Annotated in this window: 46 protein-coding genes and 1 riboswitch (2 of these 47 cut by a window edge); of the genes, 34 read left to right on the forward strand and 12 right to left on the reverse strand. The window is 70.8% G+C overall.

The features are described from left to right. Nucleotides 1–471: the start of a trypsin-like serine peptidase gene (locus tag AMK18_RS00240; RefSeq protein ID WP_018105321.1), read on the reverse strand. It extends 711 nt beyond the left edge of the window; only the first 471 of its 1,182 coding nucleotides appear in the window; its start codon is at nt 469–471; its stop codon lies beyond the left edge, outside the window. Nucleotides 472–598: 127 nt separating this feature from the next. Next, nucleotides 599–1,831 (reverse strand): trypsin-like serine peptidase, encoded by a 1,233-nt coding sequence (locus AMK18_RS00245; RefSeq protein WP_202535032.1) that lies wholly within the window; start codon nt 1,829–1,831, stop codon nt 599–601. A gap of 327 nt (nt 1,832–2,158) precedes the next feature. Here AMK18_RS00245 and AMK18_RS00250 point away from each other — a divergent pair, with 327 nt between their 5' ends. From AMK18_RS00250 to AMK18_RS00270, 5 genes are all read left to right on the forward strand, one after another. Then, on the forward strand, nt 2,159–3,538 hold the full coding sequence (locus tag AMK18_RS00250; protein ID WP_073861184.1) for a diaminobutyrate--2-oxoglutarate transaminase family protein: 1,380 nt from the start codon (nt 2,159–2,161) through the stop codon (nt 3,536–3,538). 28 nt (nt 3,539–3,566) lie between these two features. Continuing rightward, on the forward strand, nt 3,567–5,432 hold the full coding sequence (locus tag AMK18_RS00255; protein WP_073861185.1) for an IucA/IucC family protein: 1,866 nt from the start codon (nt 3,567–3,569) through the stop codon (nt 5,430–5,432). Between the two features lie 63 nt (nt 5,433–5,495). Beyond that, a complete protein-coding gene (locus AMK18_RS00260) occupies nt 5,496–6,086 on the forward strand; it encodes a GNAT family N-acetyltransferase (protein ID WP_073861186.1) in 591 nt (196 codons plus the stop codon). A 60-nt stretch (nt 6,087–6,146) separates the two neighbouring features. After that, nucleotides 6,147–7,982: an IucA/IucC family protein gene (locus AMK18_RS00265; protein WP_073861187.1), complete on the forward strand. Its 1,836-nt coding sequence runs from the start codon at nt 6,147–6,149 to the stop codon at nt 7,980–7,982. Nucleotides 7,983–8,032: 50 nt separating this feature from the next. Next, nucleotides 8,033–10,003, forward strand: coding sequence for an ATP-dependent DNA helicase (locus AMK18_RS00270; RefSeq protein WP_018105327.1), 1,971 nt, complete (start codon nt 8,033–8,035; stop codon nt 10,001–10,003). A gap of 90 nt (nt 10,004–10,093) precedes the next feature. On the opposite strand, the gene lexA is transcribed toward AMK18_RS00270, so the two are convergent. Further along, nucleotides 10,094–10,888, reverse strand: a complete 795-nt coding sequence (lexA, locus tag AMK18_RS00275; protein ID WP_026171816.1) for a transcriptional repressor LexA — start codon at nt 10,886–10,888, stop codon at nt 10,094–10,096. Nucleotides 10,889–11,405: 517 nt separating this feature from the next. Between lexA and nrdR the strand changes: the two genes are divergently transcribed. Together nrdR and AMK18_RS00285 are read left to right on the forward strand one after the other, a co-directional pair. Beyond that, nucleotides 11,406–11,918: a transcriptional regulator NrdR gene (gene nrdR / locus AMK18_RS00280; RefSeq protein ID WP_018105329.1), complete on the forward strand. Its 513-nt coding sequence runs from the start codon at nt 11,406–11,408 to the stop codon at nt 11,916–11,918. Between the two features lie 164 nt (nt 11,919–12,082). After that, nucleotides 12,083–14,986, forward strand: a complete 2,904-nt coding sequence (locus tag AMK18_RS00285) for a vitamin B12-dependent ribonucleotide reductase (protein ID WP_020207322.1) — start codon at nt 12,083–12,085, stop codon at nt 14,984–14,986. Nucleotides 14,987–15,052: 66 nt separating this feature from the next. Here the strand turns inward: AMK18_RS00285 and AMK18_RS00290 are convergent, their stop codons facing one another. Further along, nucleotides 15,053–15,589: a TerD family protein gene (locus AMK18_RS00290; RefSeq protein ID WP_073861188.1), complete on the reverse strand. Its 537-nt coding sequence runs from the start codon at nt 15,587–15,589 to the stop codon at nt 15,053–15,055. A 191-nt stretch (nt 15,590–15,780) separates the two neighbouring features. Here AMK18_RS00290 and AMK18_RS00295 point away from each other — a divergent pair, with 191 nt between their 5' ends. The 4 genes from AMK18_RS00295 to AMK18_RS00310 all read left to right on the forward strand — a co-directional run bounded on the left by AMK18_RS00295 (nt 15,781) and on the right by AMK18_RS00310 (nt 20,150). After that, complete coding sequence (locus AMK18_RS00295; RefSeq protein ID WP_026171817.1) at nt 15,781–16,386, forward strand: YdbC family protein; 606 nt, start codon at nt 15,781–15,783, stop codon at nt 16,384–16,386. An 89-nt stretch (nt 16,387–16,475) separates the two neighbouring features. Further along, on the forward strand, nt 16,476–17,135 hold the full coding sequence (locus AMK18_RS00300; protein WP_018105333.1) for a histidine phosphatase family protein: 660 nt from the start codon (nt 16,476–16,478) through the stop codon (nt 17,133–17,135). Between the two features lie 10 nt (nt 17,136–17,145). Next, nucleotides 17,146–18,042, forward strand: coding sequence for an ADP-ribosylglycohydrolase family protein (locus tag AMK18_RS00305; RefSeq protein WP_073861189.1), 897 nt, complete (start codon nt 17,146–17,148; stop codon nt 18,040–18,042). Nucleotides 18,043–18,632: 590 nt separating this feature from the next. Then, complete coding sequence (locus AMK18_RS00310) at nt 18,633–20,150, forward strand: DUF4153 domain-containing protein (RefSeq protein WP_073861190.1); 1,518 nt, start codon at nt 18,633–18,635, stop codon at nt 20,148–20,150. A gap of 146 nt (nt 20,151–20,296) precedes the next feature. On the opposite strand, the gene AMK18_RS00315 is transcribed toward AMK18_RS00310, so the two are convergent. Continuing rightward, nucleotides 20,297–21,850 (reverse strand): MFS transporter, encoded by a 1,554-nt coding sequence (locus tag AMK18_RS00315; protein WP_073861191.1) that lies wholly within the window; start codon nt 21,848–21,850, stop codon nt 20,297–20,299. A gap of 239 nt (nt 21,851–22,089) precedes the next feature. Between AMK18_RS00315 and AMK18_RS00320 the strand changes: the two genes are divergently transcribed. The 3 genes from AMK18_RS00320 to AMK18_RS00330 all read left to right on the forward strand — a co-directional run bounded on the left by AMK18_RS00320 (nt 22,090) and on the right by AMK18_RS00330 (nt 24,222). Beyond that, entirely contained in the window at nt 22,090–22,716 is a 627-nt protein-coding gene (locus AMK18_RS00320; protein ID WP_073861192.1) for a TetR/AcrR family transcriptional regulator, read from the forward strand. Nucleotides 22,717–22,833: 117 nt separating this feature from the next. Continuing rightward, complete coding sequence (locus AMK18_RS00325) at nt 22,834–23,544, forward strand: ribonuclease HII (RefSeq protein ID WP_073861193.1); 711 nt, start codon at nt 22,834–22,836, stop codon at nt 23,542–23,544. A 60-nt stretch (nt 23,545–23,604) separates the two neighbouring features. Then, on the forward strand, nt 23,605–24,222 hold the full coding sequence (locus AMK18_RS00330) for a hypothetical protein (RefSeq protein WP_073861194.1): 618 nt from the start codon (nt 23,605–23,607) through the stop codon (nt 24,220–24,222). A 105-nt stretch (nt 24,223–24,327) separates the two neighbouring features. On the opposite strand, the gene AMK18_RS00335 is transcribed toward AMK18_RS00330, so the two are convergent. Both AMK18_RS00335 and AMK18_RS00340 read right to left on the reverse strand, forming a co-directional pair. Then, nucleotides 24,328–24,957, reverse strand: a complete 630-nt coding sequence (locus AMK18_RS00335; RefSeq protein ID WP_026171820.1) for a hypothetical protein — start codon at nt 24,955–24,957, stop codon at nt 24,328–24,330. Between the two features lie 218 nt (nt 24,958–25,175). Next, nucleotides 25,176–27,347, reverse strand: a complete 2,172-nt coding sequence (locus AMK18_RS00340) for a RecQ family ATP-dependent DNA helicase (protein ID WP_018105341.1) — start codon at nt 27,345–27,347, stop codon at nt 25,176–25,178. A gap of 111 nt (nt 27,348–27,458) precedes the next feature. Here AMK18_RS00340 and AMK18_RS00345 point away from each other — a divergent pair, with 111 nt between their 5' ends. The 6 genes from AMK18_RS00345 (at nt 27,459) to AMK18_RS00370 (ending at nt 35,534) form a co-directional block, all read left to right on the forward strand. Further along, nucleotides 27,459–28,766, forward strand: a complete 1,308-nt coding sequence (locus AMK18_RS00345) for a DUF4192 domain-containing protein (RefSeq protein ID WP_073861195.1) — start codon at nt 27,459–27,461, stop codon at nt 28,764–28,766. Between the two features lie 174 nt (nt 28,767–28,940). Then, a complete protein-coding gene (locus AMK18_RS00350; protein ID WP_018105349.1) occupies nt 28,941–29,705 on the forward strand; it encodes an NUDIX hydrolase in 765 nt (254 codons plus the stop codon). Between the two features lie 142 nt (nt 29,706–29,847). Continuing rightward, on the forward strand, nt 29,848–31,620 hold the full coding sequence (locus AMK18_RS00355) for an ATP-binding cassette domain-containing protein (RefSeq protein ID WP_073861196.1): 1,773 nt from the start codon (nt 29,848–29,850) through the stop codon (nt 31,618–31,620). 136 nt (nt 31,621–31,756) lie between these two features. Beyond that, nucleotides 31,757–32,671, forward strand: a complete 915-nt coding sequence (locus AMK18_RS00360) for a FadR/GntR family transcriptional regulator (protein WP_051083962.1) — start codon at nt 31,757–31,759, stop codon at nt 32,669–32,671. Nucleotides 32,672–32,991: 320 nt separating this feature from the next. Continuing rightward, nucleotides 32,992–34,539, forward strand: a complete 1,548-nt coding sequence (locus AMK18_RS00365) for an RNA polymerase sigma factor (RefSeq protein WP_026171823.1) — start codon at nt 32,992–32,994, stop codon at nt 34,537–34,539. Between the two features lie 164 nt (nt 34,540–34,703). Beyond that, a complete protein-coding gene (locus AMK18_RS00370) occupies nt 34,704–35,534 on the forward strand; it encodes a S1 family peptidase (RefSeq protein WP_073861197.1) in 831 nt (276 codons plus the stop codon). Between the two features lie 103 nt (nt 35,535–35,637). Here the strand turns inward: AMK18_RS00370 and AMK18_RS00375 are convergent, their stop codons facing one another. After that, nucleotides 35,638–35,868 (reverse strand): DUF7455 domain-containing protein, encoded by a 231-nt coding sequence (locus AMK18_RS00375; protein ID WP_018105354.1) that lies wholly within the window; start codon nt 35,866–35,868, stop codon nt 35,638–35,640. Nucleotides 35,869–36,302: 434 nt separating this feature from the next. On the opposite strand from AMK18_RS00375, the gene AMK18_RS00380 reads away from it, so the two are divergent. The 6 genes from AMK18_RS00380 to AMK18_RS00405 all read left to right on the forward strand — a co-directional run bounded on the left by AMK18_RS00380 (nt 36,303) and on the right by AMK18_RS00405 (nt 43,113). Continuing rightward, nucleotides 36,303–38,423 (forward strand): DNA gyrase/topoisomerase IV subunit B, encoded by a 2,121-nt coding sequence (locus AMK18_RS00380; protein ID WP_018105355.1) that lies wholly within the window; start codon nt 36,303–36,305, stop codon nt 38,421–38,423. A 173-nt stretch (nt 38,424–38,596) separates the two neighbouring features. Continuing rightward, nucleotides 38,597–39,115, forward strand: coding sequence for a DUF1453 family protein (locus AMK18_RS00385; protein ID WP_018105356.1), 519 nt, complete (start codon nt 38,597–38,599; stop codon nt 39,113–39,115). After that, on the forward strand, nt 39,112–40,275 hold the full coding sequence (locus AMK18_RS00390) for a sensor histidine kinase (RefSeq protein ID WP_018105357.1): 1,164 nt from the start codon (nt 39,112–39,114) through the stop codon (nt 40,273–40,275). Before AMK18_RS00385 ends, AMK18_RS00390 begins: the two co-directional genes overlap by 4 nt. Next, on the forward strand, nt 40,272–40,949 hold the full coding sequence (locus AMK18_RS00395; RefSeq protein ID WP_018105358.1) for a response regulator: 678 nt from the start codon (nt 40,272–40,274) through the stop codon (nt 40,947–40,949). Before AMK18_RS00390 ends, AMK18_RS00395 begins: the two co-directional genes overlap by 4 nt. 131 nt (nt 40,950–41,080) lie before the next feature. Then, nucleotides 41,081–41,524 (forward strand): DUF485 domain-containing protein, encoded by a 444-nt coding sequence (locus AMK18_RS00400; protein ID WP_018105359.1) that lies wholly within the window; start codon nt 41,081–41,083, stop codon nt 41,522–41,524. Further along, the gene (locus AMK18_RS00405) at nt 41,521–43,113 is read left to right on the forward strand and encodes a solute symporter family protein (RefSeq protein WP_206745339.1); all 1,593 of its coding nucleotides are present in this window, start codon (nt 41,521–41,523) and stop codon (nt 43,111–43,113) included. Before AMK18_RS00400 ends, AMK18_RS00405 begins: the two co-directional genes overlap by 4 nt. Nucleotides 43,114–43,132: 19 nt before the next feature. On the opposite strand, the gene AMK18_RS00410 is transcribed toward AMK18_RS00405, so the two are convergent. Further along, a complete protein-coding gene (locus AMK18_RS00410) occupies nt 43,133–43,627 on the reverse strand; it encodes a hypothetical protein (protein ID WP_018105361.1) in 495 nt (164 codons plus the stop codon). 177 nt (nt 43,628–43,804) lie between these two features. Between AMK18_RS00410 and AMK18_RS00415 the strand changes: the two genes are divergently transcribed. Beyond that, on the forward strand, nt 43,805–44,824 hold the full coding sequence (locus AMK18_RS00415) for a LacI family DNA-binding transcriptional regulator (RefSeq protein ID WP_079199196.1): 1,020 nt from the start codon (nt 43,805–43,807) through the stop codon (nt 44,822–44,824). A gap of 40 nt (nt 44,825–44,864) precedes the next feature. Here the strand turns inward: AMK18_RS00415 and AMK18_RS00420 are convergent, their stop codons facing one another. Beyond that, nucleotides 44,865–46,130: a citrate synthase gene (locus AMK18_RS00420; protein WP_073861200.1), complete on the reverse strand. Its 1,266-nt coding sequence runs from the start codon at nt 46,128–46,130 to the stop codon at nt 44,865–44,867. Nucleotides 46,131–46,264: 134 nt separating this feature from the next. Here AMK18_RS00420 and AMK18_RS00425 point away from each other — a divergent pair, with 134 nt between their 5' ends. Both AMK18_RS00425 and AMK18_RS00430 read left to right on the forward strand, forming a co-directional pair. After that, entirely contained in the window at nt 46,265–47,425 is a 1,161-nt protein-coding gene (locus tag AMK18_RS00425; protein WP_073861201.1) for a citrate synthase/methylcitrate synthase, read from the forward strand. A gap of 19 nt (nt 47,426–47,444) precedes the next feature. Beyond that, a complete protein-coding gene (locus AMK18_RS00430; protein WP_073861202.1) occupies nt 47,445–48,545 on the forward strand; it encodes a CobW family GTP-binding protein in 1,101 nt (366 codons plus the stop codon). Between the two features lie 26 nt (nt 48,546–48,571). Here AMK18_RS00430 and AMK18_RS00435 read toward each other — a convergent pair whose 3' ends face one another. After that, on the reverse strand, nt 48,572–51,022 hold the full coding sequence (locus AMK18_RS00435) for a DNA gyrase/topoisomerase IV subunit A (protein WP_018105366.1): 2,451 nt from the start codon (nt 51,020–51,022) through the stop codon (nt 48,572–48,574). Between the two features lie 311 nt (nt 51,023–51,333). On the opposite strand from AMK18_RS00435, the gene AMK18_RS00440 reads away from it, so the two are divergent. From AMK18_RS00440 to AMK18_RS00455, 4 genes are all read left to right on the forward strand, one after another. Then, nucleotides 51,334–52,698 carry a M16 family metallopeptidase gene (locus AMK18_RS00440; RefSeq protein ID WP_198956921.1) on the forward strand — a complete coding sequence of 455 codons (1,365 nt, stop codon included), beginning with the start codon at nt 51,334–51,336 and terminating at the stop codon, nt 52,696–52,698. 26 nt (nt 52,699–52,724) lie between these two features. Next, a complete protein-coding gene (locus AMK18_RS00445) occupies nt 52,725–54,107 on the forward strand; it encodes a M16 family metallopeptidase (protein ID WP_073861203.1) in 1,383 nt (460 codons plus the stop codon). 232 nt (nt 54,108–54,339) lie between these two features. After that, a riboswitch (cyclic di-AMP (ydaO/yuaA leader) is annotated at nt 54,340–54,504 on the forward strand. A 13-nt stretch (nt 54,505–54,517) separates the two neighbouring features. Next, a complete protein-coding gene (locus AMK18_RS00450; protein WP_073861204.1) occupies nt 54,518–55,357 on the forward strand; it encodes a M23 family metallopeptidase in 840 nt (279 codons plus the stop codon). Nucleotides 55,358–55,567: 210 nt separating this feature from the next. Continuing rightward, nucleotides 55,568–56,272: a GntR family transcriptional regulator gene (locus AMK18_RS00455; protein WP_018105370.1), complete on the forward strand. Its 705-nt coding sequence runs from the start codon at nt 55,568–55,570 to the stop codon at nt 56,270–56,272. A 187-nt stretch (nt 56,273–56,459) separates the two neighbouring features. Here the strand turns inward: AMK18_RS00455 and AMK18_RS00460 are convergent, their stop codons facing one another. Next, nucleotides 56,460–56,741 carry an HPr family phosphocarrier protein gene (locus AMK18_RS00460; protein WP_018105371.1) on the reverse strand — a complete coding sequence of 94 codons (282 nt, stop codon included), beginning with the start codon at nt 56,739–56,741 and terminating at the stop codon, nt 56,460–56,462. Nucleotides 56,742–56,914: 173 nt separating this feature from the next. Between AMK18_RS00460 and AMK18_RS00465 the strand changes: the two genes are divergently transcribed. Further along, nucleotides 56,915–57,671: the 5' end (the start) of a bifunctional acetate--CoA ligase family protein/GNAT family N-acetyltransferase gene (locus AMK18_RS00465; protein ID WP_079199197.1), read on the forward strand. The gene runs 2,147 nt beyond the window's last position; only the first 757 of its 2,904 coding nucleotides appear in the window; the start codon lies at nt 56,915–56,917; its stop codon lies beyond the right edge, outside the window.

Consider the following 57,671-nt stretch of genomic DNA (forward strand, 5'->3'; position numbering starts at 1 on the left):
GGAGTCGAAGAAGACCTTCCCGACCGGGGCCGCGTAGTTGTGGTACGGCGTCTTCTCGCGCTCGGCGGTGACCGGCCGGGGCTCCGGGTCGGAGACGCCCTGGTCACCGGAGAGGTCACCGGCGGCCATGGTCTTGGCCGGGTCCTTCGCGGACTTCATCCGGTCGGGCTTCCACAGCCCCTCGATGACCGGGTTGACGAAGTCCTTGGCCTCACGCAGCCACTTGTCCTTGTCCCAGTTCTTCCACTCGCCGTCGCGCCACTTGTCCGGGTCGATCCCGTGCTTCTTGAGTTTGTCGGCCAGCCCGGCGGGAAGGCCGCTACCCTCATCGGTGCCACCTGAGGCCGAGGCCGAGGCGGTGGCGGCCGGCTTGTCGGCGCCCTCGTCCTCGGTGGGGCCGCAGGCCGTGGCTGTCAGCGCGAGCGCGGCGACCAGACCGGTCGCGGCGAGCAGCGGACGTATGGATCGCATGAAAAGAATTCCCCCTGAAATCTGCACACTTGCTGTCTGCGTGCCAGGGGCCTCCGGTGCGGACTCCGCCGCTCCGGAGGCCCCTGGGCTTCCGTCGTACACACCCGTGCGGGCGCGGTCCTGCCTGTTACTTGTCCGCGTACTTGTCGCTGACCGCGTCGTAGACGCCCTTGGCCTCCGGGCCGAGGCGCGGACCGGCGAGCCAGCCCGCCGTCACCGGGCCGATGGAGGTGTTCGAGACCAGTGCGGGCTTGCCGTCCTGGCCCTTGGCGACCCAGCCGCCGCCGGACGAACCGCCGGTCATCGAGCAGCCGATGCGGTACATCGTCGGGTCGTCCTGCGCGAGCGACAGACGGCCCGGCTTGTCCTTGCACTGGAACATCTTCTGGCCGTCGTACGGCGCCGCGGCCGGGAAACCGGTGGCCGTCATGTCGGTGATCTTGGGCACCGCCGGGGCGTTGAACTCGACCGGAAGGGCAGAACCGACCGTCTCCTCCAGGGACTTGCCGCTCGAACCCTCCTCGGGCGTGACGTGCAGCACGGCGAAGTCGTACGGGGCGCCGAGGCCGCCGACCGAGGCACCCTGGTCGATCCACTGCTGGGAGGTCTGCGCCCAGGTGCCCCACCAGATGCCGTAGGGGGCGACCTTCTCCTTCGGCGGGTTGTTCCGCAGCTCGGCCGTCGACAGACCGCTGTTGTTGTACGAGGGCACGAAGGCGATGTTGCGGTACCAGCCGCCCTTCTTGCCCGCGTGCACACAGTGGCCGGCGGTCCACACCATGTTGGACTTGCCGGGGTGCGCCGGGTCCTTCACCACGGTCGCCGAGCAGACCATCGAGCCCTCGGGGCCGTCGAAGAACAGCTTGCCCGACTCCGGCGCGTTGTCGTGGTACTGCGTCTGCACGCCAACGGCGCGGACCGGCACGGGAGTCGGGTCCGTCACGCCCTCGTCGCCCGAGATGTCGTTGTCGACCGGCTTCTCCGGCGGCTTGTCGGCGTCCTGCATGCGGTCCGGGTCCCAGAGGCCCGCGATGATCGGGTTGATGTAGTCCTGGGCCTCACGCAGCCACTTGTCCTTGTCCCAGTTCTTCCACTCCCCGCCCTTCCACTTGTCGATGTCGATCCCGTGTTCCTTGAGCCGGTCCTTCAGATCGTCCGGTATGGCGATCTTGCCGTCCGACGTCGCACCGGCCGAGGCGCTGCTGCTCGGCTCGGACTTCGCGTCGTCCTCGGTCGGCCCGCAGGCGGTGGCCGTGAGCGCGAGGACCGCGGTGACCGCGGCCGTGACGAGCACGGGGGAGGAGGCGCGACGCGCACTCCTGCCGCCACGTGCGGAGCTTCCTGGTCGAACGAGACGCATCTGCTGATCCCCCTGGGACTTCGTAACTCAACGCTTCCGTACTGCACTTGTGTCCGGCGCGCCGCATGGTCCGCCGAACGGGCAGGGAGCAGCGCGGTCTTCGGGACGTGCCCGAGCCCGGCGCGGCCCCCACTATGCCGGTGCCGCTGTCGGCGGTGCGCGGCAGGGTTGCGCTCCGCAAGGATCTTCGGATTTACCCGTGATCCTTCGCCCCCTCGGTCGTTGGTACGCGTGGGGGGCACGGAGACAGCGTTCACCCTCGCAGGCCGTCCTTGCGGAATCGTACTGACGTGCAACGCAACTGTTACAGCGGGAGGATCAAGAGCCGTGGCCGTGACCGAACCAGCTCCGGCGCCACCCCTGGCGGCCCACGAAGGCATCCTGCGCCGCCAGTCCCTGCGTGAATCGGCCGCCCGTACCTACGCCAGGTCGCTGCCGATCGTGCCGGTGCGGGCGCGGGGGCTGACCATCGAGGGCGCGGACGGGCGGCGGTATCTCGACTGCCTCTCCGGGGCGGGGACGCTGGCCCTCGGCCACAACCACCCGGTCGTCCTGGAGGCGATCAAGAAGGTCCTCGACTCGGGCGCTCCGCTGCACGTCCTCGACCTGGCCACCCCGGTCAAGGACGCCTTCGTCACGGAGCTGTTCAGCACCCTGCCGCGGGAGTTCGCCGACAACGCCCGGGTCCAGTTCTGCGGACCCGCCGGTACGGACGCGGTCGAAGCGGCGTTCAAGCTGGTCCGCGCCGCCACCGGCCGCAGCGGCCTGCTGGCCTTCACCGGCGCCTACCACGGCATGACGGCGGGCGCCCTCGCGGCTTCCGGCGGCGCCGAGGACGTACGGGTGACCAGGCTGCCCTTCCCGCAGGACTACCGCTGCCCCTTCGGCATCGGCGGCGAGGCCGGCGCGCGGACCGCCGCCCACTGGACCGAGAACCTGCTGGACGACCCCAAGAGCGGGACGCCCGCGCCCGCCGGAATGATCCTCGAACCGGTCCAGGGTGAGGGCGGGGTCAACCCCGCGCCCGATGGCTGGATGCGACGGATGCGCGAGATCACCGAGACCCGGTCCATCCCCCTCATCGCCGACGAGGTCCAGACCGGCGTCGGCCGGACCGGCGCCTTCTGGGCCGTCGAGCACAGCGGCATCGTGCCCGACGTCATGGTGCTGTCCAAGGCCATCGGTGGCTCCCTCCCGCTCGCCGTGATCGTCTACCGCTCCGAGCTCGACACCTGGCAGCCCGGCGCCCACGCAGGCACCTTCCGCGGCAACCAGCTCGCCATGGCGGCCGGCACGGCCACCCTCGCGTACGTCCGCGAGAACGGCCTCGCGGAACGGGCCGGGGTCCTCGGCGCCCGCATGCTGGCGAGCCTCAGGTCGCTCGCCGCCGACCACCCGTGCGTCGGCGACGTCCGGGGGAGGGGCCTGATGATCGGCGTCGAGATCGTGGACCCCGAGGCCCGCCCGCAGGGCACCGGCACCGAGCCGCCCCCGGACCCGGTCCTCGCCGCCACCGTCCAGCAGGAGTGCCTGAGCCGCGGGCTCATCGTCGAACTCGGCGGCCGGTACTCCACCGTCGTACGCCTGCTGCCGCCCCTCACGCTCACCGACGAACAGGCGACAGCGGTGGTCGACCGCCTCGCCGACGCCCTGGCAGCGGCGGAGCGCTCACCGCACCGCCGCCTGCCGACCGGATCGCTCCGCTGACCACGGACACCAGCACAGGAAGACCGCCGTGAACCCCACCCCCGCGCCCGAGGCCGACGGCCCTCCCCCCAGCCACCTCCCCGAGTCGGACGCCCCCGGCGGGCTCGCCGTCGAGGCGACGACCGTGCCGCGCCAGAAGGAGACCCCCCACGACCTGTGGCGCGCCTCGCGGCCCGCCGACCCCCTCGACCATCCCGACCCGCTCCGCGCCGCCGACGCGGCCGGCGTCGAGAACCTGCTGCGCTGCTGGGTCCGCGAGAACGACCTGCCCCAGCCCGCCGGGGAGACCCTGCGCATCCCGCTCCCCGCGAGCGGCACCGCCCTGCTCGTCCCCGTCCGCCACTGGTCCGCCACCGGCTGGCACCGCTTCGGGCCCCCCACCCTGGAGCAGGCACCCGCCGCCGCGCCCACCGCCGACGCGGTCACCGTGGCCGCCCTGCTCGGCCGGGAGGCCGCACACCACGACGGCGCCGACATGGCCGGCCGGGTCGCCGACTCGGTACGGCGCACCGCCTCGTTCATCGAGGAGCGCCGCCGTCGGCCCGCCGCGCCCGACGAGGCGGACCTCTTCCTCACCGCGGAACAGTCCCTCCTCCTCGGCCACCCCCTGCATCCCTCGCCCAAGAGCAGGGAAGGGCTCACCGACGCCGAGGCACGCCTCTACTCACCCGAGCTGCACGGCTCCTTCCCGCTCCACTGGATGGCCGCCGACCGCTCCGTGCTGGCCACCGACTCCGCCTGGACCGACCAGGGCCGCCCCGTGCCCGCCGCCGACCTCGTCGCCCGGCACGCCCCGGGCCTGGCCCTCCCCGAACACACCGCGCCGATTCCCCTCCACCCCTGGCAGGCCCGCGAACTGCGGAGCCGCCCCGAGGTCGCCGCCCTGCTCGACGCCGGACTCCTGCACGACCTCGGCCCGTACGGCGCCCCCTGGCACCCCACCTCCTCGGTGCGCACCGTGCACCGGCCGGGGACCGACCTGATGCTGAAGCTCTCCCTCGGCGTCCGGATCACCAACTCCCGCCGGGAGAACCTCCGCAAGGAGCTCCACCGGGGCGTCGAGGTCCACCGGCTGCTCCGTACCGGACTCGCCCGCGAGTGGCACGCGGCGCACCCCGGCTTCGACATCGTGCGCGACCCCGCCTGGCTCGCCGTCGACACCCCGGACGGCGCGCCCGTGCAGGGCCTCGACGTCATGCTCCGGCACAACCCCTTCAGCCGGGAGGACGACGCCGTCTGCATCGCCGGGCTCACCGCTCCCCGCCCCTGGCCGGGCCGGACCGGGCTGCACTCGCGCCTCGCCGACGTGGTCCACCGCCTCGCCGCGGACACCGGGCGGACGACGACCGCGGTGGCCGCCGAGTGGTTCCTGCGCTACCTGGAGCGCGTCGTCCACCCGGTGCTGTGGCTCGACGCCCACGCCGGGGTCGCGCTCGAAGCCCACCAGCAGAACACCCTCGTCCTGCTGGACGCCGACGGCTGGCCCACCGGCGGCCGTTACCGTGACAATCAGGGCTACTACTTCCGGGAATCGCACCGCGCCGCGCTCGACCACAGGCTCCCCGGCATCGGATCGGTCAGCGACACCTTCGTCTCCGACGCCGTCACCGACGAACGCTTCGCGTACTACCTCGGCATCAACAACGTGTTCGGACTGATCGGGGCGTTCGGCTCCCAGGGGCTCGCCGACGAGCAGATGCTCATCGACGCCTTCCGGCGCTTTCTGAAGTCGGCGGGCGAACTGGGTTCGCCGTTCCCCGCCCACCTGCTGGAAAACCCGCGCCTGCGCTGCAAGGCGAACATGCTGACCCGCCTGCACGGACTCGATGAACTGGTCGGCCCCGTCGACACCCAGTCCGTCTACGTCACCCTCACCAACCCCCTGCACGGCTGAGGGCCGGGGCCGAAGAACCGATCGCCGAGAGCACCGCCGTGAGCTGAGAGAGGAGCGCCACCCGTGTCTCCCCCCGACGCGCCCGCCGGTCCCGTCCTCCGGGCGGAATGGCCCCCCGTCCCCACACCGGCCGGGGAGTTCCAGCTCGTCCCCGTCCGCCCGGAGCGCGATCTTCCGGCCCTCACCCGCTGGATGAACGACCCCGTCGTCGCCGCCTTCTGGGAGCTGGCCGGCGACGAGAGCGTCACCGCCCGGCACCTCGCCCCCCAGCTCGCCGACGGCAGCCACAGCACGCCGTGCCTCGGGGTGCTGTCGGACGAGCCCATGAGCTACTGGGAGCTGTACCGCGCCGACCTCGACCCGCTCGCCCGCCACTACCCGGCCCGGCCGTACGACATGGGCGTCCACCTCCTCATCGGTGAGGGCCGCCACCGGGGCCGGGGCACCGGCACGGTGCTGCTGCGCGCCGTGGCCGGCCTCGTGCTCGACCACGTCCCCATCTGCACCCGGGTCGTGGCCGAGCCCGACGTCCGTAACGCCCCGTCCGTCTCCGCGTTCCTGAGCGCCGGATTCCGCCTCTCCGCCGAGATCGAACTCCCGGAGAAGCGGGCCGCGCTGATGGTCCGCGACCGAACCCACCGCACCCGGCCATGAACGCATCCCCGACCCGTCCGCACCGCTCGAACCCCATCGGTTCCCACCCGAGGAGTCCCCGTGCCCACATACCCCGCGCACCACGACGCAACGGAGCCGCCCGCACTGCTCACCACCCCGGAGCTCAACCGGGACGCCTGGGACCGGGCCGCCTCCCGGATGCTCGCGAAGATGCTCGGTGAATTCGCCTACGAGGAAGTCATCGAGCCGGCTCCGCGAACCGCCGGCGGCAGCACGTACACCCTCCCGCTGGACGACGGCGGCAGCCTCTCCTTCACCGCCCGGCGCGGCGTGTACGGGAGCTGGCGCGTCGATCCCGGATCGATCCGTGCGCAGGGCCCCGACCCCGAGGCGGGCAGCGTGCCCTTCCGCGATCCGCTGCTGTTCGTGACCCGGGCCCGCCGCCTCCTCGGCCTCGACGGCGCCACGCTCGGCCACCTCCTCCGCGAGCTGACGACCACGCTCGCCGCGGACGCCCGCCTCGACCACACCGCCCTCACCGCCGCCGAACTCGCCGGTCTCGGCTACGCGGAGCTGGAGGGCCACCAGACCGGCCACCCCTGGATCGTCGCCAACAAGGGCCGGCTCGGCTTCTCCGCCACCGACGCCGCCCGCTACACGCCGGAGGCCCGCGAGCCCGTCCGGCTGCCCTGGCTCGCCGTCTCCCACCGGATCGCCGAGTACCGGGGCGTGCCCGCCCTCTCCACCCCGGACACGCTCTACACGCAGGAGCTCGACCCGGCCGTCCGCGCCTCCTTCGCCGACAGCCTGCGCGCACGCGGCCTGGACCCGGACGGCTATCACTACCTGCCGGTCCATCCCTGGCAGTGGGACGAGTGGATCGTGCCCCTGTTCGCACCGGCCATCGCCGCCGGAGACATCGTGCCCCTGCCCGCCGACCCGGACGTACGACTGCCGCAGCAGTCCATCCGCACCTTCGCCAACCTCGCGCGGCCCGACCGCCACACGGTCAAGCTGCCGCTGTCGGTCCTCAACACCCTGGTCTGGCGCGGGCTGCCCACCGAGCGCACCATCGCCGCCCCCGCCGTCACCGGCTGGGTGCTGGGGCTGCGCGACAACGACCCGTTCCTGCGCGACACCTGCGGTGTGATCCTCCTCGGCGAGGTCGCCTCGGTCACCGTCGAGCACCCGCTTTACGACCACCTCCCCGAGGCGCCGTACCAGTTCAAGGAGATCCTCGGGGCGATCTGGCGCGAGCCGCTGCCGCCGCGCCTGGCACCGGGGGAGCGGGCCCGTACCCTCGCCTCCCTGCTCCACACCGACCCGGAGGGCCGCGCCTTCACCGCAGAGCTGGTCGAACGCTCCGGACTGGCGCCCACCGTCTGGCTGACCCGCCTCTTCGCCGCCCTGCTGCCGCCGCTGCTGCACTTCCTCTACCGCTACGGCCTTGTCTTCTCGCCCCACGGCGAGAACGCGATCGTGGTCTTCGACGAGCAGGACGTGCCCGTGCGCCTCGCGATCAAGGACTTCGTGGACGACGTCAACGTGAGCGCGCAGCCGCTGCCCGAGCACGACACCATGCCGCCGGACGTGCGCCGCGTCCTGCTGACCGAGGAACCGGCGTTCCTCACCCAGTTCATCCACTCCGGGCTCTTCACCGGGGTCTTCAGGTTTCTCTCCCCGCTCTGCGAGGAACAGCTCGGCGTCCCCGAGGGCGAATTCTGGTCACTCGTCCGGGCGGAGATCCTGCGCTACCACGCCCGCTTCCCCGAGCTGAAGGAGCGGTTCGAGATGTTCGACATGCTCACCCCGCGCATCGACCGCCTCTGTCTGAACCGGAACCGCCTGCATCTGGACGGCTACCGCGACCGGCCCGTACGCCCGCACGCGGCGGTCCACGGCAGCGTGGCCAACCCGCTCCACCTCTCCGAGTGAGGCCGGGAGTGCCCGTCGATGTCAGCGGCGCCCCGTAGGCTGGCCGGGCTATGACGAAGCCATCCCTCCCCGAGCTCCTGCACGCCGCCGTGACCGCCGTCGGCGGTACGGAGAGGCCAGGCCAGGCCGCCATGGCCGCCGCCGTCGCCGAGGCCGTAGACGACCAATCCCACCTGCTCGTCCAGGCCGGCACGGGAACGGGCAAGTCGCTCGGCTACCTGGTGCCGGCCCTGGCGCACGGCGAGCGCGTCGTCGTGGCCACGGCGACGCTGGCCCTCCAGCGCCAGCTCGTGGAGCGCGATCTGCCGCGTACGGTCGACGCGCTGCATCCGCTGCTGCGCCGCCGCCCCCAGTTCGCCATGCTCAAGGGCCGGTCGAACTACCTCTGCCTGCACCGGCTCCACGAGGGCGTGCCGCAGGACGAGGAGGAGGGGCTGTTCGACCAGTTCGAGGCGGCCGCCCCGTCGAGCAAGCTCGGCCAGGACCTGCTGCGCATGCGCGACTGGGCCGACGAGACGGAGACGGGCGACCGGGACGACCTCACGCCCGGTGTCTCGGACCGCGCCTGGGCGCAGATCTCGGTCTCCTCGCGGGAGTGCCTGGGCGCGAGCAAGTGCGCGTACGGGGCGGAGTGCTTCGCCGAGCAGGCCAGGGAGCGGGCCAAGCTCGCCGATGTGGTCGTCACCAACCACGCGCTGCTGGCGATCGACGCCATCGAGGGCGCCCCGGTGCTCCCGCAGCACGAGGTGCTGATCGTGGACGAGGCCCACGAGCTGGTCTCCCGGGTCACCGGTGTCGCCACCGGCGAGCTCACCCCCGGCCAGGTCAACCGCGCGGTGCGCCGCGCCTCGAAGCTGGTCAACGAGAAGGCGGCCGACGCGCTGCTGACCGCCTCCGAGGGCTTCGAGCGGGTCATGGAGCTGGCGCTGCCCGGGCGCCTGGAGGAGGTCCCGGAGGACCTGGGGTACGCGCTGATGGCCCTGCGGGACGCCGCGCGTACGGTGATCTCCGCGATCGGCGCCACGCGGGACAAGTCCGTCCAGGACGAGGACGCGGTCCGCAAGCAGGCGCTGGCCTCGGTGGAGTCCATCCACGCCGTCGCCGAGCGCATCACGCAGGGCTCCGAGTACGACGTCGTCTGGTACGAGCGCCACGACCGGTTCGGCGCCTCGGTGCGGGTCGCCCCGCTCTCCGTCTCCGGGCTGCTGCGCGAGAAGCTGTTCGCCGAGCGCTCCGTCGTGCTCACCTCCGCCACCCTCAAGCTGGGCGGCGACTTCAACGGGGTGGGCGCCTCCCTGGGGCTCGCCCCGGAGGGCACGGCCGGTGAGGACGTCCCCCAGTGGAAGGGGCTGGACGTCGGCTCGCCCTTCGACTACCCGAAGCAGGGGATCCTGTACGTCGCGCGGCATCTGGCGACCCCCGGCCGCGAGGGCTCCCGCACGGACATGCTGGACGAGCTGTCCGAGCTCATCGAGGCGGCCGGCGGGCGCACGCTGGGGCTGTTCTCCTCCATGCGGGCGGCCAAGGCGGCCGCCGAGGAACTGCGTGAACGGCTGGACAAGCCGATCCTGCTCCAGGGCGAGGAGACGCTGGGCGAGCTGATCAAGAATTTCGCCGCCGACCCGGAGACCTGCCTCTTCGGCACGCTGTCGCTGTGGCAGGGCGTGGACGTGCCGGGGGCGAGCTGTCAGCTCGTGATCATGGACCGGATCCCGTTCCCCCGGCCCGACGACCCGCTGATGAGCGCGCGCCAGAAGGCGGTGGAGGAGGCCGGGGGCAACGGCTTCATGGCGGTGGCGGCCACGCATGCCGCGCTGCTGATGGCTCAGGGCGCCGGCCGTCTCGTCCGGGCCACGGGGGACAAGGGGGTCGTCGCGGTGCTCGATCCGCGTCTGGCCAACGCGCGCTACGGCAGCTATCTGCGGGCCTCGCTGCCCGATTTCTGGTACACCACCGACCGTAACCAGGCCCGCCGCTCGCTCGCCGCGATCGACGCGGCGGCCAAGGCGGACGGGCGGTAGCCCCTCGGGGGCGTACACGAGAAGGTGCCCCTGGACCGGCGCGAAGCCGGTCCAGGGGCACCTTCTCCCAGAGAGCGTGAGGTGCGGGTCTCAGACCCTGCGCAGCACCGCGACGACCTTGCCGAGGATGGTCGCCTCGTCGCCGGGGATCGGCTGGTACGCGGCGTTGTGAGGGAGCAGCCAGACATGGCCGTCCTCGCGCTTGAAGCGCTTCACGGTGGCCTCGCCGTCCAGCATGGCGGCCACGATGTCACCGTTCTCCGCGACGGGCTGGCGGCGCACGGTGACCCAGTCGCCGTCACAGATCGCCGCCTCGATCATCGAGTCACCGACGACCTTGAGGACGAAGAGCTCGCCGTCGCCCACCAGTTGGCGGGGGAGCGGGAAGACGTCCTCGACGGACTCCTCGGCGAGGATCGGCCCACCGGCGGCGATCCGGCCCACCAGCGGCACGTAGGAGGCGGCGGGCTTGCCCGTGGTGTCGGTCGGCTGCGTGCTCGGCTGGTCCGAGCCGCGTACCTCGTACGCCCGGGGGCGGTGCGGGTCGCGGCGCAGGAAGCCCTTCCGCTCCAGCGCCATCAGCTGATGGGCGACGGAGGAGGTGCTGGAGAGGCCCACCGCCTGACCGATCTCCCGCATCGACGGCGGATAGCCACGCCGCTGCACGGAATCCCGGATGACCTCGATCACCCGCCGCTGCCGGTCCGTGAGCCCCGAGCTGTCCGCCCGGATTCCGGGAGGTCGTCCGGGGAGCGAGCGCGCTGGGCGCCCGGGCTCCGGGCCCTCCGTGTTCGTGACTGAGTCATTCATGGCATGCACCGGCTCGAGTCGGCTCTGGGAGCGGTCCTGGGCAGTGATGATGGCACTGTCTGCGGTGGTGGTCACGTCGGCGGCCCCTCTCGAATGGTCTCCCTGGCTGCACAACGGTAGTAGCTTTCGAAAGGTTGCGCCAAACACACGTTCGAGTGAAAAACGAATAAAAGACTGTCCGGGTTCCACCGCCAGGTGTATGAGGCTGCCTACAGTGCGCGACGAGCCCGCGCCGCCGAGGGTGTCGCGGCTCGCCTCGGTGGTGCTTGCGGCCGCCCCTGGACCGTAACGCGGCGCCCCGCGCGGGCCCGTCGTGGGGTGGCCGCCCGGTCGTCCGTCGTCCGGGTGCTTCCCGTACCCTCTTGGTCGGCCTTACGCTGCCTTCCGGCCGCCCTCCGGCGCGACACGCGCGTAGGGCTGAATGCGCGGCCGGACCCAAGATCTAGTGGTTGGATAGTTCCGACCGCCCCGAATGTAGTGGTCCCCCGTCTATCGGGGGTGCGGTCATCGCCTATGCTTGAGACCGCTTCGAGGGCCCCCGACCGGGCCTGAAGAGGCTATTCAGTCGTGCTGTGAAGGAGGGTTGGGAGCCATGCACTGCCCCTTCTGCAGGCACCCCGACAGCCGGGTCGTCGACAGTCGCACCACCGACGACGGGACCTCGATCCGCCGGCGCCGCCAGTGTCCCGACTGCTCCCGCCGCTTCACCACGGTGGAGACGTGCTCACTCATGGTGGTCAAGCGCAGCGGGGTCACCGAACCCTTCAGCCGCACCAAGGTCATCTCGGGTGTGCGCAAGGCGTGCCAGGGGCGGCCCGTCACCGAGGACGCGCTCGCCAAGCTGGGCCAGCGGGTCGAGGAGGCGGTGCGCGCGACCGGCAGCGCCGAGCTGACGACGCACGACGTGGGCCTGGCCATCCTGGGCCCCCTGCAGGAACTCGACCTCGTCGCCTACCTGCGCTTCGCGTCCGTGTACCGGGCGTTCGACAGCCTCGAAGACTTCGAGGCCGCCATCACGGAACTCCGTGAGCGGCGGCCCCACGCGGAATCATGCGGGAGCGGCGAGACCCTCGAGGTCCCCGCCCCCGCCGTCGCCGCCGACTGAGCGGCAGCAGCCGGCCGCGTCGATCGGGGGATCGCGCGGCCCGGCACCTGGACCTTGCTCCGGGCGACGTATGACGAATGCGGCGGCCGAAGCATCAGACACACACTGTGCCCGGGGAAGTTCTCGGCACTTCAGGGCGTTTTTGCCCACATATGGGAGGCGGCATGACAGAGACGGCGAGCGGCCCGGCACGAGGTTCCCGCACCAAGGGGACCAAGTCGACTGCGTCCAAGCAGGGCCTGCGTATCGAGCGCATCCACACGACCCCCGGCGTGCATCCGTACGACGAGGTGTCCTGGGAGCGCCGTGACGTCGTCATGACCAACTGGCGCGACGGCTCGATCAACTTCGAGCAGCGTGGCGTCGAGTTCCCCGACTTCTGGTCGGTGAACGCGGTCAACATCGTCACCAGCAAGTACTTCCGGGGCGCCGTGGGCACCCCGCAGCGCGAGACCGGTCTCAAGCAGCTGATCGACCGGATCGTCAAGACGTACCGGAAGGCCGGCGAGGACTACCAGTACTTCTCTTCCCCCGCCGACGCGGAGATCTTCGAGCACGAGCTGGCGTACGCCCTCCTGCACCAGATCTTCAGCTTCAACTCCCCGGTGTGGTTCAACGTCGGTACGCCCCAGCCGCAGCAGGTCTCCGCCTGCTTCATCCTGGCCGTCGACGACTCCATGGAGTCGATCCTCGACTGGTACAAGGAAGAGGGCATGATCTTCAAGGGCGGCTCCGGGGCCGGCCTGAACCTCTCCCGTATCCGTTCCTCCAAGGAACTCCTCTCCTCCGGCGGCAACGCCTCCGGTCCCGTCTCCTTCATGCGCGGCGCCGACGCGTCCGCCGGAACGATCAAGTCCGGTGGCGCCACCCGTCGTGCGGCCAAGATGGTCATCCTCGACGTCGACCACCCCGACATCGAGAACTTCATCGAGACCAAGGTGAAGGAGGAGGAGAAGATCCGCGCCCTGCGCGACGCGGGCTTCGACATGGACCTGGGCGGCGACGACATCACGTCCGTCCAGTACCAGAACGCCAACAACTCGGTGCGCGTGAACGACGAGTTCATGAAGGCCGTGGAGTCCGGCGGCAAGTTCGGCCTGCGCGCCCGGATGACCGGCGACGTCATCGAAGAGGTCGAGGCGAAGTCCCTCTTCCGCAAGATGGCCGAGGCCGCCTGGGCCTGCGCCGACCCGGGCATCCAGTACGACGACACGATCAACCACTGGCACACCTGCCCCGAGTCCGGCCGGATCAACGGCTCGAACCCGTGCAGCGAGTACATGCACCTGGACAACACCTCGTGCAACCTCGCCTCGCTGAACCTGATGAAGTTCCTCAAGGACGACGGCAAGGGCAACCAGTCCTTCGAGTCCGAGCGCTTCGCCAAGGTGGTCGAGCTGGTCATCACCGCGATGGACATCTCCATCTGCTTCGCCGACTTCCCGACCGAGAAGATCGGCGAGAACACCCGCGCCTTCCGCCAGCTCGGCATCGGTTACGCCAACCTGGGCGCCCTGCTGATGGCGACCGGCCACGCGTACGACAGCGACGGCGGCCGCGCGCTCGCCGGCGCCATCACCTCGCTGATGACCGGCACCTCGTACAAGCGCTCCGCCGAGCTGGCCGCCGTCGTCGGCCCGTACGACGGCTACGCCCGCAACGCCGAGCCGCACCAGCGCGTCATGAAGCAGCACGCCGACGCCAACGCCGTGGCCGTGCACGCCGACGACCTGGACAACCCGATCTGGGCCGCCGCCACCGAGGCGTGGCAGGACGTGATCCGGCTCGGCGCGAAGAACGGTTTCCGTAACGCGCAGGCGTCGGTCATCGCGCCCACCGGCACCATCGGTCTCGCGATGTCCTGCGACACCACCGGCCTCGAGCCCGACCTCGCCCTGGTCAAGTTCAAGAAGCTGGTCGGCGGCGGCTCGATGCAGATCGTCAACGGCACCGTCCCGCAGGCCCTGCGCCGCCTGGGCTACCAGGAGGAGCAGATCGAGGCGATCGTCGCCCACATCGCCGAGAACGGCAACGTGATCGACGCCCCCGGCCTGAAGACCGAGCACTACGAGGTCTTCGACTGCGCCATGGGCGAGCGGTCCATCTCCGCGATGGGTCACGTGCGCATGATGGCGGCCATCCAGCCGTGGATCTCCGGCGCGCTCTCCAAGACGGTGAACCTGCCGGAGACGGCCACCGTCGAGGACGTCGAGGAGGTCTACTTCGAGGCGTGGAAGATGGGCGTCAAGGCGCTCGCGATCTACCGCGACAACTGCAAGGTCGGCCAGCCCCTCTCCGCCAAGACCAAGGAGAAGGAGAAGGAGGCCGTCACGGCCAAGGCCGAGGAGACCATCCGTACCGCGGTCGAGAAGGTCGTCGAGTACCGCCCGGTCCGCAAGCGTCTGCCCAAGGGTCGGCCCGGCATCACCACCTCGTTCACGGTGGGCGGCGCCGAGGGTTACATGACCGCCAACTCCTACCCGGACGACGGCCTGGGCGAGGTCTTCCTGAAGATGTCCAAGCAGGGCTCGACCCTCGCGGGCATGATGGACGCCTTCTCCATCGCGGTCTCGGTCGGCCTGCAGTACGGCGTCCCGCTGGAGACGTACGTCTCGAAGTTCACCAACATGCGCTTCGAGCCGGCCGGCATGACGGACGACCCGGACGTGCGGATGGCGCAGTCGATCGTGGACTACATCTTCCGCCGCCTGGCGCTCGACTTCCTGCCCTTCGAGACCCGCTCGGCCCTCGGCATCCACTCCGCCGAGGAGCGTCAGCGCCACCTCGACACCGGCTCCTACGAGCCGACGTTCGAGGAGGAGCAGCTGGAGGCCGAGACCCTGGCCCAGACCGCCCCCGTGCGGACGGAGACGCTGAAGGCGGTCGCCCCGGTCCAGGAGACCGAGAAGGCCGAGCCGAGGACGGCGCACACCTCGGCCGAGCTGGTCGAGATGCAGCTCGGCATCAGCGCGGACGCCCCGCTCTGCTTCTCCTGCGGTACGAAGATGCAGCGCGCCGGCTCCTGCTACATCTGCGAGGGCTGCGGCTCCACCAGCGGCTGCAGCTGATCGGTAGGCACTGAGTGCGGGCAGGTCCTCTCCGGAGGACCTGCCCGCACTGCTTGTACGCGGCGCCTACGCGCCGAACGCACGGCCGCCCATCGCGGCGGCGAACTCATCGGGGTCGCCGTCGAAGCCCCGGACGGTGCCGTGGAAGTGCCAGCCGCCGGATTCCTCCCGTACGAATTCGGCCACGACGGCCGCGGTGGCGCCCCCCACCGCGGAGAAGTCGTCCTCCGCGAGCGTCGTGTAGCCCTCGCGGACCTGGACCCCGGTGTTCTCTATGGCACCGAACGTCTTGCGGCCGTCGCGCTGCTGGATGGCGACGCCGACGACGACCCGGGCGTACGCGTCGGACAGCCGGTCCAGCTCCAGCGTCATCACCTCGTCGTAGCCGAGTCCCTGACCCGTCCTGCTGTCCCGGTCGAGGGTGATCGTGCCATCGGGTGCCCGGCTGTCGAAGTGCACGAGGTACGCCGGACTGCCGTACGGCTCGTCCGCCGGGTAGGTCGCCGCGATGATGTCGAGGTCGTTGGGAGCCTCGCCCTGGTCGCTGGGGTCCCACTTGATCCGTACCTCGACCTTGTCGAGATCCTTGTTGGGCGTGCTCATCGGACTTCCCTCCTGCGCGCGGGGACGACGCTCCGGTTCCGTCCCCCGATCATGTCCGCAACTTGCCCCGGAACCAACCGGCTTGGGGACGAGCGGCTGAAACGGGCCAGGATCGGGCGGGAGACGGCTGGTTCCGGTGGACTCCCTGGGAGCGTGACCCACGCCACGTCCGACGGCCGTACGATGGCGCAGTGCTGGTCAAGTGGATTCGCTGCAGTGTGTCGGACCGTCGGGGATTCGAACAGGGGCAGCGGAAGTGGGCGGGGCTGCTGGGTGAGCCGGGCTTCAGGGGGCAGGGCGGCGGCTGGAGCCGCGTCCGCCCGGAGGTGGCGCACGTCTTCGCCTTCTGGGAGAACCGGGTCTTCTACGACTCCTTCATGGCGCGCGGCCACGACACCCTGGCCGCGGCGCAGTCCGGCACGTACCAGGATCTCCAGGTCAAGCTCTTCGAGTACCGCTTCGACGTGAAGACCGGATTCGAACCCCGCTTCACGGACGCGGATGTGCTCAGGGTGGCCCACAGCCGGGTCCACGAGGACCGGGTCGAACACTTCGCGCTGATGCAGCAGCGGGTGTGGAACCCGGCGATGGCGGGCTCGCCGGGCATGCTGCGAGGAGTCTTCGGCGAGGCGCCCGGGCACGAGTTCCTGGTCCTGTCGATGTGGCAGTCCAGCGCGGAACGCGGGAAGTACCGGCCGGGCAGCGTGGACCGGCTCTCGCAGCGCGCGGGTACGGAGGAGGACGTGGCGGCGCTCGACGGCGACGTGGTGCGGCTCGAACCGTCCTGGACGGTGTGACGGCCCCGGGCGACGGGTACGGCCGCGACATGCACCGACGATTTCCGGACAGGTGCTCGAACGGCGACGACTCGATCTAGTGTCGTCGTATGGCACGACCGCAACGAATCGTCCTTGTCCGGCACGGTGAGTCCGAGGGCAACGCCGACGACACCGTGTACGAGCGCGAACCCGACCACGCGCTGAGGCTCACCCCCACCGGGTTCCGCCAGGCCCGCGAGGCGGGGGAGCGGTTGCGCGATCTGTTCGGGGAGGAGCGCGTCAGCGTGTACGTCTCTCCCTACCGGCGTACCCACGAGACGTTCGCCTCCTTCGGACTGGACGCCGGGCGAGTACGGGTCCGCGAGGAGCCCCGGCTGCGCGAGCAGGACTGGGGGAACTGGCAGGACCACGACGACGTCAGGCTCCAGAAGGCCTACCGGGACGCCTACGGGCACTTCTTCTACCGCTTCGCGCAGGGCGAGTCCGGTGCGGATGTGTACGACCGGGTGGGCGCCTTCCTGGAAAGCCTGCACCGCAGTTTCGAGGCCCCCGACCACCCGCCGAACGTCCTGCTGGTCACCCACGGTCTGACCATGCGGCTCTTCTGCATGCGCTGGTTCCACTGGACCGTGGCGGAATTCGAGTCGCTTTCCAACCCCGGGAACGGGGAATCGCGGACCCTGGTGCTCGGCAAGGACGGGCGGTACACGCTCGACCGGCCGTTCGAGCGCTGGCGTACTCCTGAGCCCTACGGCATCTCCGGATAGAGTGGAAGCGATGACCGAATCCGCTTCCGACCAGCGCCTCGAACGCACCCTGGCCAGCCTGCGCGGCCTGTCCGTGGGAGACGCCCTCGGCTCCCAGTTCTTCGTGCCCGTCAACTATCCGCTCCTCAAGGACCGCGCCCTGCCGCCCGGGCCCTGGCAGTGGACCGACGACACGGAGATGGCCTCCTCCGTCGTGGCCGTACTCCAAGAGCACGGCCGCGTCGACCAGGACGCCCTGGCCCTGTCCTTCGCGCACCACCACGACTTCGACCGGGGATACGGCCCGGCCGTGAACCGCATGCTGCGGCTCGTCCGCGAGGGCGGTGACTGGCGGGAGCTCGCCTCCTCCCTGTTCAACGGACAGGGCTCCTGGGGCAACGGCTCCTCGATGCGTATCGCGCCGCTCGGCGCCTGGTACGCGGACGACCCCGAGCAGGCCACGCACCAGGCGGAGATCTCCTCGTACACCACGCACCAGCACCGGGAGGCCGTCGTCGGCGCGATGGCCGTCGCGGCGGCCGCGGCGCTCGTCGCCTCACCGGCCGGGCCGCCCACTCCGGAGGACCTGCTGGACGGCGTCGTCGCCCTCGTCCCGCGCAGTGCCGTGGGCGCCGGGCTGCGCCGGGCCCGGGACATGCTCGACTACAAGGACGCGGGCACCGTCGCGGCGGTCCTCGGCAACGGACGCCGTACCAGCGCGCACGACACCGTCCCCTTCGCCCTGTGGTCGGCGGCGCGGAGCCTCGGCGACTACGAGGAGGCGTTCTGGGTGACGGCCCAGGCCGGCGGCGACGTCGACACGACCTGCGCCATCGTCGGCGGCGTGATCGCGGCAGGTGCCGCGGGCGCCCCTCCGGCGCACTGGACGGCCCAGACGGAACCCCTGCCGGACTGGATGCCCTGCTAGCGAGCACGGGGCCGGCGAGCACGACAGACGCGGCCGCAGGCGGGACGGGTGCTGCCCCGGTGCTTCGTGTGTCACGGTCCTGCCACAGCACGTCCCCGCACGGCTGGCGGCCGTGACACGGGGTTACTCTTTCGGCCACGCCGCCCTCGGTGATCATGACGACGGGTGCGCACCGAATGAGACGCCGGGGGGCCGCGCGCTGCCCAGGCTCGCGTGAGCGGACCCCGGTGGGGAGGGGTCCCGTGTCCGAAACACCACCAGAATCACCCCGGCCCGAGCCCGCGCCGGATGAGCCGGCCTCACCCGGAACCACGCCGGACCAGGGCGTTTCCGAGCAGGCCGGCCCCGGGCGGGCCGCGCCCGAAACCGCAGCCGTGGGGGCACGGCGCGAGCAGATACCCGCTCCGGCCGCCGTCCCCGAAGCCGTAGGCAGCGGTGAGGCGGGAGGCGGTACGGCGTCGATGCCCGAACCGCCCAAGATCCCCGCGTACGCGACGCAGCGCCCCGGTGGGCAGGGACGGCAGGGGCCGCCGAGACAGGGACCGCAGAGGCAGGGCCCGCCGAGTCCCTGGGGCAAGCCACCGCCCTCGGTGACGACGCGACTCCGAGCCAAGAAGGCGGAGCCCGTCCACACCGGCACCCTCTGGGCCGCCCTCGCGACGGCCCTGCTCGGCATGGCCCTGCTGGGCGACGGCATCGGGCTGAACCTGCTCATCGTGGCGCTGCCCGCCTCGGCCGGTGCGTACATCGCCGCCAGGGCCGCAGGGCGCAGGATCCGCCCCTGGACCGCCGTGTGGGCCATCGGCGGGCTGGCGCTTCTGATCGTTCCCGCGCTCCGGGACGCCGGCTGGCCCACCTTCCTCGCGATGGTGTCCGCTCTGGCCCTCGGCTCGCTGGCCCTGCACGGCAGCCGGAGCTGGCTCGGGGTGTTCCTCGGTTCCCTGGGCGTGTTCACCTCCGTGTTCGAATCGCTGGGCTGGGGGGTCCGCGGTGTGCGCGAGCGCATGTCGGGGTCCCGGGGCCGGTACGGAGTGGTGTTCCGGTCCGTGGCCGTGGCCGTCGTCCTGGTCATCGTGTTCGGCGCGCTCTTCGCGAGTGCCGACGCCGCCTTCGCGGACCTGCTGAGCGACCTGACCCCGGACGTGTCCGTCGGTGACGGTCCATGGCGGATCTTCCTCGGCCTCCTCGCTCTGGTCGGCGCCCTCGCCGCCGCCTACACCGCCGCCGCCCCGGTCGGCTGGGACAGGGTGATCGTTCGGCCGGGCAAGGCGCGCGGTCGGCTGGAATGGGCCCTCCCGCTGGTCGTCCTGAACCTCCTCTTCGCGGCGTTCCTCACCATCCAGCTCACGGTGCTGCTCGGCGGATACGACAAGGTGATGGCCGAGACCGATCTCAGCTACTCCGAGTACGCCCGCCAAGGCTTCTGGCAGCTGCTCTGGGCCACGGTGCTCACGCTCGGCGTCATCGCGCTCGCCCTTCGCTGGGCCCCGCGCGGCGGCACCCGAGACCGCACCCTCGTCCGCTGTGTGCTCGGCACGCTGTGCTTCCTCACGCTCGTCGTGGTCGCCTCGGCCCTGCGGCGTATGGACCTCTACGTCGACGCGTACGGCCTGACCAGGCTGCGGATCTCCGTGGCAGCCGTGGAACTCTGGCTCGGCGTGATCCTGGTACTGATCATGGCGGCCGGTGTGTTCGGCCCCCGCCTGCTGCCGCGTGCGGTCGCGGCGAGCGCGGCCGTCGGCGTACTGGCCTTCGGTCTCATCTCTCCGGACGGCCTCATCGCCGAGCAGAACGTCCAGCGCTACCGCAACGACCACTCGATCGACATCGAGTACCTCAAGGGCCTGTCGGCCGATGCCGTACCCGCTCTCGACACCTTGCCCGAACCCCTGCGCTCCTGTGCGCTGCAGGACATCCAGCGCACGCTTCGCGGCTCCGACGAGCCCTGGTATGCGACGAGTTGGGGCGAGGCGCGGGCCCGGGACATCCTCGGCGACTGGGACCCCGGTTACCGTGCCCTCAACTGCCGGGGGCTGAGCACGGGCGACAACGGTGACGAGCGCGGCGGCGGGACGGACGACGTCTACGACCCGTACGACCCGTACTGATCAACCCGTAGGCGGCTGGCGCGTGTCGTCGTCCGCAGCTCCATCCACGCCGATCGGGCGGGCCGTTCCTCGGGCGAGGGCGGCCCGCAACGGGCCGGGAGGGCGGCCCTCAGCGGGCCCTTGCTCCGCTCGGCATCCCCCGCGGTTCAGGCCACCGGCCCCCCGGCGGCGGCCTTCCCGCTCAGGGCGTCCAAGTCGCTCTTGCGTACCCGGATGACCAGCAGCGCGGTCAGCAGGGCGAGAGCGGCCATGGCCACTGCGGCGAGGAAGGCCGTGGATATGCCCTGGGCGAGCACCGCGTGGCCCCAGTCGCCCGGCAGCTCACGGCTCTTGGCGAACTGCGCCTTCTGTCCCGGTGACGCCTGAGCCAGGAACGAGGGCACTTGCTTCTCCGCCTCGTTGCGACTGGCGGTTCCGAAGACCGTGACCAGGATGGACAGGCCCAGCGAACCGCCCACCTGCTGGCTCGCGTTGAGCAGGCTGGAAGCCGCACCGGCCTCATGCTGGGCGACTCCGGAGACCGCCGTCAGCGTGAGCGTCACGAAGTTGAGCCCCATGCCGAAGCTGAATACCAGCATCGGACCCAGCACCCCGGACAGGTAGGAGCTGTCGGGTGAGATGAAGGTGAGCCAGAACAGCCCCGCTCCGGCGAGCGCCGAACCGGTGATCATGAACGGCTTCGGCCCCAGCACCGGGAGGAACCGCTGCGAGAGCCCCGCTCCGACAATGATCGAGACGGTCACGGGCAGGAAGGCCAGGCCGGACTTGATGGGACTGTAGGACAGGACGTTCTGCACGAACAGCACGATGAAGAAGAACATGCCGAACATGGCCGCCGCCAGGCTGAGCATGATCACGTACGTCCCCGAGCGGTTGCGGTCGGCGAACATCCGCAGGGGCGTGATCGGCTCCTTGGCCCTCATCTCCACGAGCACGAACGCAGCCAGCAGCAGCACCGCCGCTCCGAACGACGCCAGCGTGAGCGAGTCCCGCCAGCCCTCCTCGGAAGCCCGGATGAACCCGTAGACCAGCGAGGCCATGCCGAGCGTCGAAGTCAGGGCACCCGCTATGTCGAACCGGCCCGAATGCCGGTCGGACTCGATGATGTACATCGGAGCCAGGACCGCGATCAGGACGCCGATCGGGACATTGACGAAGAAGACCCAGCGCCAGTCCAGCCACTCGGTCAGCATCCCGCCCGCCAGCAGCCCGATGGCACCGCCGCCGGCGGACACTGCGGCGAAGACGCCGAACGCACGGTTGCGCTGGGGGCCCTCGGGAAACGTCGTGGTGATGAGCGCGAGGGAGGTCGGTGAGGCAATGGCGCCCCCTATGCCCTGCAGCGCGCGGGCCATGAGCAACTGCCAGGGCTCCTGGGCGAATCCACCGAGGAGCGAGGCGAGAGTGAAGACGAGGATGCCGGTCATGAACACCCGGCGGCGGCCGAGGATGTCACCGGCGCGGCCGCCGAGCAGGAGCAGGCCGCCGAAGGTGAGGGTGTAGGCGCTGAGGACCCAGGACAGATCCGTGGTCGAGAAACTCAGGGCGTCCTGGATGTGCGGGAGCGCGATGTTGACGATTGTGGAGTCGAGCACAACCATCAACTGACAAGCGGCGATGACGGCCAGGGCGATCCCCGGGCGGCCTTGCCGGCGTGCCGCGCCCGGCGCGCTCCGTGCGTCTAACTGAGAGGTTGTCACTGGAGGTCCCCCACAAGAGATTTAGTGAACGGCTCCGTTCACTGTTCCGTCAACGTTACTGAGTCCCCTCCAAGGAACGCAAGCGTTCACTGGATCTTCGTTGTCGGATATTTCCGGAGCCTTCGAATCCGGTCGGGAACTGCTCGATCCCGGGCCGCCACTTCCGCTTCCGTGCCTGTCCGGACTCGATTCCGGAGATTCGCGGAGGCGAACCGAACCTGTTCGATGGAGAGAAGCAGATGGTCACTTCGCGATCGGCCGCCGCCGCTCGGCAGCCGGTGGTGTCCCTGCGCCGACGGGGATCCGTGCTGGAGCGCGCGATCCTTGAAGCGGCGCTGGAAGCGCTGAGCACGGTGGGCTGGAACGGCCTGACGATGGAAGGCGTGGCCGCCGGTGCCCAGACGGGCAAGGCTGCGATCTACCGGCGCTGGTCCTCCAAGGAGGAGCTGGTGGCCGAGGCGCTGCGCAGCGCGATGCCGGCCCCGGGTGTGGCCCCGGACTCGGGCAACATCCGCGACGACCTCTACCAGCTGTGCCGGGGCATGCGCGACGCGATGCTGTCCACCTCCGGCTCGGCCCTGCGCTCGGTGATTCACGAATGCGACGCGGGCACGGCGGAACGCTTCCAGTCGGTGATCCTCGACGGAGTGATCCGGCCGTCCACCGACCTCATCAGGGAAGTGGTGAGCCGAGGTGTCGAGCGCGGCGAGTTCCGCCCAGGGGCCATGCGGGAACTGGCCTTCGACGTCATTCCCGCGATGATGATGTACCGCACCAAGGTGTGCGGCAGCGAGTGGGACGACGCGGAGATCGCGGCGCTGATCGATCAGGTCGCCGTGCCGTTCTTCCGTTCAGATCCTCACTGAAGGCCCTGCCCGAAGCCGTGTGTCGCGCGCCGTCCGGCGCGCGACCGCCGGTGCGAACCCGGGAGGGGCGCCCCGGGGTGTTCCTGGCGTCCCCTTCGGCGTACGCTGACAGACGCCATGCCGTACGAACCACCCACGCACACCGTCGAGCGCTCACTGCGCGCCACCACCGGTGCCAAGATCGTCGCCGGTGTCGACGAGGTCGGACGCGGAGCGTGGGCGGGACCTGTCACGGTGTGCGCCGCGGTCACCGGTCTCCGCAGGCCCCCCGCCGGACTCACCGACTCCAAGCTGATCAGCCCCAAGCGCCGTGCGGAACTCGCTCCGCTGCTGGAGAGCTGGGTCACCGCCTACGCCCTCGGTGACGCCTCTCCCCAGGAGATCGACGCCCTGGGTATGACCGCTGCGCTCCGGCTCGCGGCCGTACGCGCCCTGGAGGCCCTGCCGGTCCGGCCCGACGCGGTGATCCTGGACGGCAAGCACGACTACCTCGGCAGCCCCTGGCAGGTCCGTACCGTCATCAAGGGCGACCAGTCCTGCGTCGCGGTGGCCGCGGCCTCGGTGATCGCGAAGGTCCGCCGGGACGCCATGATGGCCGAACTCGGCGCACAGAGCGGCGAGTACGCGGACTTCGGGTTCGAAGCCAACGCCGGCTATCCGTCCCCCGTGCACAGGGCCGCACTCGAGGAGCGTGGGCCCACCGCCCACCACCGTCTCTCGTGGTCCTACCTTGACGCGCTGCCCCGGTGGCAGCACCTGAAGAAGGTCCGTTTCTCCGCCGAGGCGGCCGCACTGGAAAGCGGGGGCCAGCTCGGCTTCGACTTCTGATCGCGCATATGTGCCCACCCGCTGATGCCCGCTGCATCGGCGTTTGATAGACAACCACCCATGCCTCTCATCCCCGAGGAGCCTCAGATTCACGAGAGCGCCCAGGGTCCCCGCGCCACCCCGGCCACCGGCCGCGCCGCGTCGACCCCTCGTCCCGTACCCGGTCCGCGTACAGCGGCCATGCCGCGCCCCGGTCGTCCGGTGCCCGGCCCGCGGCCTGTGCCCCCGGCACAGCGCCGGCAGTCCACCTCCGGCAAGCCCCAGGCGGCTCCGTCGGAGAATCGTTCCGCACCGCAGCTCCAGGTCATCCCCGCATCGGCCGAGGGGGCGCTCGACGCCGCCGACGAGGCGGTGGATCTGCTGCTCGACTCGGGTCGCGCACCCGGCGACATCCTGGTGCTGACCACGGGCGGCCAGCACCCGTGGGCGACCCACGAACTCACCTTCGGTGAGGCCGCCTACTGGGCCCAGCAGGAAGCGGGCGACGACGTCTTCTTCGCCGCGGCCACGGCGGCGGACCGGGTCAAGCCTCGGCCCGTGGTGATCGTCGCGGTCAATGGCCCGGCCGACGACGTTGCCGCGCGGGCACTGGCCAAGGCGCGGGAGTCCGCCGGTGCGCTGCTGATCGTCTGCGGCGACCCGCAGCGGGTCAACGCCGCGCTCGGCGCCGGCGTCTGAGGATCAGCACCGCCGGATCCGTGGCCGGTTCCGGCCTGGAATGACCCGGCGGCTTCGGCGGTCCGGCCGTCCGCGAGGGCCGTCGGGCCGCCGAAGCGTGCGCAGTCAGCGTGCGGCGGAGCGGTGCAGTGCCTGCGCCGCTCCGCCACCGGTCCGCGACGGCACGTGCTCGGAAGTCAGGGCGGTGTCGGCGAGGGCTGAAGGCTGCGACATGGAGTTCGGACGGCGGCCACCCCTGCCCTCGCCCAGCACCTGCCAGCCGCCTCGGGTCAGCGTGATGTACGCGCCGCACCGCAGCCCGTGCAGTGTGCAGGCGTCCCGCAGCCCCCACATCCACGCGCCGTCCTCCTCCGTCCAACGCTCGTCCCCTTCACGGCAGTACAGCAGTACCGCGGTGCGGACGGGCGTACGACGGCGCAGATCATGCGGGATGACGCGGCGCAGGTGCGCCAGCAGGGAGTTCCGGAACTCCCAGCCGTCGGCCGTTACCGAGCGGCGGGCGAACGAGGCGCTTGCTGTCAGGCGCTCCTCGTGGTCCAGGACGGCGACCACAGCGGTGGCCGGCGTCGGCCGGTGCCTGGCGTGCAGACCGCTGACCACCTCACGCGGGCTGCGCAGCAGAGGTATTCCGGCCGCTGCCCACTCGGCCGGTTCGAGCATTCGGGCAAGGCGGTTGGCGGAGTCGGCGGCTGCCGACATCGAAGTGGCTGCGGACGGAGCGAATCCGAAGGTCACGGTCCTCCCTTCGCATACGCGCCCACGATGCGGGCAGGGTCGGGTGAGGGCGCGCCGCGGCACAGCCCTTTCGGGCCCGCGAAAGGACCGTGCGGGGAGCGAGTCCAATTCTTCCTGGCGTATCGGCAGGCGGCAACGAGCAATTGGTGAGGCTGACGGTATTCAGCCGGAATGACACGGATATCCCTGCCCAGTCAGGCCCCGCCCGACGCCTCCTGTCACGCCTGAACAGCGAGGACCAGCGGAAACACCGCCTCCGCCCCGGCACGACGCAGCAAGCGGGCTGCCACGGCGAGCGTCCAGCCGGTGTCCGAGAGATCGTCCACGAGCAGTATCGGTCCGTCGGCGGCCGCCAGGGCATCCGCGAGGTCGGGCGCGACGACCAGCCTCTCGTGCAGGGCGCGGACCCGCTGGGCGCTGTTGGTCTGCGACATCCGGACGGCATCGGCGTCCGGAGTCAGGGTCACGCACCCCAGCATGGGCATCCGCCCCACTCCGGCGATGTGCCTGCCGAGCGATTCGATGAGCTGGGGTCTGCGGTCCGAGGCCATGGTGACGACACCGACCGGGCGGGGAACGCCGTCGACGGCCCCGGGAGCCCAGCCGCCGGGACCCCTCGCCCAGTCGGCCAGTACGGTCACCACGGCATCGGCCACGTCACTCGGCACCGGAGCGTCGGGTGCCTGAGCCGCCAGTATCGGGCGCAGTCTGTTGCCCCACCCGATGTCGGTGAGTCTCCCCAGCGCCCGGCCGGTGCCGGAGAGCTCCGTCGCGGGAATCCGGCCCTTGAGGTCGACACCCACCGACGCGAGCCCGGTCGGCCACATCTTGCGGGGCTCGACCTCCACACCGGCCCTGCGGAGCTCACCCTTCGCGGTGTCCAGAGCGGCGTCGGAGACCCCCGCGCCGAACCTGGCGCCGGCACAGTTGTCGCAACGCCCGCACGCGGTCGCCGCCTCGTCGTCGAGCTGACGGCGCAGGAACTCCATCCGGCAGCCGTCCGTCGCGGCGTAGTCACGCATGGCCTGCTGCTCGGCAGCGCGCTGACGGGCCACCCACGCATAGCGTTCGGCGTCGTAGACCCAGGGCTCTCCTGTCGCGGTCCAGCCGCCCTTCACCCGCCTGACCGCCCCGTCGACGTCGAGGACCTTGAGCATGCTCTCCAGCCGTGCGCGACGCAGGTCGACCAGCGGTTCCAGGGCAGGCAGTGAGAGCGGCCGCCCGGCCTGGCCCAGCGCGTCGAGGGTGCGCCGGACCTGCTCCTCCGGCGGAAAGCCGACCGACGCGAAGTACTGCCAGATCGCCTCGTCCTCCTTGCCCGGCAGGAGCAGCACCTCGGCATGTTCCACTCCGCGTCCGGCGCGGCCCACCTGCTGGTAGTAGGCGATGGGGGAGGAGGGCGACCCGAGGTGTACGACGAAGCCGAGGTCGGGCTTGTCGAAGCCCATGCCGAGAGCGGAGGTCGCCACCAGCGCCTTCAGTCGGTTGGCCAGCAGATCGTCCTCCGCCTGCTGCCGTTCCGCGTTCTCGGTGCGGCCGGTGTAGGAGGCGACGGTGTGCCCGCACTGGCGGAGATACGCGGTGACCTCCTCGGCGGCCGCGACCGTCAGCGTGTAGATGATTCCCGAGCCCGGAAGCTCCTTGAGGTGGTCCCCGAGCCATGCCAGGCGGTGGGCCGCGTTGGGCAGTCGCAGCACGCTGAGGCTCAGACTCTCGCGGTCCAGCGACCCCCTCAGCACGAGCGCGTCCGCTCCGCCACCTGTGCCGAGCTGCTCCGCCACGTCAGCGGTGACCCGGGCGTTCGCCGTGGCGGTCGTGGCGAGCACCGGGACACCGGAGGGGAGATCGGCGAGCATCGTCCGCAGCCGGCGGTAGTCGGGCCGGAAGTCGTGGCCCCAGTCGGAGATGCAGTGGGCCTCGTCCACGACGAGCAGACCGGTGGTCGCGGCGAGCTGGGGCAGAACCTGGTCGCGGAAATCAGGATTGTTGAGGCGCTCGGGGCTGACCAGCAGGACATCGACCTCACCGGCGGCCACCTCCGCCTGCACGGTGTCCCACTCCTCCGTATTGGACGAGTTGATCGTGCGCGCGCTGATGCCGGCGCGGGCCGCCGACGCGACCTGGTTCCGCATCAGCGCCAGCAGCGGCGAGACGATGACCGTCGGTCCGGCGCCCTGGGCACGCAGCAGGGAGGTGGCGACGAAGTACACCGCGGACTTCCCCCAGCCGGTGCGCTGGACGACCAGTGCTCGACGCTTGTCCGCGACAAGCGCCTCGATGGCCCGCCACTGGTCCTCACGCAACCGCGCGGTGCCCGAGGCGTCTCCGACGAGTCGGGCCAGTACGGAATCGGCCGAAGCCCTGAGCTCTGCGCGGTCTGCGTTGGTCATGCCTCCCATGCAACCCGATGACTCCGACAACCGCGAACAGTCGATTACCCCCTGTGGATAAGTTATCCACAGGGGGTAGCGGAAATGTGCGGTCCGCGAGACGGTCTGGCCATGAACAAGCACCCCGAATCAATCGGTCCCTCCGAGGAACAGCAGATCACCCTGCGAGGACCGGCCGAGCTGGCCGACGCTCTCCCCTATCTGATGGGCTTCCACCCGAGCGACAGTGTGGTCATGGTCGCCCTGCACGGTGGCCGGGGCCGGTTCGGATCCAGGCTCAGGCTCGGCATCCCGCAGTCCCCGCTGGAATGGCCGACGGTCGCAGACCAGCTCGCCGAGTGCCTGATCAAAGGAAGCGAGCGCCGCGACGCCAGGCCCGACGCCATCGTCGCCTTCCTCTGCCAGGACCCGGTGGACGGCGAGACGGGCAATCAGACCATGGAGCGCCTGCGGCCGTTCGCCCAGCGGTTGCGTACGGCGTGCGGAGCGCTGGACGTACCCGTCCTCGAACTGCTGTGCATCTCGGGGAACCGCTTCTGGTCCTATGTCTGCCCCGATGCCCGCTGCTGCCCGGCAGAAGGCAACCCGCTGGCCATGCCCGGCACCTCGGTGATGGCGGCGGCGGCCACCTACGCAGGCATTCAGGTACGGGGATCGCTGCGCGAGATGGAGGCGCGGCTCACCCCGCTCACCCCCACACCGGCCACCGCCCAACTACGCGCCCTGGACGCGGCGGGCAGCGCGATGGTGCCGTTGCTGCTCGACCAGGAGCGCCGCCAGCAGGTCGGTGCCGAGACGCTGAAGCTCGCCGGTCGCCTGATCGACCGCCTCGGGAAGGCGCCCGCGACGACGCCATCCCTCGCGGACATCAACGACGACCGACTGATCAGCGACGAGGAGGCCGCGTCGATGATTCTCGGTCTCCAGGACAGGGAGACCCGCGACCGGGCGGCCGAGTGGATGGAAGGGCCGAAGGTGCATGCCGCCTTGAGGCTCTGGCGAGCGCTGGCCCGCCGCTGCGTCGCCCCGTACGAGGAACACGCCGCAGCTCCTCTCACCCTGGCGGGCTGGGTCTCCTGGTCGACCGGCGACGAACCGGCGGCGCGCGTCGCTCTGGGGCTCGCTCTGCGCCTCGATCCGCATTACACCTTCGCGCAACTGCTGCACGAGGCGTGCAACCAGGGGCTCGACCCGGAAACACTGCGTCGCTGTCTGCGAGGCGAGCGCAGCGAGCGGGCGGCCGCCCGGCACGGCCGGCGTGCGGAACGGGTCGCGGGGGCCCGTCCCGCACGGGTGAAGCCGGCCGGGCGCGCCAGGACGCGCCCTGGTTCCACTCGGCCCGGCCCGGGCGCGGCGGAAAGGCGGCGGTCCGCCCGGCCCGGGGCGCAAGGGCGTCGTGGGACCAGGACCGGTCGTTGAGACCTGTGCGGCGCCGGGCCCCGGCGCCGCACACGGGGCCGGTCGCACGCCTCGCGTCGAGATGGGGATGCCCGGCCCTCGCTCTTCCGGGCGCCCAGGAAGGGGCTCCGCAGGCCGGTGAAGAGTCATCGGGAAGGGAGTGTTTATCGTCAGGAAGACGACTATGATCGCGGCATGCCGCCCTACGACCCGTCGACTTTTCCGCCGTTCGCCGTCACCGTCGACCTGGTGGTGCTCACGGTGCGTCGGCACGCCCTCTGCGCGCTGGTGGTACGCCGGGGTGAGACCCCGTTCCAGGGCAGGTGGGCGCTGCCGGGCGGCTTCGTCAGGGCCGACGAGGATCTCGGCGCCGCAGCGGCACGTGAGCTGGTCGAGGAGACCGGCCTGTGCGCGCAGGATCCGGCCGCTCCGGCCGTGGGTAACGGTGCACACCTGGAACAGCTCGCCACGTACGGGGATCCCGCCCGGGACCCGAGGATGAGGGTGGTCAGCGTCGCCCATCTCGCGCTGGCCCCCGATCTGCCCGCTCCCAGGGCGGGCGGCGACGCGAACAGCGCGCGATGGGCGCCCGTCGAGGACCTGCTCGGCCCCGAGGGCGGCTACGCGCCGGATGGCGAGCACCAGGCGCCGTTGGCCTTCGACCATGCGAGGATCCTCGCCGACGGGGTCGAGCGGGCCCGGTCCAAGATCGAGTACTCCTCGCTGGCCACGGCCTTCTGCCCGCCCGCCTTCACGGTCGGCGAGCTGCGCCGGGTGTACGAAGCGGTGTGGGGCGTGGTGCTGGATCCGAGGAACTTCCACCGCAAGGTGACGGGCACGCCGGGCTTCCTGGTGCCGACCGGGGGGACGACCACCCGGCAGGGGGGGCGCCCGGCTCAGCTGTTCCGGTCAGGCACGGCGACCGTGCTCAACCCGCCGATGCTGAGGCCCGAGGTCTAGGCTCTTCCCGCCCTCGGCGAGGGCCCGGGCGCCGCGCACCCCACCTTGCGCAGAAAGTCCAATATGTCGGGTTATCGTGCTGCGTACTCACTCGCCGCCGGGCGGCTCCGCCTTTGCCGTCCCCGTACCTGCGAGAGAAGCGATGCTCCAGGCCATCGGACTCACCAGCACCCCCTCCCGTGGACAAGCCCCCGCAGTGGACGACCTCACCTTCGACGCGGAGCCGGGGTGCGTCACCGCCCTGCTGGGGGCGCCGGGTTCCGGAAAGACAGCGGCCCTGCGCTTGATGCTCGAACTGGAGCCCGGTCGGGGGGTGACCTACTTCCGGGGTCGGCCGCTGCATCGCGTTCCGTACCCGGCCGGTGAAGTGGGGGTGGTGCTGGGTGATGTGCCGGGGCACCCCGCCCGCACCGTTAGAGGGCAACTCCGCATGCTCTGCGCCGCAGCCGGTGTGCCCGTATCCAGGGCTGACGAATTGCTCGACGCGGTGGGCCTCGCCGGTCTGCAGGATCAGCCCATCGCCAGGCTCTCCCTCGCCATGGACCGTCGGCTGGCACTTGCCTGCGCGTTGCTCGGGGACCCGCACACGCTCCTCCTGGACGATCCGGCCGAGGGTCTGGCGCCGAGAGAGGCCGACTGGCTGCACGGGATGCTGCGCTCCCACGCCGAGCGCGGCGGAACGGTGCTGTTCGCGACCAGGGACCCCAAGGAGGCTGCACGCTCGGCAGGCCATGTGGTCACCCTCGACGGTGGGCGCGTGGTCGCCGACCAGGACGGCGCGGCCTTTTCCCGTACCCGCCTGCGGCCTCGTGTGGCGGTCCGCTCCCCGCAGGCCGCCCGCCTCGCCGCGATCGTCAGCCGGGAAGCGCGTGCTGCCCGGCGGTCCGTGGAGGTCGTCGCCGAGGCGGCCGGCAACCGGCTCTCCGTGTACGGCAGCAGCTGCGCGGAAGTGGGCGACGCCGCGTTCCGGCACGGGCTTCCCGTTCACCAACTCGCCGACGAAGTGGGTGATATGCGTTCCGCGGGCGCGACCGAAGCCCCGGCCGGGCGCCGCGCCTCGGGTGACCACGTCGACGCCGCCTCCCGCACCCCACGCCCCGCCGCGAGGGGTGAGCTTCCACCGCCGATCAGGCGGCGCCCGGCCCGAGGGCCGTTGCGACCGGTGCGGTACGAACTGCGCCGCCTGTTCGGTGTGCGGACGACGGCCGTGATCCTGAGCGTCGTTCTGGCCGTTTCCGTGGGTCTCTCCGTACTGCTGGCCCGCGACGGCCGCACCCCGCTCGTCCATGTCATCGCCGCCTGGCCCTCGCTGCTGCCGCTTCCGCCCGCCGCACTCGGGGCCGGCCTCATCGGGGCGCTCTCCTTCGGCGACGAGTTCCGCTATCCAGCGCTCGCCGCCGGTCGGGGGAGTGTGCCCCGCAGACTCGGTCTGCTCCTCGCCAAGCTGGCGGTGTCCGGGGGAGTCGCCCTCCTGCTGGCGCTGTTCGTCGCGCTGGCCTCGGCTGCGACCCTGCGCGTCGTGTACGGCGGTAGCCTGCTCGATGTCCCCCCGAACGTGGTGTCGCTGGCGGTGAGCTGGTCCGCCCTGACCGTCGGTTGCGCCTGGGCCGGGCTGCTGGCCGCCGGCGTCTTCCGGGTGACGACCGCGGGCATCGCCGCCGTACTCGCCGTACCTGTGGTCATGGTGCCGCTCGTCGAGCGAATGCCGAAAATGGCGAGCACGCGTTCGATGTCTGGGCTTCCGGGCCGGCTGCGGGACCTGGCCTGGCTCCAGTGGCCGGGGGAGGCGGACCGGTGGATGTTGGCCGGCGCGAGGATCGTGGCGCAGCCCGTGGGGGCGGCCCTGGCCCTCTCTCTGTCAGCCCTGACCTGCGCGTTTCTTCTCACCAGCCTTCGGGGGAGGGTGCGTTGGTGAGCGTGCGGCGCGGCCGGAGGCGACCTCTTCGTAAGCCCTACTGTGAAACGTCCGGTTTATACCAGTAAGGCGTCAATTGAGGGGCGGGTGCCGATCACCCTTTCGTGTGCTTTTCAGCAAAGACCTCAAGGGGCGGATGGGACCCGCCGACAAAGGATGCGTGAGTACCCTTGCGCACACCATGATGACCACCGCCCGCTCCGCCGATTCCGGCCTCGCCGGCCCGGGCGAACTCGACCGTTACCCGTACGCGGAGGCGCCGGCCGGCGAGCGCGCCGCCGCGCGCTCCTGGGACGGTGCCGAAGCCGAGCTCGGCCGGGTGGGCCGACGGGGCTCGGCCAGCCGTGGCCGCGGGCTCCACGGCCAACTTGTTCAGCAGTTGGGGCAGATGATCGTGTCCGGCGACCTCGGTGCGGACCGCCCGCTGGTGCCCGAGGAGATCGGCCAGCGTTTCGAGGTTTCCCGGACCGTCGTGCGCGAATCGCTGCGCGTACTGGAGGCGAAGGGGCTGGTCAGCGCCCGCCCCAATGTCGGTACCCGAGTGCGGCCGGTCAGCGACTGGAATCTGCTCGATCCCGACATCATCGAATGGCGCGCCTTCGGCCCGCAGCGTGATGACCAGCGCCGTGAGCTGGGTGATCTCAGGTGGACGATCGAGCCACTTGCCGCCCGCCTTGCCGCAGGACATGGGCGTGAGGATCTTCAGCAGCGTCTTGTCGACATGGTCGAGATCATGGGACACGCGCTCGGTCAGGGCGACATGATCACGTGCGCCCGTGCCGACGCGGAGTTCCACGCCCTTCTCATCCAGGCCGCGGGCAACCGCATGCTGGAGCACCTTTCCGGGATCGTCTCCGCGGCGCTGCAGGTGTCCGGCGGCCCGGCCACCGCGTGCGACCGGCCCAGTGAGGCCTCGCTCGCCCTGCATGCGCGCATCGTGGACGCCCTCGCGTCCGGCGACTCGGCGGGAGCCGAGTCGGCCATGCGCCAGTTGCTGGTCGGGCACCACGAGACGGAACGCGTGGTGCCGGCGCCGCGCGAGCAGCACTGACTGAGGCGCGGGCAGGTGTACGCGCCACGTGCCGTCGGACCCCGGTGGTCCGGCGGCACAGGGCGGAGAGATGTCGCCTTGGTCGTGTTCATCGCAAATGGGGTGTGACTCGGGCCACGCGGAACGGCCGTAACACTCCTTGAAACAGCGCGATGACTTAAGAGGTGACCGTCGCAGAAGGAATACAGCAGCCGTCCAGGGCGCTGTGCAGTTCTGAGGCCAAGCCCGCGCCGTCGGTGCATTCCCCGCCCGTCGGTCGTCGGTTCCAGCCCTCTCCGGGCCGGACCGGAAGCCGTTTCCATCGTTCCGAGAGGTTGTTCGTGTCGGCCAGCACATCCCGTACGCTCCCGCCGGAGATCGCCGAGTCCGAATCTGTGATGGCGCTCATTGAGCGGGGAAAGGCTGATGGGCAGATCGCCGGCGATGACGTGCGTCGGGCCTTCGAGGCTGACCAGATTCCGCCAACCCAGTGGAAGAACGTTCTGCGCAGCCTCAACCAGATCCTCGAGGAAGAGGGTGTGACGCTGATGGTCAGTGCCGCGGAGCCGTCGAAGCGCGCCCGCAAGAGCGTTGCAGCGAAGAGCCCGGCCAAGCGCACCGCCACCAAGACCGTCGCGGCCAAGACGACGGTGACGCGGACTGTGGCGGCGCCCGCCGCACCGTCCGCCGAGCCCGCGGACCCGGCGGCCGAGGAGGCTCCCGCGGCCGCTCCCGCGAAGAAGGCCGCAGCCAAGAAGACGGCAGCCAAGAAGACCGCTGTGAAGAAGACGGCGGCCAAGAAGACGGCCTCCAAGAAGGCCGGCAAGCAGGACGAGGAGATTCTCGACGGCGACGACGTCGTCGAGGAGGTCAAGGCTGGCAAGGGCGAGGAAGAGGAGGGCGAGGGCGAGAACAAGGGCTTCGTCCTCTCCGACGACGACGAGGACGACGCGCCCGCGCAGCAGGTCGCCGTCGCCGGTGCCACCGCCGACCCGGTCAAGGACTACCTCAAGCAGATCGGTAAGGTCCCGCTCCTCAACGCCGAGCAGGAGGTCGAGCTCGCCAAGCGCATCGAGGCGGGTCTGTTCGCCGAGGACAAGCTGGCGAACTCCGACAAGCTCGCTCCCAAGCTCAAGCGCGAGCTGGAGATCATCGCCGAGGACGGCCGTCGCGCCAAGAACCACCTGCTGGAGGCCAACCTCCGTCTCGTGGTGTCGCTGGCCAAGCGTTACACCGGCCGCGGCATGCTCTTCCTGGACCTGATCCAGGAGGGCAACCTCGGTCTGATCCGCGCGGTGGAGAAGTTCGACTACACCAAGGGCTACAAGTTCTCCACGTATGCCACCTGGTGGATCCGTCAGGCGATCACCCGTGCCATGGCCGACCAGGCACGCACCATCCGTATCCCGGTGCACATGGTCGAGGTCATCAACAAGCTCGCCCGTGTCCAGCGCCAGATGCTCCAGGACCTGGGCCGCGAGCCCACCCCGGAGGAGCTGGCCAAGGAACTCGACATGACCCCCGAGAAGGTCATCGAGGTCCAGAAGTACGGCCGTGAGCCGATCTCCCTCCACACCCCGCTGGGTGAGGACGGGGACAGCGAGTTCGGTGACCTGATCGAGGACTCCGAGGCGGTCGTCCCGGCCGACGCGGTGAGCTTCACGCTCCTCCAGGAGCAGCTCCACTCGGTCCTGGACACGCTGTCCGAGCGTGAGGCGGGCGTGGTCTCCATGCGCTTCGGCCTCACCGACGGACAGCCGAAGACGCTGGACGAGATCGGCAAGGTCTACGGCGTGACGCGCGAGCGCATCCGTCAGATCGAGTCCAAGACCATGTCGAAGCTGCGCCACCCGTCGCGCTCGCAGGTTCTGCGGGACTACCTCGACTAGGCCGCAACGGCGTCATGACGCGGCGAGGGCCCGGAACCCTGAGGGTTCCGGGCCCTCGCCGCGTCGCGTTCCGCTCCTTGTGTGAGGTGCAAGACGGAGGTGCGCATCGGTGTCGCTGGAATGACTCTGGGTAGGCATGGTCCATCACAGAGTCAGGAGTACGCATGTCCCGCACTGTCGTCCGCACCTTGACCGGGGCGCTCGCCCTTGCCGCCACCACGGCCGTGATACCGCTCGCTTCCCCCGCTTCGGCGGCCACCAACAGCATCATCATCGGAGGTCAGCCCGCCCACGTGGCGGACAGTCCCTGGGTGGTGGCGCTGTCCAGCCGTGACCGGTTCGGGGGTACCCGGGCCGGTCAGTTCTGCGGCGGTGTCGTGGTGGAGCCGAAGAAGGTGCTCACCGCCGCCCACTGCCTGAGCCGGGAGGCGCTGGGCACCGACGTGGACCAGGTGAGCGATCTGCGGATCATCTCCGGCCGGGACGAGCTGAACGGCACGGGCGGCAAGGAGATCCCGGTGAGCGGGACGTGGGTGAACCCCGGGTTCGACGCCACCACCAACAGCGGGGACGTCGCCGTACTCACCCTGTCCGAGGCGCTGCCTCAGACAGACACGATCCCCCTGGCCGAGGCCGGTGACTCGGCGTACAAGGCGGGGACACCCGCCGTCGTCTACGGCTGGGGCGACACCACCGGGTACGGCGACTACGCGTCGTCGCTCCGGTCCGCCCAGGTGGACATCCTGCCCGACAGCTCGTGCAAGCAGGCGTACCCGGGCGGCAGCACGGGCACGTACGAGGCCTCATCGATGCTCTGCGCGGGCGAACCCGAGGGCGGGTACGACGCCTGTCAGGGGGACAGCGGAGGGCCTCTGGTGGCGCAGGGGAGGCTCGTGGGGCTGGTGTCCTGGGGGAACGGCTGCGGGCGCGCCGGGAGCCCCGGTGTCTACACGCGGATCTCCGCCGCCATCGGCTGGATGGCGAACGCCGGCTGACGGCGCGGGCTCCGCAGGTACGAGAACGGGCGGCTTCCCTCACGGGAGGCCGCCCGTCGGCCGGTCCGGGACCGGCCCCTGGCTCGTCGTGGATGCAGAGGTGTCAGTGTTCCTCTTCGGCGGCTTGGGCCTGCACGGCCGTCAGTCGGTCCGTCTCATCCTGTATTTCCGCGGCGATCTTCTTGAGTTCCGGCTCGAACTTGCGACCGTGGTGGGCGCAGAAGAGCAGTTCACCGCCACTGATGAGCACGACGCGCAGGTAAGCCTGGGCGCCGCAACGGTCACAGCGGTCTGCTGCGGTCAGCGGGCTCGCGGGGGTCAGAACAGTAGTCACGTCGCCTCTTCTCTAGCTCGACGAGCTGTCGTACCAGGGTCAACATCCAACCAGGCCGAAAACGTTCCCGCTCGTGGCTTTTCTTCGAAACTTCTTCTCGGGATGGCTGTCTGTTGCCGGTTCGCGGCGAATGTGCCGTATTGCGTGGCGCTACGGGTTTCGCGTTGCTTGGCTTGGTCAGTCCGGGCCGGCTGGCTTGCCGGTTGTTGATGAGGACGTGCCCGGAGCCTAAATGGTTCATGCCTGGAAGGGAACGTGATGTGCACGTCACCCCTGCGGGGGGATCGAACATGTATACGAGTCTGGTTTAGGGTGAGGTTCTTCTAGGGTGGCGTTTCACCCGCTCTACCAGGCATCGGTACCCTCACAGCGGCACCGAAGCCGAGCCCGTGACCCTCAGGGCCCCAAATGAAATTCAGCGAGGAGCGAACCGCGTGACCGCCGATACGTCCGTGCCGTCCACTGCGCTGCTGACCGGAGCAGACCGAGACGGTTCCAACTACACCGCGCGGCACCTGCTCGTACTCGAGGGGCTCGAAGCGGTTCGCAAGCGCCCGGGTATGTACATCGGGTCCACCGACAGCCGCGGTCTGATGCACTGCCTCTGGGAGATCATCGACAACTCCGTCGATGAAGCCCTCGGCGGCTACTGCGATCACATCGAGGTCGTACTCCACGACGACAACTCCGTCGAGGTCCGGGACAACGGCCGGGGCATCCCGATCGACGTCGAGCCCAAGACGGGTCTTTCCGGCGTCGAGGTCGTCATGACCAAGCTGCACGCCGGAGGCAAATTCGGTGGCGGCTCCTACGCCGCGTCCGGAGGGCTGCACGGTGTGGGCGCCTCCGTGGTCAACGCCCTCTCCGCCAGGCTCGACGTCGAGGTCGACCGCAACAGCGCGACCCACTCGATCAGCTTCCGGCGTGGTGTCCCGGGGATCTTCACCGAGCAGGGCCCGGACAGCCCGTTCGACCCGGCCAACGGGCTGCGCAAGGGCAAGCGTGTCCCGAAGACGCGCACCGGCACGCGGGTGCGGTACTGGGCCGACCGGCAGATCTTCCTCAAGGACGCCAAGCTCAACCTGGAGACGCTTCACCAGCGGGCCCGCCAGACGGCCTTCCTCGTCCCCGGCCTGACCCTCGTCGTGCGCGACGAGCGTGGCCTGGACGGAGCGGGCAAGACGGAGGAGACCTTCCGCTTCGACGGCGGTATCAGCGAGTTCTGCGATTACCTGGCCCAGGACAAGGCCGTCTGCGACGTCCTGCGCCTGACCGGGCAGGGCACCTTCAAGGAGACCGTCCCGGTCCTGGACGACCGCGGACACATGACGCCCACCGAGGTCACGCGCGAACTGGGCGTGGACATCGCGCTGCGCTGGGGCACCGGGTACGAGACCAATGTGAAGTCGTTCGTCAACATCATCGCCACCCCCAAGGGCGGCACCCACGTGACCGGATTCGAGCGCTCCGTGACCAAGACGGTCAACGAGGTGCTGCGCTCCGCGAAGCTGCTGCGCGTGGCGGAGGACGACATCGTCAAGGACGACGCCCTCGAAGGCCTCACCGCGGTCGTGACCGTGCGCCTCGCGGAGCCGCAGTTCGAGGGCCAGACGAAGGAGGTGCTCGGCACCTCGGCGGCCAACCGGATCGTCGCCAACGTGGTGGCCAAGGAGCTCAAGGCGTTCCTGACCTCCACCAAGCGAGACGCGAAGGCCCAGGCCAGGGCCGTCCTCGACAAGGCGGTGGCGGCCGCTCGCACCCGGATCGCAGCCCGTCAGCACAAGGATGCGCAGCGTCGCAAGACGGCGCTGGAGTCGTCCTCCCTGCCGGCGAAGCTCGCAGACTGCCGTAGCGACGACGTGGAGCGCAGCGAGCTGTTCATCGTGGAGGGCGACTCCGCGCTCGGTACGGCGAAGCTCGCTCGGAACAGCGAGTTCCAGGCACTCCTGCCGATCCGCGGCAAGATCCTCAACGTTCAGAAGGCGTCGGTTTCCGACATGCTGAAGAACGCCGAGTGCGGTGCGATCATCCAGGTCATAGGAGCCGGCTCCGGGCGCACCTTCGACATCGACGCCGCCCGGTACGGCAAGATCGTCCTGCTGGTCGACGCCGATGTCGACGGCGCCCACATCCGGATCCTGCTGCTGACGCTCTTCCAGCGGTACATGCGGCCGATGGTCGAAGCGGGCCGGGTCTTCGCCGCCGTGCCGCCACTTCACCGGATCGAACTGGTCCAGCCCAAGAAGGGCCAGGACAAATACATCTACACCTACTCCGACAATGAGCTGCGCCAGCGGCTGCTGGAGCTCCAGCGCAAGAACATCCGCTACAAGGACTCGATCCAGCGCTACAAGGGGCTGGGCGAGATGGACGCCGACCAGCTGGCGGAGACGACGATGGACCCCCGGCACCGCACGCTGCGGCGGATCAACATCGGTGACCTGGAGTCCAGCGAGAAGGTCTTCGACCTGCTGATGGGCAACGAGGTGGCGCCGCGCAAGGAGTTCATCACCAGCTCGGCGGCGACGCTGGACCGCTCGCGCATCGACGTCTGAGCGTCCGTTCCGAGGCCCGGCCGGTGTTCCGGCGCGGGGCGGGCCCCGGATGTCGTCTCCACCCGTGGGTGGAGACGACATCTCCACCCATGATCCACCCGGGAGCCGATCTGCTCGGCCGGGCTCTTCCGTAGCTTCGGAGACGCAGAACTTCTCGCATCTCGGAGGCGCCCATGTCCGGGCTTGTCAACGCCCTGGTGATCATCGCGGTCATCGCCCTCGTCGTGGTCCGCCAGTGCTCGGCGCAACAGCTGTCCGGCGGCCGGCGCTGGTGGCTGCTCCCCGGCGTTCTGTGCTTCATGGCTCTGCGGGAGCCCGGACTCGTGGACCCGCACCATCGGATAGCCTCGGCCGTCATCCTGGGCGCCGAGCTCGTCGTCGGGCTGGTCACGGGTGCCGGGTGGGCGTGGACATCCCGCGTCTGGCGGGCTGAGGACGGCTCCCTGTGGAGCAAGGGGACCAAGGCCACGGCTCTGGTCTGGGTCGGCGGACTGGCCCTGCGGGCGGCTCTGTACGGCGTCGCGGTGTTGCTGGGCGTGCATCAGGGCAGCCCCGCCCTGATGGCGGCTCTCGCGGCGACTCTGCTGATACGGGAGGGGCTGCTGGCACGCCGGGCCGCAGCGATATCCGGGCCTCACAACGGGCCTGTCGTCGGCGCCGCGGTGCGGCAGGAGTGGAAGGACAGCGTGTGACACCCGACGCCTGGACGAGCTGGCCGTCGAGGGAGGCGCTCGCCCGGGAAGCCCGCAGCGGCCCGCGCAGAGTGATCGGCTGGTCCGTGCGGGCCAGCCTGCTCACCCTGATGCTGTGGGGGACCTTCACCAACGGGCTGTTCGGGCCCTTGGAGGTCGTCGTCGGGCTGATCGTGGTGCTCGTCTGCGCACTGCTCGCCGTCGCCTTCTTCCGGACAAGTCTCGACAACCGCCTGTGGCCGTCGCTCGGTCTGCTGGGGATGCTCATGCTGGCCGGATTCGGGGCGGGGCAAGCGGGGGCGACGGTGCCCGCGACAGTGCTCTGGTGCGCCTGCGCCGTCACCGCTCTGGAACGGCTGCCCCTGGTGGCGGGAGTTCCGGCCACAGCGGTGGCCCTCGGCGCCTACGTGGTGGTCGACACCGACGACTGGCTGACCACCGCGGTGACCACGGCCGGCCTCTGCCTCGCCGGGTATGTGCTCCGGCTGGACGCCGAGGCCCGGGGCAGTGCGCAACGGCTGCTCGCCCAGGAACGGGCGGCCCGGGCCGCGGAGGCGGAGCGGGCCGCGCTGGACGAGCGTTCCAGGATCGCCCGGGAGATCCACGACGTGCTGGCCCACAGCCTCTCCGCGCAGCTGGTGCACCTGGAGGCCGCACGACTGCTGATCGAGAGGGAGCCCGCGGGGGAGTTCCGGGATCAGGTCCTGCAACGGGTGGTCGCGGCCCGGGCGATGGCGCGAGAGGGCCTCTCCGAGACCCGTCAGGCGCTCTCCGCGCTACGGGGCGAGGTGTCACCCGTGGAGGACTTCCTGAGGCAGCTGGTGACCGCTGAGCCGGCCGAGGTCAGGGTCGAGGGCGCGCAGCGCACCCTGACCGCGCAGGCGTCGCAGACCGTCCGGCGGGTGGCGCAGGAGGCCCTGACCAACGTGCGCAAGCACGCGCCCGGAGCCAGGGTGCAGCTCCGGCTGGAGTACCAGCCCGACTGCGTCGTGCTGGAGGTCAAGGACTCGGGAGGGCGGAGTCCGGAAGGGGACCTGGCTGCCAGCGGTTCCGGATACGGTCTGCTCGGGATGCGGGAGCGGGCCGAGTTGCTGGGCGGCACGCTGGAGGCAGGCCCGGGCGAGGAGGGGTTCGTGGTGAGTCTGCGGGTGCCCGCGTGACGGCGCGGGTGGTGGTGGCCGACGACCAGGCGGTGGTACGGGAGGGCATCGTCATGCTGCTCGGTCTGCTGCCCGGGATCGAGGTCGTCGGATCGGCGAAGGACGGGGAGGAAGCGGTCGCGCAGGTGGCCGAGCACGCGCCGGACGTGGTGCTGATGGATCTGCGGATGCCCCGCTGCGACGGGGTGGAGGCGACCCGGCGCATCCGCGAGGAGTTCCCCGGCACGCAGGTCGTGGTGCTCACGACCTTCGCGGACGATGACTCCCTGTTCCCCGCGCTCAGGGCGGGGGCGCGGGGCTACCTCACCAAGGACGCCGGGGGCGACGAGATCGTTAGGGCCGTTCACGCCGTCCTCTCGGGTGAGGCGGGGCTCTCGCCGACGGTGCAGCGCCGGCTCCTGGAGCAGGTGACCGAGGGGCCCCTCGTGACCGGTGCCGGCGGTGAGCCGGAGCCGCCGGACGGGATGACTCCGCGGGAGGCCGAGGTGCTGGTCCTGATCGCCGAGGGGATGTCCAACGCGGACATCGCCCGCGCCCTCCACATCTCGCAGGCCACGGTGAAGAGCCACATCAACAACCTCTTCGCCAAGGCCGGCCTGCGCGACCGGGCCCAGGCGGTGCGCTATGCGTACCAGCGGGGGATGGTGCGCCCGCCCGGGAGATCCTTCACCTGAAGAGGTGAAGTCTCGCGAATGAAGTGCCCTGGATCTTCCCGATCTGCCCATTCTTGGATATGCGGCCGAAGTGGTCCGTGGACAAGGGGAGTTGTTCGGTGGAGAAGGAAGCAGGGCGCGAGTCCGCAGCGATGCGGCTCGACGACCCGTGGGACGACGCGCTGACCTCCGGGTGGGGCGAGCCGGACGGCGCGGCCGGCCCCACGCCCGCCGTGGTGCCCGGACCGGCCGCGCCGCGCGGTGGCCACAGCGCGGCCGACATCTATCTGGAGGTGCAGCGCAGCGAGGCGTTCCAGGAGGTGCGCCGTCGCTACCGGCGTTTCGTCGTACCTGCCACCACGGCCTTCCTCGTCTGGTACCTCGCCTACGTCGTCACGGCGGTGACCGCGCCCGGGCTGATGGCGCGGCCGGTGGCCGGAGCGGTCAATGTGGCGATGGTCGTGGGGCTCGGCCAGTTCCTGACGACGTTCCTGCTCACCGGGGCGTACGCGCGGCACGCCCGGCTGCGCAGGGACCGGGCCGCGCTCGATCTGCGATGGGAGACGCAGGAGATGACGCGGGGGGCCGGGCGTTGAGAGGCGACCACCAGACCCTGGCGCTGCTGCTGTTCAGCGCCTTCATCGCGGTCACCCTGGGCATCACCACCTGGGTGAGCCGCAACCGGCACGGCTCGGCGGAAGAGTTCTACGCGGGCGGCCGACTGTTCTCACCCATGGAGAACGGTTTCGCCATCGCGGGCGACTACATGTCGGCCGCCTCCTTCCTCGGCATCTCCGGGCTGATCGCCCTGTTCGGCTACGACGGCATGCTGTACTCGGTCGGCTTCCTGGTCGCCTGGCTCGTCGTCCTGCTGCTCGTCGCGGAACTCGTGCGCAACTGCGGCCGATTCACCCTCGCCGATGTGGTCGCGGCCCGGATGGCGGAGCGCCCGGTCCGTATCGCCGCGGGAACGTCCTCCGTCACCGTGTCCGTGCTCTATCTGGTGGCGCAGATGGTCGGTGCCGGGAGTCTGGTCGCGCTGCTTCTCGGCGGCACGAGCGGTGCCGCCCGTTCCTGGACCGTCGTCGGCGTCGGGGCGCTCATGGTCGTGTACGTCTCGCTCGGCGGGATGCGCGCCACCACCTGGATCCAGATCGTGAAGGCCGTCCTGCTATTGGCGGGCACCGTGGTGCTCACCGTGCTCGTGCTGGTCCACTTCCACGGGAACTTCAACGCGTTGCTCAACTCCGCCGCCGACCGCAGCGGGTACGGCAAGGACTTCCTGTCGCCCGGACTCCGGTACGGGGGGAGTTGGACGGCGCGCATCGACTTCATCAGCCTCGGCCTCGCCCTGGTGCTGGGCACGGCGGGGCTGCCGCACATCCTGTCCCGCTTCTACACCGTCCCCACCGCCCGCGCCGCCCGCCGGTCCGTCGTCTGGTCCATCGGCCTCATCGGCAGCTTCTACCTGATGACCATCGTGCTCGGGTTCGGGGCCGCCGCGCTGGTCGGCTCGGCCGACGTACGGGAGTCGAATGCCGCGGGGAACACGGCGGTGCCGTTGCTGGCCATGGTGCTCGGCGGGGGCGAGGGCTCCACCGGGGGGACGATCCTGTTCGCCGTGGTCGCCGCCGTCGCCTTCGCGACCATCCTGGCCGTCGTCGCCGGGATCACCCTCGCCTCGTCGGCATCCGTCGCCCACGATCTCTACGCCTCGCTCAAGCGGCCCGGTGCCAAGCAGCGCAGCGAGGTGGCCGTCGCCCGTGTCGCGGCGGCAGGCATCGGCGTCGCCGCCATCGGGCTGGGCCTGCTCGCCCAGGATCTCAACGTGGCGTTCCTGGTGGGGCTCGCCTTCGCCGTCGCCGCCTCGGCCAATCTCCCGGTCCTGCTCTATTCGCTGTTCTGGCGGAACTTCACCACGCGCGGGGCGGTCTGGTCCGTCTACGGCGGGCTGATCCCCGCCGTGCTGCTCGTGGTGCTCTCCCCGGTCGTTTCCGGCAGCCCCAGCTCACTCTTCCCCGGCGTCGACTTCCAGGTCTTCCCCCTGGAGAACCCCGGCCTGGTCTCCATCCCGCTGGGCTTCCTCGCCGGCTGGATCGGGACCGTCACCGCGAACGAGCCCCCGGACGCGGCCAAGCACGCGGAGATCGAGGTGCGCGCGATGACCGGGGCCGGAGCGGTCTGAGCGCCGGCCGCCCCGACAGTCAGACCCCATCCGTGCAGAACACGCACTCCTCCCAGAACGGCAGCCCGTTCAGGACCCGGTGACGTACGCAGGAGGCCCTCGCGGCCTCCTGCGGGCCCGGCAGGACCTCCTGGCCGGCCTTCGCGGTCGCGGGGTCGAAGGCTTCGACCATCGCCCGGTACGTGCGCAGGTAGCCCTCTGCCCGGGGTGGTTCGTACGTCAGCTCGTCCCACCGGTGATGGGTCAGGGCCAGATCGAGGACGCGCAACAGGAAGTCCTTGGCCGCGGCGGCCTCCTGTGGCGAGTCGCCCCAGTCGAGCTCCTCCAGATCGAAACCGACGACGCCGCGCCCCATCACGTTCTGGTTCTGCAGCGTCAGGAGGGCGGCGAAGCGGAAGTCCCAGGGTTCCCGAGCGAGCTCCGAGACGGCGAATGTCAGTACGTCCACGAACACCGCCGTACCGCCGTTGGTCAGGGACAGATGCCGACCGTCGGATCCCTCGAACTCGTTCATGGCTTCGAGGGTATGGGCAGCTCGACTCACGCCCCGAGGGGTGCCTGGGCCGGGCGGTGGCGGGTACGGTGGCGCCGATGAGGGAGCGGAGCGGCGCCCCGCGGGCACTTGCTGAAATTCATCTCTGATTCCGACCCCACGCAATCTGCTTGCGTTTCTTGCGCTAATCTTGCGCGTATGACGCGACGACTTGCTCAGGTGGCACAGAAGGTTGGAGTCAGCGAGGCCACGGTCAGCCGGGTACTCAACGGCAAGCCCGGCGTTTCCGACGCCACGCGGCAGGCCGTCCTCTCCGCGCTGGACGTCCTCGGTTACGAGCGACCGACCCAGCTGCGCGGTGAACGGGCCCGCCTGGTCGGCCTCGTCCTGCCCGAACTGCAGAACCCGATCTTCCCCGCGTTCGCCGAGGTGGTCGGCGGTGCGCTCGCCCAGCAGGGCCTCACTCCGGTCCTCTGCACCCAGACCAAGGGGGGCGTCTCCGAGGCGGACTACGTCGAACTGCTCCTGCAGCAGCAGGTCTCGGGCGTGGTCTTCGCCGGTGGTCTCTACGCCCAGGCCGACGCCCCGCACGACCACTACAAGGTGCTGGCCGACCGCAAGATCCCCGTCGTCCTGATCAACGCGGCCATCGCCCATCTCGGCTTCCCCTGTGTCTCCTGCGACGACTCCGTGGCCGTCGAACAGGCGTGGCGCCATCTGGTGTCGCTGGGCCACGAGCGCATCGGTCTGGTGCTCGGCCCCTCGGACCACATGCCCTCGCAGCGCAAGCTGGCCGCAGCCCGGGCGCTCGCGGAGGAATCCGGCACGACCATCCCGGACGAATGGGTGACCCGGGCGATGTTCTCGCTGGAGGGCGGGCAGGCCGCCGCCACGCGCCTGCTGGACGAGGGCGTCACCGGCTTCATCTGCGCCAGCGACCCGCTGGCCCTCGGGGCCGTCCGCGCGGCGCGGCGGCGGGGCCTGTCGGTGCCCGACGACGTGTCCGTCGTGGGCTACGACGACTCGGCCTTCATGAACTGCACCGAACCCCCGCTCACCACCGTTCGCCAGCCGATCGAGGCGATGGGGCGGGCCGCGGTGGAACTGCTCTCCGTGCAGATCGGCGGCCGCGCCGTGCCGTCGGACGAGCTCCTCTTCGAGCCGGAGCTGGTCGTCCGGGGTTCCACGGCCCAGCCGCCCCGCGCGGCTTCCCGCTGACCGTCGGGATTTTGCACCCCCGACGCTTCCAATTGCGTGCTTACGGGGACGGGAGCGGCTGGGGAGGCCGGGGACCGGTGTAGTGCCCGCTGGGACGCATCCGCAGCGGGCGTTCCCCGTACTCCTCCAGCGCATGCGCGATCCAGCCCGCTGTACGGGCAATCGCGAACACCGTCTCTCCCGCCTCCGCGGGCATGCCCGAAGCGACCGAGAGCACGGCCAGCGCCAGATCGACGTTGGCGTGCAGGGGGACGTCCCGCGCGGTAGTGGCCACCACGTCGCGGGCGGCGGCCAGGGCCGGTCCGGCCTGCGGGACGCGTTCGAGCAGGCCGAACAGCGTACGGGCGCGCGGGTCCTCGCCCGTGTACAGCCGGTGCCCGAGCCCCGGCACCCTGCGCCCCGCCCGCAGATGGTCCGCCACCACCGGCGCAGCGCCACCGCGCTCCAGGACCTCGGCCAGCATGCGGTGGGCCAGCCCGCTCGCCGCCCCGTGCAACGGGCCTTCCAGTACGCCGAGCCCCGCCGACACCACCGCGTACGGATGGGCCCGGGCCGATGCGGCGACCCTGGCAGCCAGCGTAGAAGCGGCCAGATCGTGGTCGATGAGCAGCGCAAGCGCGGTGTCCAGCACGGCGAGTGACGGTCCGTCGGGCTGACGGGCGGTGAGTTTCGGCCACAGTTGGGCCGCCAGACCGCAGGACGCGCCGGGTTCGCCCGCATCCACCGTGCCGTGCTCACCACCGCCCACCGTCGGCAGCGCCGCGACCAGCGCCGGGATCAGGCTGCGCGCGCCGCCGAGCACCGTCTCGCGCGACAGGTCGAAGCGCAGCGGGTCGGCGGCAGCGGCGGCCACCACCGCCACCCGGAGCCGGTCCGTGGACCCGCAGTGCACCGGCAGCGCACCGACCGCCCGCCGGGCCGCCGCCACCGCCTGCTCCGGGGCCGTGAAGCGGATGCCCGGCCGCAGCTCACCGGTCCACAGCCACTCGGCGACCTCCTCGTACGCATAGCGAGCGGCCAGCTCCGTCGCGTCCACGCCCCGGAAGTAGTAGCGGTCATCGGCGATGAGGGTGATGCCGGTACGGACGGCGGGCTCGGCCGGGGCCGGCTCCCTGCGCCCCGTACGCCGGGCCAGCGCGTCGACCTCCGCCGCGTCGAACGTGCTGCCGCGACCGCCCGGCGCGCGGCTGCTGCTCAGCTGCCCCCGGCTGACGTACGCGTACACCGTCTCGGGCTTCACGCCCAGGCGCTCGGCCGTCTCCCGCGTCGTGAGCCGCCGCCCGTCCGCCTCTGATCGCTCCGTCATGTCGCCACCGTATCCATATGCCGCCTTGGCATCCATGCGTTCACATTGATTCAATCAATATTGACAGGAATCCTGTCATGCATGGACAGTCGAATCAATATCAAGGAGTCACCCGACTGTCCACGGAGGAAGCAATGACGACCATGACCGGCGGAACACCGCTCGACGTCCCCCGAGGTCTCGCGGGTGTCGTCGTGACCGATACGGCGCTCGGGGACGTCCGGGGCCGCGAGGGCTTCTACCACTACCGCCAGTACTCGGCGGTCGAGCTGGCGCAGGCCCGTGGCTTCGAGGACGTCTGGTACCTCATGACCGAGGGCGAGCTGCCCGGCCCGGAGGCCCGCGCCGACTTCGCCGCCCGCACGGCCGCCCTGCGCGTACTGCCCGACGCCGTACGCGAGGCGCTGCCCGCCATAGCGCGGGCGAGCGCGGTGTCCGGCCCGCTGTCCGGGCTGCGTACAGCGCTCTCCCTGCTCGGCGCGTCGGCCGGATTCCGGCCGGTGTACGACATCGACGCGGACCGCCGCCGGGCCGACGCCCTGGCCGTCTGCGCGGCCGTCCCCACCGTGCTGACCGCCCTGCACCGCCTCGGCCAGGGCCTCGAACCCGTCGAGCCGCGCGCCGATCTGCCGCACGCGGCCAACTACCTGTACATGCTCACCGGTTCCGTACCGGACGAGGGACGGGCCAGGGCGGTCGAGCAGTATCTGATCTCCACCGTGGACCACGGCTTCAACGCCTCGACGTTCACCGGACGGGTCGTCGCCTCGACCGGAGCGGACGTCGCCGCCTGCCTGGTGGCCGCCGTCGGCGCGCTCTCCGGCCCCCTGCACGGAGGCGCCCCGAGCCGCGCCCTGGACACGCTCGATGCGATCGGCACCCCCGACCGCATCGACGGCTGGATCCGCGAACGGGTCCTCGCGGGCGACCGGATCATGGGCTTCGGCCACCCCGTCTACCGCACCGAGGACCCCCGCTCGCGCATGCTCCGGTCCATCGCCCAGGGCTTCGGCGGCCCGCTCGTGGAGTTCGCCGTCGAGGTGGAACGCCAGGTCGAGGCGATCCTCGCCGAGCTCAAACCGGGACGCGAGCTGCACACCAACGTGGAGTTCTACGCCGGAGTGGTCATGGAGCTGTGCGGGCTGCCGCGCGAGATGTTCACGCCCACCTTCTGCACGGCGCGGGTCGTGGGCTGGAGCGCCAATATCCTGGAACAGGCGGAGGACTCCAAGATCATCCGCCCGGCGGCCCGCTACGTCGGCCCGCCCCCGCCGCAGCCGGTCCCGGCCGTCTGACCCTGCAGGAAGGCACCCGTTGAGCTCGTCGTCGCCCCACCGCCCCCGTATCCCCGTCGTCGTCCTCGCGGGATTCCTGGGATCCGGCAAGACGACGCTGCTCAACCACCTCCTGCTCCACCGCGCGGGCAACCGGATCGGCGTGATCGTCAACGACTTCGGGGCCATCGAGATCGACGCCATGACGGTCTCCGGGCAGGTCGGGTCCACCGTGTCGCTGGGCGGCGGCTGCCTGTGCTGCGCCGTCGACGTGAGCGAACTGGACACCTACCTGGAGACCCTGACCCGGCCCTCCGCCCGGCTCGACGTCATCGTCATCGAAGCGAGCGGCCTCGCCGAGCCGCAGGAACTCGTCCGCATGATCCTCGCCAGCGACAACCCGCACATCGTGTACGGGGGACTGGTCGAGGTGGTCGACGCCGCCGAGTTCGAGGCGACCCGGGAGCGCCATCCGGAGATCGGCCGCCATCTCGCGGTGGCCGATCTCGTCGTGCTCAACAAGACGGACCGGGCCGGGGACGAGGAGTGCGCCCGCGTCCGGAAGGCCGTCGCGGAGACCGGAAGCACGGCGGCGGTCATCCCGGCCACGTACGGGCGCATCGACCCCGAGCTGCTCTTCGACCCGGCGCTGCGGCCCGAGGGCGAGGAGAAGGCCCGTCAGCTGACCTTCGAGGACCTGTACTTGGAGGAGCGTGCGGCGGAGGACGGCGACGGGCACGGGGGACATCTGCACACCGCGTACGAGAGCATCGACTTCGACTCCGGCGTCCCGATGGACCCCCGCAGGCTGATGCGGTTCCTCGACTCACGGCCAGAGGGGCTGTACCGCATCAAGGGGTACGTCGACTTCGGCGCGGGCGACCCCGGCAACGCGTACGGGGTGCACGCCGTCGGCAGGTTCCTGCGGTTCACCCCCCGCCCCTGGACGCGCGGCGAACCGAAGCGCACCCAGCTCGTCCTGATCGGCTCCGGCATCGACGCACCGGCCCTGCGCGAGGAACTGGAGAGCTGCGGGGCTTCGGAGGACGCGGCCGGGGAAACGCCGCAGGACGCCGCACACGAGCGAGCCATGTGGGGCGTCCTGCGCTACGTGGAACAGCCCGGCGACGACGACGCGTAGCGCGCACCGCCGCCGGGCCGGACGGCCTACGCCGGGCCGGCGATCACCGCGACCGGGCTCTCCAGCGGCGTCCCGGAACCGTCGCGCCGCGGGTCGGGCTCGGGCAGCGACGCCGGGGCGCCGTTCTTCTGCGCAGCCCTGGCCGGCAGCGCGCCCGCCCAGGCGAACACCAGCACGTCCTCGCCCTTCAGGAACCGCTGGCAGCGCACCCCACCGGTCGCCCGGCCCTTGCGCGGATACTGGTCGAACGGGGTGAGCTTGCAGGTCAGGACCGAGTCGTCCAGCGTGCCGTGCGAACCGGCGACCGTGAACACCGCGGCGTCCGCCGCCGGGTCGACCGCCGCGAACGAGAGCACCCTGGCACCCGCCCCCAGCTTGACGCCCGCCATACCGCCGGCCGGCCGCCCCTGCGGGCGGACCTGCGCGGCCGGGTAGCGCAGGAGCTGGGCGTCCGAGGTGATGAAGACCAGGTCCTCCTCGCCCGTCCGCAGCTCCATCGCACCGACGATCCGGTCACCGTCCTTGAGGGTGATGACCTCCAGCTCGTCCTTGTTGGCCGGGTAGTCCGGCACCACGCGCTTGACGACGCCCTGCAGCGTGCCGATGGCGAGACCCGGTGACGCCTCGTCGAGCGTGGTGAGGCAGACGACGTCCTCGTCCGCCTCCAGCGTGAGGAACTCGCCGACCGTCGCCCCGCCCGACAGGTTGGGCGCCGCGTGCGTGTCCGGGAGCTGGGGGAGATCGATCACCGGGAGCCGCAGCAGCCGCCCGCTGGACGTCACCACGCCGACGTCGCCGCGGGCCGTCGCCGCCACCGCCGAGACGATCGCGTCGTGCTTGGCCCGCTTGGTGCCCTCGGCGACGACGATCGGCTCGTCGTTGGCCGTACGCGCCAGCAGGCCCGTCGAGGACAGCAGCACCCGGCACGGGTCGTCCGCCACCTCCAGTGGCACCGACGCGACCTGCGAACCGGCCGACTCCAGCAGCACCGTGCGCCGGGCCGTGCCGAACTTCTTCGCGACCGCGGCCAGTTCCGCGGAGACCAGCTTGCGCAGCTCGGTGTCCGATTCCAGGATCGTCGTCAGCTCGGCGATCTCGGCGTCCAGCCGGTCCCGCTCGCTCTCCAGCTCGATCCGGTCGAAGCGGGTGAGCCGGCGCAGCGGCGTGTCCAGGATGTACTGCGTCTGGATCTCGCTCAGCGAGAAGCGCTCCATGAGCCGCTCCTTCGCCTGCGCCGAATTGTCGCTGGAGCGGATGAGCCGGATGACCTCGTCGATGTCGACCAGCGCGACGAGCAGACCCTCGACCAGGTGCAGCCGGTTGCGGCGCTTGGTCCGGCGGAACTCGCTGCGCCGCCGCACCACGTCGAAGCGGTGGTCGAGATAGACCTCCAGCAGCTCCTTCAGCCCCAGCGTGAGCGGCTGGCCGTCGACCAGCGCCACGTTGTTGATGCCGAAGGACTCCTCCATCGGCGTCAGCTTGTAGAGCTGCTCCAGCACCGCCTCCGGCACGAAGCCGTTCTTGATCTCGATGACCAGACGCAGGCCGTGCGAGCGGTCCGTGAGGTCCTTGACGTCCGCGATGCCCTGGAGCTTCTTCGCCGAGACCAGGTCCTTGATCTTGGAGATGACCTTCTCGGGGCCGACGGTGAAGGGCAGTTCGGTGACGACGAGGCCCTTGCGGCGCGGCGTGACGTTCTCCACGACGGCCGTGGCACGGATCTTGAACGTGCCGCGGCCGTTGGCGTAGGCGTCCTTGATGCCGCCGAGGCCCACGATCCGCCCGCCCGTCGGCAGGTCGGGACCGGGGACGTACCGCATCAGCGTCTCCAGGTCCGCGCCCGGATGCTTGATCAGGTGCCGGGCCGCGGCGATGACCTCGCCCAGGTTGTGCGGCGGCATGTTGGTCGCCATGCCGACCGCGATCCCGGCCGCGCCGTTGACCAGGAGGTTGGGGTAGGCCGCCGGGAGGACGACCGGCTCCTGCTCCTGACCGTCGTAGTTCGACTGGAAGGCGACCGTCTCCTCGTCGATCGACTCCGTCATCAGCGAGGTCGCGTCGGCCATCCGGCACTCGGTGTACCGCATGGCGGCGGGCGGGTCGTCGTTGCCCAGGGAGCCGAAGTTCCCGTGCCCGTCGACCAGGGGGAGGCGCATGGAGAACGGCTGGGCCATGCGCACCAGCGCGTCGTAGATCGACGCGTCGCCGTGCGGGTGCAGCTTGCCCATGACCTCGCCGACGACCCGGGCGCACTTCACGAAGCCGCGGTCCGGGCGCAGGCCCATCTCGTTCATCTGGTACACGATGCGGCGGTGCACCGGCTTCATGCCGTCACGGGCGTCCGGGAGGGCGCGTGAGTAGATCACCGAGTACGCGTACTCGAGGAAGGAGCCCTGCATTTCGTCGACGACGTCGATGTCGAGGATCTTCTCCTCGAAGTCGACCGGCGGCGGGGTCTTCGTGCTGCGGCGGGCCATCGCTGCTGCGACTCCTTCACGGATTTCGAGCGGGCAACCTCAGGTTCCCTCAGGTTCTGACGCGGTCCATTGTGGACCGCCGCACTGACAACCCCGACCTCGACCCGTCCCAAACGCCCCGCGCCGTCCGTCCCGAGGCGGCGGAAGACCACCTTCCGGGGAATTTCGCTCGCAGCTTCGCCGCACGGGAACTTCGGCAGGTGCCGGTTCGCTTGCATACAGTGGCGGGTGTCTTGAAGCAATCTTTCGAAGCAGCCTCCCGCAGCGGCTTCTTCACACGGACATCCAGTAGCGCGATCGAAGGGACGTACATGCCCATGGGTCACACGGCCACAGCCCAGGCCGGCTCCGGCGGCTTGACAGCGACCGAGCACCGTCTGGCCAACGGCCTGCGTGTGGTGCTCTCCGAGGACCATCTGACCCCGGTCGCGGCGGTGTGCCTCTGGTACGACGTCGGCTCACGCCACGAGGTCAAGGGCCGTACGGGCCTGGCCCACCTCTTCGAGCACCTGATGTTCCAGGGCTCCGGCCAGGTCAAGGGGAACGGGCACTTCGAGCTGGTGCAGGGCGCCGGCGGCTCGCTCAACGGCACCACCAGTTTCGAGCGGACCAACTACTTCGAGACGATGCCCACGCACCAGCTGGAGCTGGCCCTGTGGCTCGAGGCCGACCGGATGGGCTCGCTGCTCGCCGCGCTCGACGAGGAGTCCATGGAGAACCAGCGCGACGTGGTCAAGAACGAGCGCCGCCAGCGCTACGACAACGTCCCGTACGGCACCGCGTTCGAGCGCCTGACCGCGCTGGCCTACCCCGAGGGCCACCCGTACCACCACACTCCGATCGGCTCCATGGCCGATCTGGACGCGGCGACCCTGGAGGACGCCCGCGCCTTCTTCCGTACGTACTACGCGCCGAACAACGCGGTGCTCTCGGTCGTCGGCGACATCGACCCCGAGCAGACCCTCGCCTGGATCGAGAAGTACTTCGGCTCCATCCCCTCGCACGACGGCAAGCAGCCGCCGCGCGACGGCTCGCTGCCCACGATCATGGGCGGCCAGCTGCGCGAGGAGGTACGCGAGGAGGTGCCGGCGCGCGCCCTGATGGCCGCGTACCGGCTGCCCCACGACGGCACCCGCGAGTGCGACGCGGCGGACCTCGCCCTGACCGTGCTCGGCGGCGGTGAGTCGTCCCGGCTGCACAACCGCCTGGTCCGGCGCGACCGTACGGCCGTGGCCGCCGGGTTCGGACTGCTCCGGCTCGCCGGCGCGCCTTCCCTGGGCTGGCTGGACGTCAAGACGTCCGGCGGCGTGGAGGTGGCGGAGATCGAGGCCGCGGTCGACGAGGAGCTGGCCCGGTTCGCCGAGGAGGGCCCCACGGCCGAGGAGATGGAGCGCGCCCAGGCCCAGTTGGAGCGCGAATGGCTGGACCGCCTCGGTACGGTCGCGGGCCGCGCCGACGAACTGTGCCGGTACGCCGTGCTGTTCGGCGACCCGCAGCTGGCGCTCTCCGCTGTGAACCGGGTCCTCGACGTCACGGCCGAGGAGGTCAAGGCCGCCGCGCAGGCGCAGCTGCGGCCCGACAACCGGGCGGTCCTGGTCTACGAACCGGTCGAGCCCGCCGAGACAGCCGAAGAGGCCGACGCCGACACCGACGCGCACGAAGGGGCGGACCAGTGACCGACGCTGCCGCGACTGAAGTTTCGATGCAGTTCCACCCCCAGCCCGCCCCCGGGACGGCCCGGCCGTGGGCCTTCCCCGCGCCGGAGCGGGGCTCCCTGCCCAACGGCCTCACCGTCCTGCGCTGCCACCGCCCCGGCCAGCAGGTCGTCGCCGTCGAGATCTTCCTCGCCGCCCCCCTGGACGCCGAGCCCGAGGGTCTGGACGGCGTGGCCACGATCATGTCGCGCGCCCTGTCCGAGGGCACCGACAAGCGGAGCGCCGAGGAGTTCGCCGCCGAGCTGGAGCGGTGCGGCGCCACGTTCGACGCCCACGCCGACCACCCGGGAGTCCGGGTCTCCCTGGAGGTCCCGGCCTCCCGCCTGGCCAAGGCGCTCGGCCTGGTCGCCGAGGCGCTGCGGGCGCCGGCCTTCGCCGACAGCGAGATCGAGCGCCTGGTGAGCAACCGGCTGGACGAGATCCCGCACGAGCAGGCCAACCCGGCCCGCCGCGCGGCCAAGCAGCTCTCCAAGGAGCTCTTCCCGGCCACGGCCCGCATGTCGCGCCCGCGCCTGGGCACCGAGGAGACCATCGAGCGGATCGACGCGGCGGCCGTGCGCGCCTTCTACGACGCGCACATCCGCCCGTCCACCGCGACCGCCGTGGTCGTCGGCGACCTCACCGGCATCGACCTGGACGCGCTGCTCGCCGAGACCCTCGGTGACTGGTCGGGGAACACCGCCGAGCCCCGCCCCGTCCCGCCGATCACGGCCGACGACACCGGCCGGGTGGTCATCGTGGACCGCCCCGGCGCGGTGCAGACCCAGCTGCTGATCGGCCGCATCGGCGCCGACCGCCACGACAGCGTATGGCCCGCCCAGGTCCTCGGCACCTACTGCCTGGGCGGCACGCTGACCTCCCGGCTCGACCGGGTGCTGCGCGAGGAGAAGGGCTACACCTACGGCGTGCGGGCCTTCGCCCAGGTGCTCCGCTCCGGCGCCGCCGACTCCGTCTCGGGTGCGACGGGCGCCGCGATGCTCGCCATCAGCGGTTCCGTGGACACCGAGTCCACCGGACCGGCGCTGGACGACCTGTGGAAGGTCCTGCGGACGCTGGCCGCCGAGGGCCTGACGGACGCCGAGCGCGAGACGGCCGTGCAGAACCTCGTGGGCGTCGCGCCCCTGAAGTTCGAGACGGCGGCCTCCGTCGCGAGCACCCTCGCCGACCAGGTGGAACAGCACCTCCCGGACGACTACCAGGCGACGCTGTACGCCCGCCTCGCCGAGACCGGCACCGTCGAGGCGACCGCGGCCGTGGTCAGTGCCTTCCCGGTGGACCGGCTGGTCACGGTCCTGGTCGGGGACGCCTCGCGCATCGAGGAGCCGGTCAGGGCACTCGGCATCGGAGAGGTGTCGGTCGTCACCGGCTGATCCGCGGCTCGGCCCGCTCGACGGGCAACGGGGAGGGTCCGGCGCGAGGTCGCGACGGACCCTCCCTGCGCGCTTGCTCACCTTTAATCCCTTCTGCACCTTTTGTGCACTAAGGGATCGGTTCACCCTGTGGGATGCGCTACAAAACCCCGTGTCCGTTTGGTGGCCTGAAGTCCGCCCGCTTAGCGTCGGGTCCGCTGTCCGCCACTCGTACGCGCATCCGTGACGTACCGGGCAGCCATCGCCGAGTCCCCGTCAGGCGCGAGCCTGGGGAGCCGGGGACCCACCGTCCCTGGGGTGAATCGGATGCCCGCGCTCCGTCCGGGGCGTGGCGTCCGTAGGAGACCTTCCTGCTCCGAACCCGTCAGCTAACCCGGTAGGCGAGAAGGAAGGAAAGGACCAGCCACCCCATGGCGTTCACCCGTGCCACCGGGAAGCACCGTGCCCCGAGCCGTTTGACGCGCGCCGGCGCCAAGGCCGTCGGCGTCGCCACGCTCGCCGCCGGCGGTGTCATCGGCTCCCTGGCCTCCCCGGCCCTCGCCGCCGACACCGGGACGGCCCCCGCCGCCACCGAGACCGGCCTCTCCCAGCTCCTCGCCATCGAGAACACCCTCGCCGACCGGATCGACGCCCAGGCCACGGCGCAGCAGCACCAGGCCGAGGCCGCCGAGAAGAAGGCGGCGGCCAAGGCGAAGGAAGCGGCCAAGAAGAAGGCCGAGGCCGCGAAGAAGAAGGCCGCCGAGAAGGCCGCCAAGGCCAAGGAAGCGGCCAAGGCGAAGGCCAAGGCCGCCCGCGAGGCGTCCGCCCGCGCCGGCCGCTCCACCGCACGGACCGCGCTGGGCTCGTCCTACCAGCTGCCCGTCGCCGGCTCGTACGTGACCACCGGCTACAAGTCCAGCGGCTCGCTCTGGTCCTCCGGCAGCCACTCCGGCATCGACTTCCACGCCGCGTCCGGCAGTTCCGTCGTCGCCGTCGGCTCCGGCACGGTCGTGGAGGCCGGCTGGGGCGGGGCGTACGGCAACAACATCGTGCTCCGGATGGCGGACGGCACGTACACCCAGTACGGCCACCTCTCCTCGATCGGCGTCTCCGTGGGTCAGAGCGTGGCGGTCGGTCAGCAGATCGGGCTCTCCGGCTCGACCGGCAACTCCACCGGCCCGCACCTCCACTTCGAGGCCCGCACCACGCCCTCCTATGGCTCCGACATGGACCCGGTCGCCTATCTGCGCGCCCACGGCGTCAACGTCTGACCGGTCACCGGCTCCACACCGAAGGCCCCGGCATCCCGCCGGGGCCTTCGCCGTTCTCACGCCTCCCCGCGCACCTTCCACCACCCGGCCGCGACCAAAAGATATTCATGAATTCCCGCCCGGCATCGGAAATGCGAGCGCATTGCAATAGAGTCACGCCAGAGGTGTCGATCGGCCGCTGTTCGCGGGGATTGAGGCGGAGGTTCGGACATGCGTGTTCCGGCGCATTCGGTATGCACGGCAATCCGTGACGACATCGTCTCCGGTGTCTTCGAACGCGGCAGCCGGCTCACCGAGGAGGTGCTCGCACGGCGTTACGGGGTTTCCCGCGTCCCGGTACGGGAAGCGCTGCGCACCCTGGAGTCGGAGGGCTTCGTCGTCACCCGGAGACACGCCGGAGCCTGCGTCGCCGAGCCCACGGAGCAGGAGGCAGCCGACCTCCTGGAGGTCCGCATGCTGCTGGAACCGCTGAGCGCGGCCCGCGCGGCCCAGCGCCGGACGGACGCCCACCTCAAGGTGTTGCGCGGCCTGGTCAGGCTCGGCCAGGAGCGGGCCCGCCGGGGCGAGGGCGAGGACCTGCGCTCCCTCGCCGCCTGGTTCCACGAGACGCTGGCCCAGGCGTCCGGCAGCCCCGGCCTCATCGCCCTGCTCACCCAGCTCCGCCACAAGATCGCCTGGATGTACGCGGTCGAGCAGCCGGCCCGTCCGGCCGAAGCCTGGGCCGAGCACGGGGCGCTCGTGGACGCCGTGGCGCGCGGGGACGCGGAGCGGGCGCGGGCCCTGGCGGTGCAGCTCGCCGAACGCCATGGCGCCGCGCACCGGCTCCGCCGCGCCGCCCGCCCCGCCACCGTGCCCCGGGCCGGCCGTGTGAGGGCTTCGCAACGTGCCGTAAACACCGCGAGCGGCCGGAATTAACAAAGGGCGCGTACAAATAAAGAAAGGCACGTGTAAAAAAACCGGAATAGGTGTCGCCCGCCCATTCGGTCCGTGTCCGCCTATCCGGGTCGTCATGGCTGCGGCCCGCGCACGCAAAAGCCGCGGCGCCCCATGCAGGGGGCCGCGGCTTTCCCGTGAGAATTCCGGCGGTGTCGGCCGCTCGGGCTCAGACGGTCTCCGGAAGCTCCTCAAGCCCCTCGGCAACCAGCTTCGCCAGGCGGTCCAGGGCTGCCTCGGCGTTGTCCGCGTCGGACGCGAGCACGATCTCCTCGCCGCCCTGGGCGCCGAGACCGAGCACCGCGAGCATGGAGGCCGCGTTCACCGGGTTGCCGTCCGCCTTGGCGATGGTGACGGGGACGCCGGAGGCCGTGGCGGCACGGACGAAGATGGAAGCGGGGCGGGCGTGCAGGCCCTCGGCCCAACCGACGTTTACGCGGCGCTCAGCCATGGTTCTGCCCTTCAAGAATCAACGGTTGTCTAGACCAGTGTCTCATGTGGTGCGCGATGCTCCGGGCAGACCCGCGGGCCCTCCCGCGCGCCGCGCCCGCGGTCGTCCGGAGACCTCAGAGTGCCCCGGCCCCGGCACGCCCGCGACCCGTGCGACAGCCGTAGGCTTTCCTCATGCAGCCCTCTCCGGAGCAGAGTCCGCATCACGCCTACCCCGATCACTGGGAGGCGGACGTGGTGCTCCGCGACGGCGGCACCGCGCGGATCAGGCCGATCACCACGGACGACGCCGAGCGCCTGGTCAGCTTCTACGAGCAGGTTTCCGACGAGTCGAAGTACTACCGCTTCTTCGCGCCCTACCCTCGGCTCTCCGCCAAGGACGTCCACCGCTTCACCCATCACGACTACGTCGACAGGGTGGGTCTGGCCGTCACGGTGGGCGGCGAGTTCATCGCCACCGTCCGCTACGACCGGATCGACGCGACCGGCCGCCCCGCCTCGGCCCCCGCCGACGAGGCCGAGGTCGCCTTCCTCGTCCAGGACGCCCACCAGGGCCGGGGCGTGGCCTCGACCCTGCTCGAACACATCGCGGCCGTCGCCCGCGAACGCGGCATCCGGCGGTTCGCCGCAGAGGTGCTGCCCGCCAACACCAAGATGATCAAGGTGTTCCGGGACGCCGGCTACACCCAGCAGCGCAGCTTCGAGGACGGCTCCGTCCACCTCACCCTGGACCTCGAACCCACCGCCGAATCCCTCGCCGTCCAGCGCGCCCGCGAACAGCGCGCCGAGGCCAAGTCCGTGCAGCGGCTGCTCGCCCCCGGCTCCGTCGCCGTCATCGGCGTCGGCCGCACCCCCGGCGGCGTCGGCCGCACGGTCCTGCGCAACCTGCTCGGCGCGGGCTTCACCGGCCGCGTCCACGCGGTCAACAGCG

The sequence above is a fragment of the Streptomyces sp. CB01249 genome (assembly GCF_001905735.1).
Lineage (GTDB): Bacteria > Actinomycetota > Actinomycetes > Streptomycetales > Streptomycetaceae > Streptomyces.

Coding starts and splice junctions, on each gene's coding strand:
- AMK18_RS00245 (WP_202535032.1), bottom strand. CDS start 1,831: ATGCGTCTCGTTCGACCAGGAAGCTCCGCACGTGGCGGCAGGAGTGCG.
- AMK18_RS00270 (WP_018105327.1), top strand. CDS start 8,033: ATGACGAAGCCATCCCTCCCCGAGCTCCTGCACGCCGCCGTGACCGCC.
- nrdR (WP_018105329.1), top strand. CDS start 11,406: ATGCACTGCCCCTTCTGCAGGCACCCCGACAGCCGGGTCGTCGACAGT.
- AMK18_RS00285 (WP_020207322.1), top strand. CDS start 12,083: ATGACAGAGACGGCGAGCGGCCCGGCACGAGGTTCCCGCACCAAGGGG.
- AMK18_RS00290 (WP_073861188.1), bottom strand. CDS start 15,589: ATGAGCACGCCCAACAAGGATCTCGACAAGGTCGAGGTACGGATCAAG.
- AMK18_RS00300 (WP_018105333.1), top strand. CDS start 16,476: ATGGCACGACCGCAACGAATCGTCCTTGTCCGGCACGGTGAGTCCGAG.
- AMK18_RS00305 (WP_073861189.1), top strand. CDS start 17,146: ATGACCGAATCCGCTTCCGACCAGCGCCTCGAACGCACCCTGGCCAGC.
- AMK18_RS00320 (WP_073861192.1), top strand. CDS start 22,090: ATGGTCACTTCGCGATCGGCCGCCGCCGCTCGGCAGCCGGTGGTGTCC.
- AMK18_RS00325 (WP_073861193.1), top strand. CDS start 22,834: ATGCCGTACGAACCACCCACGCACACCGTCGAGCGCTCACTGCGCGCC.
- AMK18_RS00330 (WP_073861194.1), top strand. CDS start 23,605: ATGCCTCTCATCCCCGAGGAGCCTCAGATTCACGAGAGCGCCCAGGGT.
- AMK18_RS00340 (WP_018105341.1), bottom strand. CDS start 27,347: ATGACCAACGCAGACCGCGCAGAGCTCAGGGCTTCGGCCGATTCCGTA.
- AMK18_RS00345 (WP_073861195.1), top strand. CDS start 27,459: ATGAACAAGCACCCCGAATCAATCGGTCCCTCCGAGGAACAGCAGATC.
- AMK18_RS00350 (WP_018105349.1), top strand. CDS start 28,941: ATGCCGCCCTACGACCCGTCGACTTTTCCGCCGTTCGCCGTCACCGTC.
- AMK18_RS00355 (WP_073861196.1), top strand. CDS start 29,848: ATGCTCCAGGCCATCGGACTCACCAGCACCCCCTCCCGTGGACAAGCC.
- AMK18_RS00360 (WP_051083962.1), top strand. CDS start 31,757: ATGGGACCCGCCGACAAAGGATGCGTGAGTACCCTTGCGCACACCATG.
- AMK18_RS00370 (WP_073861197.1), top strand. CDS start 34,704: ATGTCCCGCACTGTCGTCCGCACCTTGACCGGGGCGCTCGCCCTTGCC.
- AMK18_RS00385 (WP_018105356.1), top strand. CDS start 38,597: ATGTCCGGGCTTGTCAACGCCCTGGTGATCATCGCGGTCATCGCCCTC.
- AMK18_RS00400 (WP_018105359.1), top strand. CDS start 41,081: ATGCGGCTCGACGACCCGTGGGACGACGCGCTGACCTCCGGGTGGGGC.
- AMK18_RS00410 (WP_018105361.1), bottom strand. CDS start 43,627: ATGAACGAGTTCGAGGGATCCGACGGTCGGCATCTGTCCCTGACCAAC.
- AMK18_RS00415 (WP_079199196.1), top strand. CDS start 43,805: ATGACGCGACGACTTGCTCAGGTGGCACAGAAGGTTGGAGTCAGCGAG.
- AMK18_RS00420 (WP_073861200.1), bottom strand. CDS start 46,130: ATGACGGAGCGATCAGAGGCGGACGGGCGGCGGCTCACGACGCGGGAG.
- AMK18_RS00425 (WP_073861201.1), top strand. CDS start 46,265: ATGACGACCATGACCGGCGGAACACCGCTCGACGTCCCCCGAGGTCTC.
- AMK18_RS00435 (WP_018105366.1), bottom strand. CDS start 51,022: ATGGCCCGCCGCAGCACGAAGACCCCGCCGCCGGTCGACTTCGAGGAG.
- AMK18_RS00440 (WP_198956921.1), top strand. CDS start 51,334: ATGCCCATGGGTCACACGGCCACAGCCCAGGCCGGCTCCGGCGGCTTG.
- AMK18_RS00445 (WP_073861203.1), top strand. CDS start 52,725: ATGCAGTTCCACCCCCAGCCCGCCCCCGGGACGGCCCGGCCGTGGGCC.
- AMK18_RS00450 (WP_073861204.1), top strand. CDS start 54,518: ATGGCGTTCACCCGTGCCACCGGGAAGCACCGTGCCCCGAGCCGTTTG.
- AMK18_RS00455 (WP_018105370.1), top strand. CDS start 55,568: ATGCGTGTTCCGGCGCATTCGGTATGCACGGCAATCCGTGACGACATC.
- AMK18_RS00460 (WP_018105371.1), bottom strand. CDS start 56,741: ATGGCTGAGCGCCGCGTAAACGTCGGTTGGGCCGAGGGCCTGCACGCC.